Here is a 57671-nt window from a genome sequence, read left to right as displayed (position 1 = left end):
GCCCCTACTCCAGCATCCGCCGATGGATTTCCAGGTTGGCCAGGGAGCGATTGTCCAGGTTGGTCAGCCCGGCGGCCATGGCCCAGTCCATGGCTTCCACGTATTCCCGGGAGGTGATGGCCCGGGAGATGGGTTCGTGGTCAAAGGCCATGTGCTCCACCCGGTACTGGGACATGATGTTCACGTAGGTGTCCTGGGGCAGCTCCCGGGCCACCCAATCCACGAATTCCCGTGTTCCGGACACCTGGTTGGGCATGACCAGGTGGCGGATCAGCAACCCACGCCGGGCCACCGCGTCCCCGGACACGTCCACGTCGCCCACCTGCCGGTGCATTTCCAGGATAGAGGCCTTGGCCATGGCCGGGTAATCGCCCCGTCCCTGGATCACGTACCTGGCCGACTCGTCCGAACTCATGAACTTCAGGTCCGGCAAATAGATGTCCACCACGCCGTCCAGCAACCGGACATTCTCCACGGTTTCATAGCCGCCGGTATTGTAGCACAGCGGCAGGCGCAGGCCCTGCTGGCGGGCGATGCGCACCGCCCCGAGGATGTTGGGCAGGAAATGGGTAGGGGTGACCAGATTGATGTTGTGGCAGCCCCGGCGCTGCAAATCCAGCATCAGGTCCGCCAGTCGGGCGTCGTCCAACTCCCGTCCGTGGCCCAGGTGGGCGATGGGCCAGTTCTGGCAGAAGACGCAGCGCAGGTTGCAGTGGGAGAAAAAGATGGTCCCGGAGCCGTTGCGGCCGACCAGCGGCAATTCCTCCCCGAAGTGCGGCCCGTGGCTATGGACCACGGCCCGCCCCCGGGCTTCACAAAAGCCCGTTTCCCCGCCAAGCCGATTCACCCCGCAGGCGTGGGGGCAAAGGTCGCACTGCTCCAGCTTGGCATAGGCCTGCTCGATGCGCGCGGCCAGCATCCCGGCATCCTCCAGGTCGGCGTAGGCCGGACGCCATCCGTCGCTGTTGAGACTTGAATCCAGGGCCTCGGCGCATCCGCCGGCGAACACCGACCCCGCGGCCAGCGCCAGCCCTTGCAAGAAGCATCTCCGTGTCGTTGCCATGCGTCACCTCCAGAGTTCGCGACATATCTCCGGAACAAAGACCAACGAAGTGATGATAAATCGGCCCCGCCGCGATGCAACCGCTTAGCTCTGAACGTCAATGCTCTCGTCCTTCATGAGATTGTCGCTTCCTCATAGAGATTAAAAAAGAATCATTACCAACACCCTGAGGGCGTCTTTCTTCCCAACTGGTCGATGGTCATTATCTGACAGGCAGTGTCGCCGGCTTGCTTGCCTTGCCCCTCGGCCTGGATTTCAAATTTGTCCGCAGCGGGGTTCGTGCCATTGGTTGTGAAGCTGAGGATGTAGTAGCCGCTGTCCGAGTTCTCAGGGATTAAGTCTGTAGTGGCGGAACCTATCGTCGCCCCAACATACGTGTAATTATTCGTATAATGCCGCTCCATGGCCTGGGCCGCGGCCAAAAGGGCCGTCTTCCCGTCCGCCCGGCGGGCGTTGGTGGTGTACTTGGTCACCGACGGAATGGCGATGGCCGCCAGAATACCCAGGATAGCGACCACGATGAGGAGTTCGATGATGGTGAAGCCTTTCGAATTGGTCATGAAACCTTCCTTGCAGCGAAACAACACGGAAAATAACGTACACGCGCCTTTCGCGCCATGCCCACGTCCTTCGGTCCGTACGCCTACTGGCCAAAGCCGTGAATCGTCTGTTCGCGGTTTCCCGATACTGTTGCATGGTTGCGGAGTCTCTGGAGGCCGTGGAGAACATTGGAAAAATCCTTGTCCGTTATTCCATCAGCAATTTTTACTCGTTCGAACCCGGCCAGCATTATTAACATAAATGCACATCACTCTGCCCATGTTCTCGACTTTAAAAAATCTACGGCTTCGTTGACGGCTGCTTTCAACGTACCATCCCTTTTGAAGGTTACCTTAACGTTGTCGTTGGAGAACGTACCGTTACCGAAAAAAGTTGAAGCCTCCTTCAGACCATCACGAACTCCAATCAAGGCATTGGTCTCGTCCGCGACCAGCCATCCCTGCCCCCAGTACCCACTTGTGCACAAGACGAACCATTCTCACTCCGACAAACATATACCTCCACACCCCGCTTTATCGCCTCGCTTCTCGCAAGATTCAGCGCCGAAACGAACTCGTTGGCCACGGTACTGGTCCGCGTATTGCCTATAAACACGTCGAACGCCGGGATGGCGATGCCCGTGAGGATGGCGGCGATGGCCACCACGATCAGGACTTCGATGATGGAGAAGCCATTATTATTTTGGTGACATTTCCATTCTATCTAAAACCAAATGGATCACTGACAGGTGGTCTTCTCCGTCCTGACCCTCCCTGCCCGGGCCAGGACGAACTTAACTCCGCGCTCCTGACGACAGAGAGTCAGAGTGCCGGCTTGGAACGCGCCGCTAACGTACTGCGTCGAACCGTTGCTGACGTATGATACATAGTTGCGTACGGGCATGTTCCCGGTCAAGGTCGTCTCGCCACGCAAGGGACCGCGCATCCGGAGAATGTCCTCGGACTCGGCCACCTGGGCTTGGTTTCCTGCATCCACGAACACGATCCATCCCTGTTCCCAGCCTCCCTGGGTGGTGCACTCCCGGCCGTCCGCGCTCTTGCAGACAGTGATCCGCTGATTACGGTTGATGGCCTCGCTGCGGGCATAGCTGAGGGTGGACAGGAATTCATGGGCCGTCGTCGAAACCCCGGCACTGCGCAACATCCCCCCTAGATACGGCGCGCTGACGGCCAGTAACAACAAGGCGATGGCAATGGCGACCAGGGTATCGACAAGGGTCAAGCCGGAAGAAGTTCGACGCAAAGAACGAATGGACACATCCAGTTCAAGGAGATAAAAAAGCGAATGAAGGGTTGCCCGGTGGACAGGAACATCGAAACAAGCGGAGAAGTGGGAACGGAGGAACATTGCCGGTCCGGCGAAAGGGAGCGAGAGCGGGAAAAAGCAGGAGGGAAAACCCCTCTTCGGTCCGGCGGCCCCGCTACCCTATTTCGTACATCCGAACTGTAGGCCGGTGGCTTTGCGTCGCAGCCTTTCGGCGTGCTTTGCCCTTGCCAGACACTTTGGGATGCACTTTATTTTGCTCTCAAAAATATGTCCAGTAGTTTTTCTGAACCAAGGCAATTCATTCCAAACTTTTCCAGAGACTTTGCCCAGACTGACGCACCTTTCTCAGGAACTCATGTCCGACGTTGAGAGGACGCTCGCATTGTAACGAAAAAGGGGTCAAATGGACCCCTTTTTCGTTTGCGTTGACGGACGTAAAAACTTACCCCTCCCCCAACTCCCGACTCCGCTGTTCCGCCTCATGCACAGCGTCGATGATCGAGCCGCGGACCGCCGTTCTGTCCAGGTGGTTCAACGCGGCAATGGTCGTCCCCGCGGGCGAGGTGACCATGTGCTGCAGGGTGCTCAGGCTGAGGCCGGTTTCCTGGACCAGTTTGACTGAGCCTTCCAGCAGTCCGGCGACCATCTGCTCGGCCTGGGGCCGTCCCAGGCCCGCTGAGACTCCGGCCTGGACCAGGGCGTCCATGAAATGGAACACATAGGCTGGTCCCGATCCCACCAGGGCGGTGAAAGCATGGAAATACCGCTCCGGCAGAACGTGGACCTGACCCAACAGGCCCAGGAGTTCCATGATCGTTGTTTGCCCGGCTTCAATCAGCTTCGGGTCTTCGAAGCAGACCGCGCTGACGCCGGAACGGACCATGGCCGGAGTGTTGGGCATGACCCGGACCACGGCGCAGCGATCTTCCGACCAGGCTCGCAGCTGCTCCATCCCGATCCCGGCGGCTATGGATATCAGACAGGTCTCCGGCCGCAGGGCCGGAAGGGCTTCGGTCAGGACCTTGGACATGATCTGCGGTTTGACCGCCAGAAAAACAAAGTCTGCGTTTCGGAGCACCTCTTCAATGGACTCCGCCGCGACGAAGCCGGGCAGTCCGGCCAGATCCCGCGCCTTGCTCTTATCTGGATCAAACCCATGAATGGACGTATCCGGGCGAGTGGAGACGGCCTTGATCAGGGCCGCCCCCATGTTCCCGAGCCCGATGCACCCGATGCGCAAGGCACTCATCCCTGCTGCTCCATGGTGTTGAAGAAATAAGGAATTTCCTGACCCGCGGTCTCCGGGGCGTCGGAGCCGTGCACCGTGTTCCGCTCCACGTCCAGGGCCAAATCCCTGCGAATGGTGCCTTCGGCGGCGTTGGCCGGATTGGTAGCGCCCATCAGCTCCCGCCAGCGGGCAATAGCGTTGTCGCCTTCCAAAACCGCTGCCACGATGGGCCCGGAGGTCATGTAACTCACCAGGCTCTGAAAAAAAGGACGCTCCTTATGTACGGTATAAAAGCCCTCAGCCTGGGCCGTGGTCAGCCGCAGCTTGCGCAGAGCCACAATCCGCAACCCGGCGGTCTCGATCCGGGTCAACACATTTCCAATCAAATTCCGCTCCACGCCGTCCGGCTTGATCATGCAAAGGGTACGTTCAGACATCGAAAAAACTCCGTTGGTTTATGTGGTTTGTTTGGGGTTCACGTTTCACAGTTCGGGGTTACGCCCCTCATCCACCCAATGCCCGCAGCCCCGCTTCCTGACTTCTGACCTCTGAATACTCACACCAACAGCATCTTATCCGAAGCAAAGGCTTCCTGCTTCAGGCTGTAGAACCGGGCCAGCAGGTCGTCCACTTCCAAGCGCTTTTTTTCCTCGCCGGAGATGTCCAGAATGATCTCGCCCCGGTGCATCATGATCAGCCGGTTGCCCATGCGCAGAGCCTGGTGCATGTTGTGGGTGACCATCAGGGTAGTCAGTTCCATGCTTTCCACCAAGCGGTCGGTGAGCTCCAGAATCTGCTGGCCGGTCTTGGGGTCCAGGGCCGCGGTGTGTTCGTCCAGCAGCAGGATGTCCGGGCGGATCAGGGTGGCCATGACCATGGTCAGGGCCTGGCGTTGCCCGCCGGAAAGCAGCCCCACGGCGTCTTGGAATCGATCCTCCAGCCCCAGGTCCAACATGCGCAGTTTTTCCCGAAACAGATCTCGGTCCAGACGGCGCACCCCGGCGGACAGCCCCCGGAAGCGTCCCCGGCGCAAGGCCAGGGCCAGATTCTGTTCGATGCTCATGGAAGCGCAGGTGCCCAGCAGCGGGTCCTGGAAGACCCGGCCGATGAACTTGGCCCGCTTGTACTCCGGCCAGCCAGTGATGTCCCGATCATCCAGGAGGATGCTGCCCTGATCCGGGAAAAAGCATCCGGCCAGGCAGTTCAACAAAGTGGATTTGCCAGCCCCGTTGGAACCGATGATGCAGATGAAGTCCCCGCGTCGGACATCCAGGGATACGTTTTGCAGGGCCAGGACCTCGTTCACGCTGCCCCGGTGAAAATACTTGATGACGTTTTTCAGGGACAGCATCATGAGAAGAACCGCGCCTTGATTTTGGGCGCGGTGAGCGCCAGGACCACCAGCAGCGCGGTGATCAGGTTCAGGTCGCTGGGAGTGAAGGAAAAGGCGCCCAGCTTCATGCTCAGGGCCATGGCGATGGCCAGCCGGTAAAGAATCGAGCCGAGCAGGGCCGCGATCACGGCGCGCATGATTCCGCCCCGGCCGAAGACCGTTTCGCCCACGATCACCGAGGCCAGCCCGGCAACAATGGTCCCCACGCCCATGTTCACATCCGCCGCGCCCTGATTCTGAGCGATCAACGCCCCGCTGAAGGCCACCATGGCGTTGGACAGCCCCACGCCGATGATGATCACGCTGTGGGTGTTCACGCCCTGGCTGGTGATCATCCGGGGATTGTCCCCCGTGGCCAGCATGGTCTGGCCGAACTCGGTATGCAGGAACCAGATCAGGAAGATCACGATGGCCGCCCCGATGAACGAAAACAGGACGATGGAGGACAAATACCCGGGCAAGCCCAAGCCCATCAATGGGTCGAGGATCGTGTCCCGGCCCAGCAAAGAAACGTTGGGGCCGCTCATCACCCGGATATTTATGGAATACAGGGCGATCATGGTCAGGATGGAGGCCAGGAGATGCAAAATACCCAGCTTGGTGTTCAGAAACCCGGTGATCATCCCGGCCAGAAACCCGGCGAACATGGCCAGAAACAGAGAGAGAAACGGATCGATCCCCGAGGTGATGGCTACGGCGCAGACCGCGGCTCCCAGAGGCAGACTGCCGTCTACGGTCAGATCCGGGAAGTTGAGCACCCGAAAGGTCAGGTATACGCCTAGGACCATGATCCCGTACACCAACCCCTGCTCCACCGCGCCCAACAGCGCGTACAAGGTCATGGGCGAACTCCGGATTCATTAATTCCGCAAAAAACGAGCAGCATGGATATGTTCATGGAAATAAGAACGTCACGAGGAAGGGTTAAAAGCCGCTTTGTTCGTGCTCGTGCCCAGCGAGACGACTGAGCACGAACAGACAAGAGAATTGTTGATTATTCGAGAATCTTCCCGGCCCGGTCCAGGAGCGCCTGGGGGATGGTCACGCCCATGGCCTCGGCGGCGGGGAGATTGATGTGTAGTTCGAGTTCCTGCTGGGTTTCCACCGGGGTGGTCGCCGGGTCGGCCCCGCGAAAAATGCGCCCGGCCATGGCTCCGGCCTGACGGCCGTGTTCGTAATAGTCGAAACCCAGCGCGGCCACCGCGCCTCGAGGCACGGAATCCACGTCCGCGGCGTACAGGGGCAGCTTGTTGTCCTGGCAGACCTTGGCAAGGGCCTCGAATGCCGAAACAACGGTGTTGTCCGTGGGCACGTACACGGCCTGGGTCCGGCCCACCAAGCTGCGGGCGGACTGGAACACGTCGCTGGACCGGGCCACGGTGGCTTCTTCCAGCTTGATCCCGGCCTTGACCGTCTCGGCCTTGAGCAGATCAACCAAGGCGCGGGAATTGGCTTCCCCAGAGTTGTAGATAACGCCCAGGGAGGTCAATTCCGGATGAAACTCCCGGATCAGGGCCAAATGTTGATCCATGGGGGTCAAGTCCGAGGTGCCGGTGATGTTTTCACCAGGATTTTGCAGGTCCTTGACCAGCCCGGCACCCAGCGGATCGGTCACCGCGCTGAACAGGATGGGGGTCTTTTGCATCGAAGGGTTCTTTTTCACGGTCTGGGCCATGGCCTGGGCCGAGGGAGTGGCGATGGCCAGCACCAGGTCCGGGCGCTCGCCCACGATCTGCTGGGCGATCAGGTTGGCCGTGGCCATGTTGGCCTGGGCGTTATGCACCCGATACTCGACCTGAAAACCTTCCTCACGCAACTGTTCCTGGAACCCGCGCAGCACGGAATCCAGGGCCGGATGCTCGACGAACTGGTTGACGGAGACGACTTTCGCCTGCTCCGCGCCAGCCGAAGCGGACAACCCGAACATCAAAACAAGACATGCCGACAAGACGAAACGGTTCATCATAAGGTCTCTCCTCGTAGAGCTCATCTACAAAAATATGGGAAATATGGGTGAAAAAACGAAAAAATATATCCGATATCCCGGCAAAGAACAAGAAGTACTTGTCATGCCACAATCCACAAGCATTTTTGAATAATAACGGAGTGTCCGGTCATCCTTGACAGACTGTTCGCGAACGGTGAATGATAAACGGTATCCCCGAACAACAAGGAGAACGCCATGCTGAAAGTCAACGACCTGATGACCAAAAAGGTCTTTTCCCTTCAGGAGCACGACAACGTGCAGACCGCCCGTTCGATCATGAATCTGGGCCGAATCCGTCACATCCCCATCGTGGACCAGGAAGAACGCTTCGTCGGCCTGCTGACTCACCGAGACCTCCTGGCAGTAACCATTTCCAAGTTGGCCGACATCGAGGATGAAGTCCAAAACGAGATCGACGCCTCCATTCCCATCCACGAAATCATGCGCCGGGACGTGACGACCATCTCTCCGGACGTGGACCTGCGCGAGGCCGCGGAACTCCTGCTCCAGCACAAATACGGCTGTCTGCCCGTCGTGGAGGACGAAAGACTCGTGGGCATTCTGACCGAGGCCGACTTTCTCAAACTAACCATCAGCCTGATGGATGCCTTGGACAAGATGGAGGCATGAAGTGGGCAAAGCGACCACGGCCACGCTCCTGGAAATGAAGCGCCAGGGCGAGAAGATCACCGTCTTGACGGCCTATGACTGGGCCACGGCCAAACTGCTGGACGAGGCCGGGGTGGACGTCATGCTGGTCGGCGACTCCCTGGGCATGGTCATGCTCGGCCTGGAGAACACCCTGTCCGTGACCATGGAGGACATGCTCCATCACTGCCGGGCCGTGGCCCGGGGAGCGCAACGGGCGCTGCTGGTGGGTGACATGCCCTTCATGAGCTACCAGGTTTCGCCGGAACAGGCCCTTGTCAACGCTGGACGTTTTTTACAAGAAGCCGGGATGCACGCGGTCAAGGTAGAGGGCGGACGGGAAATCCTGCCCGCCGTGCGCAAGATGACCCAGAATGGCATCCCCGTCCTCGGCCATGTCGGTCTGACGCCCCAACACGTTCACCAACTGGGCGGATTCAAGGTCCAGGGTCGGACCGACGCCGCAGCCCAGCGCATCCGAGAAGACGCTGTTGCCCTGGAGGAAGCCGGGGCCTTCGGCCTGGTCCTGGAATGCGTCCCGGCCCCCCTGGCCCAGACCATCTCCAAGCAACTGACCATTCCGACCATCGGCATCGGTGCCGGACCGGGCTGCGACGGCCAGGTCCTGGTCTTCCACGACGTGGTCGGCCTCTACGACCGCTTCACCCCGAAATTCGTGAAAAAATACGCCCAGGTCGGCATTGTGATGCGCGATGCGGTTCGGGAATACGTTCAGGAGGTCAAGGCCGGAACGTTTCCAGGAGATGAGCACGTTTTCAAGTGATGAACGCGATCAAGGAAATGGAATGTCCCAATAAGGAGAACTGAGGTGGTGCCGGGGATACGCGAATAAAACACTACACGGCCAAAACGCCGCCTTGATAGGCGATAACGGCCTCGTCCACGGTAAGCAAAAGCATTCCTTCACTCAGGGACTGGGCAATCAGGAGTCGATCGAAAGGATCCTTGTGCAGCGTAGGCAGAGCATGAACGCGCAAAACATGCTCCGAGGTTATTGACAATTCGCTATACCTGTTCAAAATGAGCATTTTTCTGAGACGTTGCGCATCAACTTTAAAATCGTCGCGTCCAAGACCCTGCTTGATGACTACTTCCCAGATACTGGCAGCGCTGAAAAACAAAGAATTACTTGGCTCAAGAAGTATTGCCCTGGCCTTTTCAGATAGTTTCTCCGGATTTCCGGCCGCCCAAAGCAGAATGTGCGTGTCCAGAAGCAGTTTCATGGCAAAGGACTCTGGTTATTGAAAAAATAATCCTCAATCTGTTCCGTTCCCATTGCATCGAAGTCGTCCGGCACGACGACCTCCCCGGCCATGAACCCCAAGCGCTGAACATCCGAAGCCCCCCCCTCCGGCAATGGGGAAACCTTGACCATTGGCTTGCCAGCCTTGGCGATGATGAAAGCGTTGCCCCGCGCGGCTTCATCGACCAATCGCGAGAGGTGAGTCTTCGCTTCATGAATATTGACAACCTGCATCTCCATCTCCTCTTTATCTATCTTGCAAACTACCCGCCGCTTCCATCTCCTCCTCATGGCGACAAAACCTAGTTCATCAAACTTAGTTTACAAAATAATTTTCGTCAAGTTCAAAAATAATGATATCTTCGTCCATAGTTGAAAAAAATTGTAAAAGCCGGTTTTTTGTCCTGCGATCATGACATAACCACATCAGGGTTCAGAATTGACCTTGATTTCGACGAATTCCTGACCCGATGCACCAAGGCATTGCCTTGACCGGCAAGCCTGGATAAGAACCGCTTTGGCCGTGAATGACGCGGCTCATCCTCTTTTTACGATCTCAAAAACAGTCAGGAACAGAACATATGGGTTTTTTCTCCAAGGTAAAAAAGTGGTGGTCCACCGAAGAAGCGACCAAGGCTAAAGAAACGGTCGAACAGCCGGAACCGAAGCCGTCCCCAGAGGGGCCGGAGACGATCAAGGCTGTTCCGGCGGACCTGGAGCCAACAACGCCTACGCCGGAACCGGAGCCGGTCGAGCCTTCTCCGGAGCCGGTCGCGGAGCACGCTCCTGAGAGCACTTCCGAAAGCGCTTCCGGAACCGCATCCGAACCCGAGCCGAAACCGGAAGAGGAACGTCCGGCAGTTTCGGAAGTCATCCAGGAAACTCCCCCGGAAACCGTCACGCAAACTGTTTCGGACACTCCCTCGGAGCCGCGCCAAGAAGCCTCGTCTGAGTCTGTTTCCGAATCCGTCTCCGAGCCTTCTCTGGAGCCAGCCTCCGAAACCGAAGTCCAGCCTGCCCAGGCCCGTCCAGGCCTGCTTTCCCGACTGTTTTCCCGTCAGCCCGCCAAACCAACGGCGATGCAACCGGAACAACCCGCCAAGCCCGTGACAGCCAAACCTTCCGACCCCGGACGAACAACTGAAGTCCCGGCGTGGCAGGCCCAGGTCATGCAGGCCCTGCGCGGGGCCGAGCCCAAGCTCAGTGTCTGGCTGGAGCACACCCTTTCCGGAGTGGAGACCAAGGGCAACGAGTTGTGGGAGCGGTTGCGCTTCCTGTTCCAGGCCTTGGAGGCCCCGGAGGACGAGGCGGAGCTGTTCATCACCAAGTTCCGGGACTGGCTGGAGGACATGGGGTACGAGCAGGTGGCCGAATTCCGGTCCGAATTGCAGTACCGACTGGCCCTGGCCCTGGAGTTGGAAGACGAGGAGGACGAGCGGGACCGCCTCTTCCTGAAGCTCTCCGAAGGCCTGAACAAGACACGGGAACAGCTCACCAAACGCATTGACGCCCTGCTCTCGGCCCATCGCAAGTTCGACGACCCGTTCTGGGAGGAGCTGGAGGAAGTGCTGATCATGGCCGACGTGGGGCACCGCTCCGCGGCCATGCTCCTGGACCGGCTCAAGGACCGGGTGCGCAAGGAAGACATCAGCGAACCCGAGGCGTTCCGGGAAATGCTGCGCCAGGAACTGGCCGCCATCTTCCCCAAACCCAAGGTCGTCAATCTGCCCCAGGGTCCGGAAATCGTGCTGGTGGTGGGCGTGAATGGCGTGGGCAAGACCACGACCATCGCCAAACTGGCCCACCGCGCCCAGATGCAGGGCCGCAAGGTCCTCGTGGCCGCCGGGGACACCTTCCGGGCCGCGGCCATGGAACAGCTCACCATCTGGGCCAAGCGCACCGGCGCGGACTTCTTCAGCAAGGGCGAAGGTGCTGACCCGGCCGCCGTGGCCTACGAGGCCGTGGACGCCGCCCTGCAAGGCGGCCACGACGTGGTCTTCCTGGACACCGCGGGCCGCCTGCACACCAAGGTCGACCTGATGGACGAACTGCGCAAGATCAAACGCGTCCTGGCCAAGAAACTTCCCGGTGCGCCCCATCGCTGCCTGTTGGTGGTGGACGCCACCACCGGGCAGAACGCCCTGTCCCAGACCAAGCTGTTCAACGAGGCGGTCAGCGTGGACGAGATCATCCTGACCAAGCTGGATGGCACGTCCAAGGGCGGCATCGTTGTGGCCATCGCCCTGGAGTTCGGCATGCCCATCAGTTTTGTTGGCCTGGGCGAGAAGATGGAAGACCTCCGACCGTTCAGCGGCGAGGATTTCGCCAAGGCTCTGGTGAACTGATACTGTTACCGCGCTTTCGCCCCATGCTCTCCACGCCCTCCGAACCTTCCACGCCCTCAACCGCTGGGCAGCCAGCCGTTTCCTGCATCCTGCCGGTCTACAATGAAGAAGGCTGCCTAGAGCAGCTTCTTGACGAATTGACGGCGGTCCTGATCGGTTTGGGCCGACCCTCCGAAATTATCTGCGTGGATGATTGCAGCCAGGACGGCAGCCTGGGCCTGCTGACCCGACTGAGCGCCGACCACGACCGGCTTCGGGTCGTTCGACACCCCCGCAACCTGGGCCAAAGCGCGGCCTTCGCCACCGGGTTCCAGGTCGCCCGTGGCCAAATTCTGGTCACCATGGACGCGGACATGCAGCACGACCCGACGGACATCCCCCGCCTGCTACGCGCCCTGACCCCGGAAACGGACATGGTTTGCGGCATCCGGGCCAACCGCCGGGACAATTGGGTCAAGCGCGTCTCCTCCCGCTTGGCCAACCGATTCCGGGACATGGTCTCCGGGGACCGGATCTCGGACGCCGGCTGCACGTTCCGTGCTCTGCGCCGAACCGCCCTGCCGGAGCTCCTGGTGTTCAACGGCATGCACCGCTTTCTGCCCACCCTGCTGCGTTGCCGGGGACTGACCGTGGTCGAGCTGCCCATCAACCACCGTCCCCGGATCAGTGGCGTTTCCAAGTACGGCATCGGCAACCGCCTCTGGCGCGGGCTGCTGGACTGCGTCGCCGTGCGCTGGTACGCTCGACGAGCCATCCCGGCACGGCGCTGGGAGCACGTTCACAACCCCTCTTCGCCGCCCCATGACTGATCAACACGCCATTCACCTTACCACCACGGACTCCCCTACGAACCTCATCGATAAAGCCTCCGCACCTCCTCCAGGAGGTCCTCCCGGTCTTTCCGTCGCAAAGGCTGATGCGGGAGCCGACGTGGAAGCCGAAACGAAAATCGGAAGCGGATTCTGGACCCGCTCACGCTTGGTAGGCATTGTCCTGATCGGCGTTGTCCTGCTGGGGCTGGTCCTGATGAACGTCACGCCGCTGCGCTCCCTGCTGGCCAGGACCGAACTGCTCGGGGTCTGGTTCACGCAGCGCGGCCTTTTCGGAATGGCGCTGTACATCGCCGGAGTGACCCTCCTGGTCTGCCTGGGCGTTCCCCGGCTGCTGCTCTGCTCCATCGGCGGCATGGCCTTCGGTTTCTGGCAGGGTCTGGTGCTGACCCAGGCCGGAACTGTGCTGGGCTTTTACGTTGTCTTCAATCTGGTTCGCCACGCGGGATGGAGCTTTTCCTTTCTCCGCCACCGGCCCAACCTGAACGCCGTTCAAAAACGCATCGGCAAGGGCGGGGTGATGTCCGTGTTTGGAATCCGGATGATGCCGCTATCCGGCTTCTATTCCACGATCATGATGGGCATGCTGCCCCTTCGGCATGGTCACTTTCTGCTGGGCACGTTTCTGGGCACCTTTCCCCAGGCCATTCCAGCAACCCTGATCGGGACCGGGGCCACCCAGGAGACGCTCCAAACCAGCATTGCCTTCATCGTCGCCGCAGTGATCGCCTTTGTGATCATCTGGTTCGGCATCGACGCCTATCGCCGAAAAATGCACCACGCCAACCCGCCATTGACCCCATAACCAACCATATGACAAAATTTCTCGACGGCCCCTTTGCCGCCACTTTCGGATACCTGATCCTGTTCTGCCTCTGCCTGGTGCTGTTCCTGCCGGGCATGACCACCCTGCCTCCCTTTGACCGGGACGAGGCCCGTTTCGCCCAGGCTTCCCGGCAGATGCTGGAAGAAGGGGACTACATCCGGATCAAATTCCAGGAACAGGATCGCCACAAAAAGCCCGTGGGCATCTACTGGCTCCAGGCCGCCTCGGCCCGTCTGACCAATCCCGAGGCCCTTTGGCCCTATCGCCTGCCGTCCGTGCTGGGGGCCGTACTGGCCGTGCTGCTGACTTTTTCCCTGGCCAGACGAGCCATGGACATCCGTTTCGCCCTGGCCGCCGCGGCCCTGCTGGCCTGCACCATCCTGCTGGTCACCGAGGCCCACCTGGCCAAAACCGACGCCATGCTCCTAGCCTCCATCACGGCCATGCAGGTGGCCCTGGCCCGCTGCTACATCCGCCCGGCGGACCAGCAGCCGGAACCGTGGCTCTGGCTGTTGTTCTGGGGCGGCATGGGCGGGTCCATCCTGCTCAAGGGTCCGGTGGGGCCGATGATCTCCGGGCTGACCCTGCTGACCCTGTTCATCGCCGATCGCCGTGCCCCGGAAACAATCACTTACGGACGCTTTGCCTGGCTAAGCGGACTGCGACCCAAGGCCGGCCTGCTCCTGACCGCGGCCATGGTCCTGCCCTGGCTCATCGCCGTCAGTCTGGCCACGGATGGCTCCTTCGTCTCCGACGCGGTCACTGGCGACCTGCTGCCCAAACTGATTTCCGGCCACGAATCCCACGGCGCGCCTCCGGGAATGTATCTGCTGCTGTTCACCCTGACCTTCTGGCCGGGATCGCTGCTGGCCTGGCCAACCCTGGTCCAGACCTGGTCCCTGCGTAAAACGGACCGCCTGGTCCGCTTTCTCTGGGCCTGGATCGTCCCGTCCTGGATCGTCTTTGAGCTGGTACCCACCAAACTACCCCACTATGTCCTGCCCATGTATCCGGCCATCGCCCTGCTCATCGGCGTCTGGCTGGCCACACTCACTCAACGGGCGGCCCATCCCGGCGTCTCATCCACGACGGCAGGCTCTCCAGGCCGATTCGCGACCTGGATTCCCAAAATCGGAGCCGGGCTGTGGCTGGCCATTGGGGTCGTGCTGGGCATCGGCTTGATCGTGGCCCCGCTTTACCTGGACAAGGCCTTCTCCTGGTGGGGCGTTCTCGCGGCCCTGATCGTCCTGGCCATGACCGCCCTGGCATGGCGAGCCTACCAGGAGGGACGGATGACCCAGGTTTGCGGGATTCTCCTGCTGGGCGCGGTCCTGGTGTTTCCGGTCATTCTGGGCAAGGGCCTGCCCGAACTGCGCGGATTCTGGGTCAGCCGGGCCGTGCTGCAAACCGTGGACTCCCTGCGCCGGGAACATCCGGACCTTAGCGGCCTCGTCGCCTCAACGGGCTTTCAGGAACCCAGCCTGGCCTTTCTCCTGGGAACCCCAACCCGACTGGTCAATCACCTGGACGCCGCCAGCCATCTCCTGGAGCATCCCAACGGCCTGGCGCTGGTCGAATCCCGCCAGGAGCAGCGCTTTCATGAAGCCGTGGGCAATCTTGGCCTGGACGTGGAACGGCTGGCCATTATTCGCGGTTTCAACTATTCCAAGGGGCAGTGGGTGACCATCGGCTTTTACGCTGCCGCCCGCCAGTAAGGAATTCCCAACACCGTCATGCGCTACTATCCCATTCTTCTCGATCTGCACGACAAATACTGCCTGGTGGTCGGCGTGGGCCAGGTGGGGACGCGCAAGGTCCGCACGCTCCTGTCCTGCGCCCCGGGACGATTGCGGATCGTGGATACCCGAGAACCGGATCCCTGCTGGCGAGAACTCATCGAGCAGGGCTTGGTGGAATACCATATCCGCACGTTTCTTCCGGAGGATCTGGAAGGCTGCTTCCTGGTCATCGCCAGTACCAGCGACGAAAACCTGAACTGGCGAATCAGTCGGTTGTGCGCCGAACGAGGGATACTCTGCAACATCGTGGACCAGCCCGAGAAATGCAGCTTTATTCTCCCGGCCATGCACTCCCAAGGCGACCTGACCATCGCCGTGTCTACGTCCGGCTCCAGTCCGGCCCTGGCCAAAAAAATCCGCCAGGACCTCGGCGCCTGCTTCGGACCGGAATACGCCCGGTTCCTGGCCCTCATGCGCCGTCTGCGCCCGCTGATTCTGGATTTGAACCTGCCCACGTCGGAGAATACCGCCGTGTTCCGGGCCTTGACCCAATCCCAACTGCTGGATGCCGTGCAGTCAGGGAACGACGCCCGAATTCTGGAAGTGTTGCGACGTCATCTCCCCGAAAGCCTGCATCCCCGCTTGGAGGACGTGATCGGTGAACCTGACTGAAACCCTCGAATTAGCCGTTCTGGCGCTCTATTTTCTCGGGGCCGTTCTGCATATTCTCGCGGTGCTGATCCGCGGCCCCCTTCTCCGTTCCGGTGGGCAAATCGCGACCCTGCTCGGCTTCGGCCTGCACACCGTGGATGTCGGGCTGTATTTGGCCCGTTACGGTTCGGACGCCCTGGGTCACGGACCGTTTTACTTCAGCCTGATGGCCTGGACCTTGATCATCGTCTCCCTGGTCCTGAACTGGCGGCTGCGGATGCACTTTCTGGCCCTGACCTCCCTGCCCCTGGCCCTGATCGTCTACTCCTTCGCCACGACCCTGCCCAGCATGGAGGTCATCCTGCCGGAAAGCTTCATGGGGCTATGGTTCGGGCTGCATATCGGCACCCTGTTCCTGAGCATCTGCCTGCTGGCCATGGCTGCCAGCGCAGGGGCGGTCTACCTGTTCCTGGAAAACAAGATCAAGGGCAAAACCAAGATCACCGGCCTGAGCAAGGATCTGCCCTCCCTGTCCCTGTTCGATCAGGTCAACGCCTGGGCCGTGAACCTGGGATTTCCACTGTTCACCGTGGGCCTGCTTTCCGGATTCCTTTGGGCGCACTTCACCTGGGAGCGCTTCTTCTCCTGGGATCCCAAGGAAGTCGCGGCCATTATCGTCTGGCTGCTCTTCGCCTTTCTCTTCCACCAGCGCCTAGTCAACGGCTGGCGCGGCCGCAAGCCGGCCAAGCTGGCCATCTGGATCTTCGCTTTGTCCCTGGTCTCCATGCTGGGGATCAACTTTTTCCTCGAGACCCACCACAGCTTTCAACCCTAAGTCATGAACCAATCCATCTGTTTGCTTGGACTCAACCACCGCACCGCCCCGGTCGAGGTCCGGGAGCGCTACGCCCTGCCCGACGTCGACCCGCGGGACCAGGGGCTGATCGCCGCCAAGTCCGGCGTGAAAGAGGCCATGATCCTTTCCACCTGTAATCGGGTGGAACTATTAACCGTTGGCCGTGAAGACAAGGACACGGTACGGGAGATCCTGCGCTTTTGGGCCAACTGTTGCGGGGGCGACGTCCATGAATTGCAGGATCACACCTACACCCACCGCAACCTGGACGCGGTGACCCACCTGTTTTCCGTGGCCTCCAGCCTGGATTCCATGGTCCTGGGCGAGCCCCAGATTCTCGGCCAGCTCAAACAGGCCTACCGGAGCAGCGTCAAGCAGGGGGCTTCCGGCGTGGTCCTGAACCGGCTCCTGCACAAATCCTTCTCCGTGGCCAAACGGGTGCGCACGGAGACGAAAGTCGCCTCCAACGCGGTGTCCATCAGTTTCGCCGCCGTGGAATTGGCCAAGCGCATCTTCGGCGACCTCTCCAGCCAGACCGCCATGCTCGTGGGGGCCGGAGAAATGGCCGAGCTGGCTGCCACCCACCTGCTCTCAGCCGGGGTCAAACGGATGCTCATCGCCAACCGCACCCACGCCCGGGGCTGTGAACTGGCCTCCCGCATCAAGGGGGAGGCCGTGCTCTTCGCCGAACTGTTCGAGCGCATGGCCGAAGCGGACATCGTCATCAGTTCCACCGGAGCGACCCAGACGGTAATCCAGCGTCGCGATATCCAATCCATCATGAAACGCCGCCGCAACCGGCCGATGTTTTTCATCGATATCGCCGTGCCCCGGGACATCGACCCGGACGTGAACAACCTGGACAACATCTACCTCTACGACATCGACGACCTGAAGGAAGTGGTGGAGGAAAATCTAGGCCAGCGCAAAACCGAGGCGGCCAAGGCCATGGTCATTGTCCAGGAGGAAACGGAAAAGTTCGCCTGTTGGCTGCGTTCCCTGGACCTCAAGCCGACCATTCTGGACCTTCTGGCCGGCGGAGAACGGATCGCCCGCAAGGAACTCAAAAAAACCCTGCGTCGCCTGGGCTCGAAAGCCGACGACCCGGAAGTGAGCCAGGCCCTGGAGACACTGGTGCTCTCCCTGGCCCACAAGCTGTATCACCAGCCGTTGGACTTCCTGAAGCGCCGCGCCCAGGAAGAGGACGCCGGGACACGGTACATCGACGTCACCCGCCGGATGTTCAACCTGGACAACGAGCCGCCCAGCCCGGACGCCCATCCGGATCGACGCAAACCCCAATCAAGCGAGGAATGAATCGTCCCGAGCCTCGCTGCAAACACTCTTGGAGAGACACCATTGCGCGCCTACCTGATCGACGAACTCATTTCCGCGGACATGCAGCGCCTTATGGCCTGCCTTGAGGCTAAAACAGTTAAGGCTTCCGTGGAGGATATGTACTGGCTGGAAATCCCAGACAACCTCCTCTCCGCGGAACAGCGCGAGCACGCGGCCCAGTGCGGCCCCTTCGTCTGCTCCCTGGAAACCGGCCCAAACTGGCTGAAAGTGGAACTGCTGATCCGAGGTCGAGGCAAACTGCGCTGCTCCTGCATCGCCTACGCCGACAGGGACCAACGGGACTGGATTCTGAACCAAATCGACGCCATGCTGGCTGAACTGGACATCCCGGTATAAAGGCTTTCAAAGGCGCAACCGTCCGGATTTCTTCAGACACAGCATGCACTCTTCCGCTCCGCCCACCACCATCCAGGACCTGCCACCCACCTGGGCGCGGTTTTGTCTGGGCATCGAGCGATTTCTCCTCCACGACCTCGCTCTTCCCCTTCACCATCGCCACCTGTTACTGGCCTGCTCCGCCGGGAGCGATTCCACGGCCCTGCTGTTGATCCTGCATTGTCTGGCCCCTCGCCTGGAGCTCACGATCAACGTCGCCCACCTGGACCATGGGCTGCGTCCGGAATCCGCCCAGGAGGCGGGCCATGTCGCGGAGTTCTGCCGACGTCTCGGCGTCCGGATCACGGTGGGGAGAAGCAATGTCGCCCGGTACGCCCGGATTACCGGAACCGGCCTGGAGGAAGCCGGACGCACCCTGCGCTATCGCTTTCTCTTCGGGGTGCGGCGACAACTCAACGCTGACATGCTGCTCACCGCCCACCATGCCGACGACTTGGCCGAGGACGTACTGATGCGCTTGATCCGCGGGACAGGGTGGCCGGGGTTGGCCGGGATGCCTTGCTGGGATTCGGCACGCCTGCTCCTGCGCCCTCTGCTCCACGTTCCCAAGCAGGATCTCCGGGATTTTTTAAACGACACCGGAGTGTCTTGGTCCGAAGACGTCAGCAACGCGGACCCGAACCACACCCGCAACCGCGTTCGTAAGGATATAGTTCCTCTGATGATCCGGGAGAACCCTCGATTCCTGGAGGCCATCACCCGTCTGCACCGACAAGGAGAATTGGACGGCGATCTCTTTACATCCCTGATCACGCCGCTTGCTCTGCAGGCTAAACAGTGCGGACGGTACTTGGAGTCCTCCCTTTTGCGCACCCTGCACCCAGGGTTGCGCCTGCGCCTCTACAAAGCCATGATCGACGACCTCGGGCCAGGCCAAGCTCTGCACGACTCCCTTTTACGCCTTGACCAAGCCTGGAAAAACCGCCGAATAGAAGCAACCCTCCAATTCCCGGGCGGCAAGTCCGCCATGATCAACCCAGCTGGTATCCGCTTCGCCACGTCACGAACCTTCACGTCACAGGAGACTTCCACCTCATGCGACTGAGCGTCAAACTCTTCCTCGGCATCCTGTTGATCGCCGTCATGGCCTCCGGGGCCACGGGCTCCTACTTCTACTATCAAGCCAGAAGCGCCATGCTGGATTCCATCCGAGATCAGCTCAAGGCCACGGCCAAAATCGCCGCCATGCTCGTGGACGGGGACATTTTGCGAAAACTGACCGAGCCGGAGCAGGCGACCTCACCGGAATACCTGGAAATCCAAGAACTGATGGGCATTATCGCCCAGACCGGTCAAGAATACCTTTTCGCCTACACCATGCGCCTGGAGCATGGCCAGGTGCGATTTATCGTGGACTCACCAGCCCATGACGACGACGGTGACGGAATCATCAGCGAGGACGAACTACCGGAGCCCATCGGGGCCTTGTATCCTGATCCGCCGATAGCGCTTTTGCAGGGATTCGTGCGGCCTTCCAGCGATGAACGTCCGCATTACGACCAATGGGGGGCGACCATGTCCGGTTACGCCCCGATTCACGACTCCGCGGGACGTCCCGTGGCCCTGATCGGCATCGACATGACCGTGGCAACCGTAGAGGGCAAATTGGCGGCCATCCGCCAAGCCGGACTGATCTCACTGTTCATCGCTTTGGTCGTGGCCATGGGCATGAGCTGGTACTTCAGTCGCAGCATTTTTCGTCCGTTGGGCAAGCTGCAACATGCCCTGGGCAAGGTCGGCGAAGGTGACTATTCCCAACGTCTGGATGAGTCGGGACCAAGAGAAATCGTCGCTTCAGCGCGGAGTTACAACGCCATGGTCACGGAATTGCGTGAAAAGGCTCTGATGAAAAACAGCCTGGGAAAAATCCTCGGGACCGAAGCGATGGAACACCTGCTAAAGAACCGCCTTGAACTGGGCGGCGAAATGCACAACGCCACGCTGTTGGTGTGCGACCTGCGCGGTTTTTCCCGGCTGTGTCAGAAGCTGCCGCCCAAATTGCTGGTGGGTCTGCTCAACGACTACCTCACGGCCATGGTCGAGGTGATTCAGCATCACGGCGGCATTGTGGACAAGTTTGTCGGGGACATGGTCCTGGCGGTTTTCGGACATCCCGTTCCTCTGGAACAGGAACACCACGCTGCCTTGAAAGCAGCCAAAGCCATGGTCGCCCGATGCGACGAGTTGAATGAGCAATTGCGGCTGGGTCCGGACCTGCGCCTGCGAAACTCCATCGGCCTGCATTCCGGCCCGGTACTGGCGGGAAACATCGGCAGCCCGGAGCGCATGGAATACACGGTCATGGGCCATGCCGTGAACGTGGTCAGCAGAATCGAACGTCTGACCAGGCCCCTGGACGTCCGGATCGCCGCGAGCGTTGACTTCACGCTCAACCACGACAAAGGCCATGGACTGACTTCAGTCGGGATGCGGCCGTTACCGGGGATGGACGATGAGTTGGAAATTTACGTCCTCCAAGGTGGAGACGAGGAGACAAGGTCCGGGTTAAGACCAACCGTCAAGAGCGATGGATAAATAAAACAGCGCCGGCTCTCATGATGACGTGAGAGCCGGCGCTGTTTTATGATCGCGGATGTGGGCGCGTTTCGGATGTTCAGCCCGCCGGTTGCTCGCTCTCAAGAACACCGGGAGTCATGTTCGCCAACTCGTCCCGGATGCGCACCATCAGCTCGACATCATCCGGTTCCAGTTCCAAGACTCGCTCAAAATGTACTCGGGCCAGCTCCGGTTCCTCCAGGTAATGCTTGTAAAGCATGCCCAGATTGAAGTGTGCCCGGTGATTATCGGGTTTGATTTCCACGATCCGCTCGAACTGCTCGGCGGATTCGACGTACTGCTCCATGTTATAGTGGGCCACGCCCAAGCCGTTCAAGGCCCTGTCCAGGGACGGATCCAGAGCGATGGAGCGCTTCCAGAAAGCCGCCGCCCGCTCCCAGGAACCCATGCGCATGAACTGGTCCCCAAGGGCCATCAGCGTAGGCAAATGGTTCGGTTCACTGTCCAGCCGGGCCATCAATTCGGAGATCTCGTTCATGGCCATGGACGTTTCCGATGGCCTAGCCTGCATAGTCAAACTCGGGTTCTGCAGACGGTAGATGATCGATCCGACAAATAGCAAAACCAGACCGAGGGCGATGACCGCCACGACCAGACGGCGTCCTTGATCATGCGGACCGAGTGTCGTGCTGCTCATTATCCAGAGCCTCCAAGTGTTGTAATCGTTGCTCCATCATGGCCTGTCGGCGAGCTAGAAAAAAAATGTAGCCCCCCAGGCCGATCCAGACCGCCGCGTTGGCGGCCAACAAATATTGTGCCGTATCCATGAGATTGCCCTTCATCCCGGAAAGAGAGGTGGGTAAAGTAATATTGTATGCATTTCCAGCGGATTCGTAAAGAAACCACTTCTCGCGAAAAAGCCGCAAATAGCCAAAAAGAGGAAGGGCATGGCCGAATCGGCCATGCCCTTCCTCTTTTTTTCAGTTGCCGAGATGTTCCCGGAAGAACGCCTCGAGCCATTCAAGGTGACGTCTATTCCACGGCTTCTTCCTTCTTGACGGCGGCCTTCTTCTTCGGCTTGGGCGGGGTGCCTTGCTCCTCGATGATCACTTTGCTCGTGGCCACGGGACGCCAAGTTCGCTTATGATGCAAGCATTTGGTGGGGCAATGGTCTCCGCATGTTCCGCAGTAGACGCACGCAAAGGCATCGCAACGCCAAATCCCTTTTTCCTTGTCCACGGTGATGCATTGAGACGGGCACTTTCGGGCACAGGTGTTGCAAAATATGCACTTATCGATATCAATGTACAACTCGCCCCGGTTGTTTTCAAAGGGCTCCCGGATCTCAAAAGGATAAAGCCGGGTGGATTTCTTGGTGAACAGGTTTTTCAGGACATTGCCTGTCATTGGTGTGATTTTGAACATGACTCGTCTCCTAGCGTTCCGTGCAGCTGATGCAGGGGTCAATGGAGAGAACGACCACCGGCACGTCCGCCAGCTCTATCCCCGGCAACATGGCCGCCAAGGGCGGAATATTGGCGAATGTGGGGGTGCGGATGCGCAGCCGCTCCAGGTATTTCGTCCCATTGGCCTTGATGTAGTAGTATAGCTCGCCCCGAGGCTGTTCGACCCGGGCCACGCCTTCGCCTTCAGGATTGCCCTTCACCTTGACGTTGATAGGGCCCTCGGGGAGCTTGTGCAGGGCCTGCCGGACGAGGTCTATGGATTGGAGGGTTTCACGATACCGTACCTTGCCGCGGGCATAACTGTCGCCTTCGTACTCGACGACGGGTTCGAACTCCAGGTCGCTGAACGCGGCGTACTTCAACTGGCGCATATCCTGGGCCACGCCGCTGCCGCGCAGGGTCGGCCCTGCCGCGCCCAACTCATAGGCCTGTTCCTTGGTCAAGACGCCCTTGCCAACGGTCCTGGCTTTGACAGTGTAGTCGTCAAGAATGGTGGATTCAAGGGCCTTGAGCTCGCTCTCCACAAGGACCAACTCGGAGAGAATCCAGCGAATCTGTTCGGGAGAAAGGTCGTTCCTTACCCCGCCCATCACGTTCACGGCCACAATGACCCGGTTGCCGGTGGTGGCCTCATTAATGTCCATGACTCGCTCACGAATCTTCCAGAGCTGATAGAACAGCGCCTCGAAGCCGAAAGCGTCCGCGAACAAGCCCAGCCACAGCAGGTGGGAATGGACGCGGTGCAGTTCCGACCAAATCACGCGCAGACTTTTGGCCCGGGGCGGAACCTCGATCTTCATCATCTCTTCCAGGGCCTGGCAGTAGCACATGGCATGAATTTTTGAACAAATTCCACACACACGCTCCACGACCTGGATCATGTGGTGATAGTCCCGGATATCACAAAGCTTTTCCAGCCCGCGATGCACGTAGCCCAAGGCCGGTACGGCCTGGGTCACGATCTCGTCCTCCACTGTCAGGGACAGATGGATGGGTTCCGGGAGGACGGGGTGTTGCGGACCAAAAGGGATAATGGTCTTGGCCATAAAGTCTCCTAAGGTAATTACCAGCGATAAGGATGATTACTGGGCTTCCGATTCTTTACGAATCACGCTGTATTTGCAGAAAGGCGTCCTGCCGACCTCTTTCTCCAGGTACAGATAGTTTTCAAAATTCAACACCAGCCCTTCAAAGCAGATCCCGAACTGGTCTTGGATTTCGTTTTCCACGAGAAAGGCCGTGAACAGAATGTCGGAGATGGACAGCGCGGACTGAGCCTTGGGCTGTTTGAGACGATAATGCACCATCTCCAGGTCGCGGTCGAAAGCGTAAATCAAGTCGACATGATCCTCGTCCAGATCGACGCAGGTCATGGTCACGAAACGATATCCGTCAGCCTTCAGCTTGAGCACCTCGCCCTTGAGAGCGTCGCTGGCAATATCGGTTGCCGGGAGGATGCCAACGATTTTATCTTTGTCTTTGGTTTGAGCTTCAGCCATATTCCAACTCCTTAAGACTTGGCGGCGAACAATTCCAGCGCCTTGACCACGCCGTCGATGATCGCTTCAGGTTTGGCCGGGCAGCCTGGAACGTAGACATCCACCGGAATGACTTTGTCCACGCCGCCGACGACGTTCGGCGCTTCACGCATCACCCCGCCGGTCAGTCCGCAGGCCCCGATGGCGATGACGGCCCGGGGCTTGGGCATCTGATCGTAGAGGTTCTTGAGCACCTTCTTGTTGCGGTGATTCACCGTGCCGGTAACCAGCAACACGTCCGCGTGTTTGGGGTTGCCGATATTGATGATTCCGAAACGCTCCACGTCATAGACGGGAGTGAGCACTGCCAGCGTCTCAATGTCGCACCCATTGCAGCTTCCGCAGTCGAAGTGCATGACCCAGGGCGACTTGATCCGAGACGTTTGGATAAAATTGGATATGAAGTTCATAGTGTCTACCCGTAATACAGCCAAAGCAGGTTAATCAGGGAAAGCGTAATGCCTGTTATCCAGGCGGTACTGAGCATCCAGCGCCACGTCATCCGCGACGTTGTGTTGTCGACCAGGATTTCCACGAAATAGGTAATGCCCAAGAGCAAAACCATGCCGACAATGCTGGTGGACCAGAACAAGGAAAGCAGCCCGAGGATCAGGACGATCTCGAACCAGTGGGCAATCTCCACGATGGCCAAGTACGGACCTGAGTATTCGGTGTACACGCCTCGGACGATTTCCTGGTGCGCATGGTGCGACGCGGAAATGTCGAAAGGGGATTTGCGCAGCTTGATGGTCAGCGCAATGCCCAGGACCAGGAACAGTAAGGGGAGCTGGAACAGCAGCGGCTGTTCCATGGCGTACACGGCCTCAATCTTGAAGCTTCCGGTGGACAGGAAAATGCCGACAATGACCAGGATCAGCAACGGCTCATACGCGATGATCTGGAGCAGTTCCCGATGCGCGCCGATCTGGCTGTACGGCGATGGAACGGTCATCGCGCCGATCACCAGAAAGACCGACCCCACGGCCTGGACAAAGAAGATCAGCAACAGGTCCGCCTGGAGGAAGAACAGAACCACGGACGTGACGGCTCCGGCCAGATACAGCATGGAGCAGAAGGCCAACCAATGGTTGGCGAGCATGGGCTCCTTGCCCATCAGCTTCGCGATGTCGTAAAACGGCTGCAAAATGGGAGGTCCAATCCGAGACTGCAACCGGGCCGTGACCCTCCTGTCCACGCCGGTGAGCACACCGACGGCCAGGGGCGCCAAGAAAAGTCCCGCGATCAATGCCAGAAAAACTTGAGCGCTTGTCATGTTAAAGACCCCCTCCGAGCATCAGGAGAATCAGCACCATGGCCGTGGTGTTCACCCAGCGGTTGATGGTGCTTTCGCCGAAAATCTTCTCCAGGTAGTAGTTGGATGTTGCCGGCAAGATGGATTGGCGCAAGGGACCGATATACTCGTTCTCGTTATCCGGGGATTGGGCGCCGGACAGATACGGCCCGGTGGGCTTAACTTTGCCGGCGACCTTGTAAAAGTAGATGGCCGCGATCAGTCCCAGGGCCGCTACGAGAAACAACGGAATAACCGGAAAGGAGCCGCGTTCCATGACCAAAATGCCCCAGGAGGTACCGGGTACCGCTTCCGGCATGGCCAGTGGAAGTATGGAAATAGCCGGGTAAATCAAAGAGTTGTAGATTGCCGGAGCGTAGAAGGAAAGCAGCAACGCACCTGCGATGAGTCCGAACAGTGGCAGCCGCGTCATCGCGGGCTGCGACTCGGCGTAGATCCGTCCCTTGAAGGGATAGGTCATGAACAAGCCGGCCCAGCGCGCCCAGTAGAGCACGGTCACGGCGCTGCCCAAGGCCAGGATGATTACCAGCAGAATGTTGTGGGCCGAGGCTTCGATGGCCATCCACTTGCCCAAGAGCATGCCGAAGGGCGGCAGGATCATGGTCAGGGCGCCAAGCACCGCAATGAGCGCTGTCACCGGCATGACGGCGTACAGCCCGCGCATATCCTCGATATCGCGGCTGGCAATGCGCTGTTCAATGGTTCCCACGCATAGAAAGAGCAGGGCCTTGGTCACGGCGTGAAACATGATCAAGAACATCCCCGCCGCGATGGCGGCGGGGGTGCCCACGCCGGCGCAGGCGATGATCAATCCCAGGTTGCTCACCGTGGAGTAAGCCAGGATTTTCTTGCCGTTGGACTGGCTGATGGCCAGGGCCGCGGCAGCCAGGAAAGTGAAGGCGCCAACAAGGGCAACGGTCGTGGAGAAGAATGTCCCGGAATAGGCCGGTGAAAAGCGTAGGAACAGGTACACGCCAGCCTTGACCATGGTCGCGGAGTGCAACAAGGCCGAGGTCGGGGTGGGAGCAACCATGGCGCCGAGCAGCCAGCTCTGGAACGGAAGCTGAGCAGCCTTGGTCAATCCGGCGAAGCACAGCAGACCGATGGGCAGCAGCAGGAAAGCGGCCTCAGGGGTCATGGCCAGAATCTGCTGAATGTTGACCGTACCCAGATCCAGGGAGATCCAGAGCAGGCCGATCAGCAGGGCCAAGCCGCCAAGGCTGTTGATCCACAACGCCCGAAGGGAGTTGGCCTTGGCTTCATCGGTGAGGTCGTGCCGAATCAGCAGGAACGAGCAAAGCGTCGTGACCTCGAAGAAAAAGTAGAAATTTCCAAGATCGTTGGTCAGAACCAACCCATTCATCGCCCCGAGAAACAAAACCATGACGGCGAAAAACTGCGGCTGCCGGGAGGTGGTCAGATGCAGATGTGCCTCATGATTCTTCATGTAGGGCAGAGCGTGAATGACGATAACCGAACCAACGACGCTGACCACGAAAACCATCAGCTTGGCCAGGGGATCAACGAGGAACATGGCTTGCCCGGTGGCCTCGGCCGGGGAAACCAGTTTGAAGATGGCCAAAAGCACGATCTGTGCTCCGGCAAGGTAGATAATCAGCCGGTGCTTCGCGCTGAGACCTACCGCTAAGATGATGAACAACACCACGAAATCCAGGAGCACGATCAACGGCTGCGGGTTGACGCCCAGCAGTGTCGTCGAAAAGGCGACTGTTTCGTGGGAAAACAAGGCCAGCGAGGAACCCGTCAAGAGAACCGCGGTAGCCAAAACCATAACCATGCGCAGAGAATCGTTCCGCAGCGCGTAGAGCCCCAGAGCGGCAATGAATGGAACCACTACCAGGATAAACAGGAGGGTATCAGGCATACCTTCTCCAATAGGATAAAAGGGTTGAACAAATTCCCGGGCTCCGAGTGCTTCGACGGCCCACGGGTTACCTCAGTGTTACCTCATCAAATATCTTAGGGAACCCTATGCCGGATGGCCATGTTTCCGTCAACCCCAAACCGAATACTATGCGGCTACGTATATTATTTTTAGGATTGTACAACCTTCTGCTTACTTGTTGCCTCAATTGTCTAATTGATCGACTTTCCTGAACTTGCCTTTTGCGGTCCGACGACGCACAACCAGCGCAACTGACTCCCGAGGAGGAATTCTTCGTTGTTTTCGCTTGCCGACCGTTTCGACTACTCACCCGAACATCTGCGTCACGGTTTAAAAACCGGACTCGCGGCAGTCCTGGCGTATGCCGTGGTCCATGCTTTCCAGTTGGAGTATGGCTTCTGGGGCGTGCTCTCCGCGGTGATCGTCATGCAAATCACCGTGGCCGATTCGCTGTGGATGTGCTGGAATCGCCTGACCGGGACCGTGATGGGCGCGGCCATCGGCATCCTCACTCTGCTGACCCTGCCCGGCCCCGGTTGGCCCATGGCCTTGGGCCTGTTTCTTTCAGTTGGCTTTTGCGCCTACATGACCCGGTACAACCCCCGCTTCTTGATGGCCGCGATCACCGTGGTGATCATCGTGGTCGCCGGAAGCGAGGAAGAGCGGCGTATTCTGTTCGCTCTGCACCGAATCCTGGAAATCGGCATCGGGGTCGGCAGCGCGTTTCTAGTCACGGTCCTGATCTTGCCCCGTCGTGCCGGAAGCACGTTGCGCGAACAGATGCGCACCCAGTTCGCCGAGTCCGCCCGGTGCTACGGGATACTGGTGGAGGCGTTTCTCTCCAAGCAGACCACTGTGGCCCCGGACCTCCTGGCGAACATCAGTGCCGCGTCCCGGCAAGCCAGGGATCTTCTGACCAAGGCCTTGCGCCATGAACGGTTGATTTCCTCCGAGGACCTGGAGACGCTCAGCCGCCGCGTGACGGCCTTGGACAACTGCGTGGAGCAGATGCGGACCATGCTTCGTGTGCTCAATGATTTTGACGAGGGGGAAGGCTACGACATCATCATGGCCGCCCAGGTTCGAAACCTGGCGCAAGCCACCAGTAACGTCATGGTTGCCATCGGTGAGGGCCGGGAAGCCGTGTTGGACGATCTAAAGAAGGGGGTGGAGAGCTTTGAAGCCCGCCTGGAGGAACTGCGGGCCGCCGGAGTGACCAAACGATTTAACCTGCGAAAACTCTTACAAGTCTTTTCCTTTCTGCACGCCATGGAGTCCATGGCCAAGGGGCTCTTGAAAACCAGCGACGTCCAGAGCTGAGCTACCGATCTCAATTGCCGTCGGCGCGCCGTCTCAGGCCCTCTGCCCGGCCACAAACCCTGACGACCAGGCCCACTGCAGGTTGTACCCGCCCAGGCGTCCGGTCACATCCAGAACTTCGCCGATGAAAAAAAGCCCTGGCACGGCCTTGGCTTCCATGGTCTTGGAGGAAACCTCGTCGGTGTCCACGCCGCCCAGAGTGGCTTCGGCCTTGTCCAAGCCTTCGGTTCCGGAGGAGTGAAACGGGAAGGCGTGAATCGTCCGTTCCAGATCGAGACGCTGTTTTTTTGGTAGACTCCCCGCTTGGCCGGACCAGCCGTGACGGCGGCACAAAAGTTCCGCCAATCTGGCCGGCAAGGCAGCAGCCAGGGCGTTGCGGACCTCACGCCGGGGCGCTTGGGCGAGCATTTCGCCGATATTCCGACCAGGAAGCAGGTCGATTGCCAGATGCCGCCCCGGCCGCCAATATAGAGAAGCGTCCAGGGTCGCGGGACCGGAGATGCCCCGGTGCGTGAACAAGAGGGCGTCTTCAATGCTATCGGGAATTCGAGCCCCCTCCACGACAACCCGAGCCGGCAGGGAAATTCCACTCAATTCCCGACAAAAGCCGACCAGGTCCCCCGAGGCCCGCAAGGGAACTAGGCCTGGACGCGCCGGAAAGACCCGCAAGCCGAACTGCTCGGCTAAACGCAGACCGAAGTCCGTGGCTCCGATCCGCGGCCAAGCCGGCCCGCCAGTGGCCACCACCAGGGAACGTGAAGCAAAAGATCGTGTCCGGCAATGGACCTGAAACTCGTTGTCCGTCGCCAGGACCTCGCGGATAGGTTCGCCCAGTGCCCAGGAGACCCCGGCCTCCTCGGCCTCGCGAAGCAAGGCAGCGACAACGGCCGCTGCGCCGGGTACGCAGAACAGCCGTCCATGGTCGGCTTCCACCGTCTCCACCCCGTACGCGGCCAGAAAGGCCAAGAAACGCTTCGAGGGGTACTGCGCCAACGCGGACTTCACGAAGTGCGGGTTGGCGCAAACGTAGTTCTCGGCCTGCACCCGGCGATTAGTCACGTTGCAACGCCCCCCGCCGGAAATGCGCACCTTGAGCCCCGGCCGGTCCGCATGGTCCACCACCACGACCCTTCGGCCCCGCTTCGCGCACTGGGCAGCGCAGACCAACCCGGAGGCCCCTGCCCCCAGAACGACGACATCGCAATGGGTCATGACGGTGCGACGGCAAACGATGAGCGGATTACCTTTCCCCCAGAATGGTCATGCTGGTCACTCGTTCCACGAGCAACCCTTGAGGCCTGATCAACGTCGGGAGTTCTATCCCCGGGGTCAAGGTGGTGATCACGGTCCGCCCCAGAACCCATCGCCCCAGCGTGCTGGTCCGCGGCTCCAAGGCTCCTGATTCTTTAATTCGCAGTCCCCATATGGAGTGCATGACAACCGGACGCCCCGAGGCCGTATCCGGGCCGAGGTAGAGCATCACGTGACCGGGCAGGTTCACGATGGTCAGTAACGGGACGCCGTATTCGAGAATGTGCTGCTCCTTTTGTGCCGCGCCAAGGTCCGTCAGATCCACGACACGCCCAGCCTGGGCCTGGGCTCGGGAATTTCTGGGCATGGCGATCCCGAACAGGGCCTGAACGTCCTGGATCAAGGCTGAGCAATCCCGGTTTTCATACATTCCGCCCCATCCGTAGGGCTGGCCCAAAAGCCCGTCCAGTACGCGGACATACCGATCCACGGTCGGGGGCAAGGGCCAGGGATCAACTCCCTGCTCCGAAAGGAACGCGGTGTGCAACTCGGCCCAGCCGTCCGCCCGGCGTTGTGGTGTGAGCACCGCGATCATGCCCGCTGGAGCGGGGTCGTCGGAGCGCGGCAAGAGCATGCCCACGCGTCCGTGCAGGGCGTACATGCCGTGAGAGGTCCGCGCCACCTCGTGGTCACGGGTCACCGCGACCAGGTCCGCGCCGCGAAACGCCTCCATGAAGGACGCGTCCACCCAGGCGACTTCCCACGGACGCGCCCAGCCGGAAACATGCGGCGCCGTCACCAGATACCAATCCCCGTCCGGAGAGGCGTGCACCACCCGCACCGGGGTTCCCGCCGGGATCAGGGAATTCTGAAGCATGTCAAAGGGAAAACCTTGCCCCGCTGAAGCGGGATCATTGAATACCGGAGCAAAGGACGGCAGAACGCGCAGCGAGGTCGGCCCGACGGTCACCGCCGGATGCACCAGGGACGGGAAGAGTTCCGCAGCGCTGCGCCTGGTCATCTCATCCAGCCAGCCCTCGGGAACAGGCAACAAATTTTCCCCGTACACCACCCTGTCCTGGTAGTGCCGCACCCCCCAGAACAGATCCAGGCCGTCCGCCGATTCCTCGTTCCAGTCATCCCAGGGCGCGAAGAATCGGGCCAGAAAATCGGTTGCCAGGTGTTGCTGATCTCGCGCCGAGAGCAGCGGTTCCGACTCTCCGAGGCTCGGTACGTACCGACCGGTCTTCTGAGGCAGCAAGTGCAGATCCGACACCTCGCCCGGTGGAGGGAACTTGGGTGCGCAGGCGGAAAGCAAAAGCCCCAGAAAGAGGTACGCCGCGATTCGCAGTGGATGTGTCGCCATGACCTGAACTCCGAAAAAGGGTCGCTCCCGGATGAAAACTACGTCACGTCCCAGACCTGTCCTCCGGGCGTATCGCGGACCTCCACGCCCATTTCGACCAACTGCCCCCGCAACACGTCGGCTCGCTGAAAGTCCTTGGCCAGCCTGGCTTCCTGACGCGCGGCAAGCAATACTTCAACCTGGGTAACGTCCAGACCCTTGCGCTGAATCCGCGTCTCTTTCAACCGGGCCAGCCATTGCTCCGGTTCATCCTGGAACAGGCCGGTTGCTTGGCCCCAGCTTTGTAAATCCTGCAGAATCCGCGCCCCCAGGTCGCGGCCGCCGCTACTTTTCCGCAAGCCTTTGTTTTCCAGCATGCGGTTGGCCATGCGCACCACGCCAAAGACATGGCCCAAGGCTCCGGCGGTGTTCAGGTCATCCTCCATGGAGCGGCTCCACTCGCCTTCCAAGGTGGTCAGCTCGGCCTCCATTTCCGGAGCCAGGGCGGCATTGCTCCACTTGGTCCCGCTGGCGTGCTCCCGGAGCAAAGCCATGGTCTGGTAGATGCGGTGCAAGGCTTTTTCTGCCTCTTCCATGGACGCGTACGTGAAGTCCAGGGGGCTGCGATAATGCTTGGACAGCAGGAAAAAGCGCAGCACTTCGGGCTGAAACTTGGCCAGGATGTCCCGGATGGTCACGAAATTGCCCAAGGATTTGGACATTTTTTCGGAATTGACCTGCACGAAACCGTTATGCACCCAGAACCGGACGAATTCCCCGCCCGTGGCGGCCATGGACTGGGCCATCTCGTTTTCATGGTGGGGGAAGGTCAAGTCCTGCCCTCCGCCATGGATGTCCAGCGGCAGGCCCAGCAGATGCTCGCTCATCACCGAACATTCCAGGTGCCAACCAGGACGCCCCTGTCCCCAGGGGCTGGGCCAGGAAGGTTCTCCAGGCTTGGCGGATTTCCACAAGGCGAAATCCAAAGGATCTTCCTTGCTTTCCCCGGGCTCCACCCGTGCACCGGAGCGCAATTCCTCGATGTTTCGTCCGGACAGGCGGCCGTAGCCTTCGAATGCCCGGACGCGGAAGTAGACGTCGCCCCGGTCCGTGGCATAGGCGTACCCCTTGGCGATCAGGGACTCGGAGAGGCTGATCATGCCGGGGATATGTTCCGTGGCCCGCGGCTCAAAGTCTGCCCGGAGGATACCCAGGCGGTCCATGTCCTCGTAGAACGCGACGATGTACTTCTCGGCCACCTCCGAGGAGCCGATGCCCTCGGCCGCGGCCCGGTTGATGATTTTGTCGTCGATGTCCGTGAAGTTACGGACAAAGGTGACCTTCCAGCCCTTGTAGCGCAGATACCGGACCAGAACATCGAAGACCACCGCGGACCTGGCATGTCCGATATGACAGTAATCGTACGCCGTGATCCCGCAGACGTACAAGCGGGCATGGTCTTCACGCAGAGGCTGAAACACTTCCTTTTTTCCGTGCAAACTGTTGTAGAGCAGCATAAGAACTCACATGGTCTCTTCAAAATTTCTGTTTCGATTCACTGTTTCGCCTCCGAACGCCGCATGGCCGTGACCACGGCCATGGCCTTTATCCCCTGCTTTGCGCCGGTGAATCCCAACCCTTCCTCAGTGCTGGCCTTGATCCCTATCCGTGCGTCGTCCAATCCCAGCAGCCTGGCGACATTGCGTCGAATTTCCTCGCGCCGGGGGGCGACCTTGGGAACCTGGGCGACTACGGTCAGATCCACGTGGGTCAGGACCAGTCCTTCCCTTTGGGCTATTTCCAGAACTTCGGACACCAGTACGGCGCTGTCGATATTCTCGAACCGTGCGTCCGAATCCGGAAAGAGTTCTCCGATGTCGCCCTTGCCCAGGCAACCCAGCAGGGCGTCGGCCAGGGCGTGCAGGAGCACGTCGCCGTCGGAGTGGGCGATGATCTCCGGAGCGCCGGGAAAGGGCACGCCGCCAAGCTTCAGCGGACGGCCCGGACCAAAGCGATGGACGTCGTAGCCAAAGCCCACGCAGGGAATGTGAGTGATCATCTCGGCGGGATCCTTGAGCAGGTTGAGATCATCAGGGTTGGTGATCTTGATGTTGCCGGGGTCTCCGGGAATCACGCGCACCCCCCTCCCCAGCCGCTCCACCAAGGAGGCGTCGTCCGTCACCGTCCATTGCTCTTGCAGGCAGCGTCGGTGGGCGTCTTCAAGGACCGCGCGGTCAAAAACCTGAGGGGTTTGCACCGCCCGCAGGGAGGCCCGGTCCAAAGTGGCCGACACCCGCCCGCCGCTGACCTGCTTGACGGTATCAGTCACGGGAAGGCCGGGAATCACTCCGGCCACGGCTTCCTCGCCGACGTCGGACGACTCTTCTTCCTGCAATGCGGCTACCAATGCAGCGACCAGGGCTGGACGGACAAAGGGCCGGGCCGCGTCATGGATCAGCACGATCTCGCCTTCCCGCGGGACCTCGGCCAGGCCGAGCCGGACCGAATCTTGCCGCAACGCCCCTCCCCGGACCGTCAACACGGGGAGCCCCGGACGGTCCGCTTCCACGAGCCGCCGGACCCATTCTTCTCCCACGGCCAGTTCTTCGTCCGGAAAAACCACCACCACCCCGCGTAGGTCTGGAATCTGCGCGAAAACCCGCACGCCGTGCCAGAACAGAGGAACGCCCCGCCAAAGCAAAAACTGCTTCCTGGTCCCCAACCCGGCCCGCTCCAAACGGGAGCTTTGACCGGCGGCCAGCACCACGGCCCAGGGACGACGCAAAGAAGATTTCATGGATAAATCAGAAGTGGGGGTCATGGAAGCACTTGGTGTGAAAACGCGGGAGTCGGGCGATAAGCCGGGTTCTGTCTCCCCGCGCCCACTTTGTCCTGGCAAAGCATCATGACCCGACGATCCGTCAGGACAAAGTGAGCGCGGGGCGATTGTCATTCCTCTAGGACCGGAATTGCTTCCGGCCTCCAGCAACCTACCCGAGGACTTCGACCGGGCCGGCCTCAAGCGTCCTCCTATTTGGTCTTGCTCCGAACGGGGTTTGCCGAGCTTGCCGCGTCACCGCGGCAACTGGTGGGCTCTTACCCCACCGTTTCACCCTTACCCCGCGCTCACTTTGCCCTGGTCATCCAGCAAAGGCCGAAAAGATGACAAAGGCAAAGTGAGCGCGGGGCGGTCTGTTTTCTGTGGCACTTTCCCGGGGTCGCCCCCGCTGGACGTTATCCAGCGTCCCGCCCTATGGAGCCCGGACTTTCCTCCCGGGACGCGCCTTGCCTGAGCAAAACACGCCCCCGGCGACAACCTGCCCGACTCCCGCGAAAATGAATATAGAACAGCGCCCATCCCAGGTCAAAGCGTCTGGGAAAAGCCCAAGAGCAAGTTTGTCCTCTTTCACTTATATCTGGACCAAATCGAAATCGAGATCGCAATCGAAATCGAAATCCGTGCCGCGGGAAGTTGCCCCCGGCCCAATGCGCTACTACCCGCTCACAAAATGCCGCTCCAGGTTACGGCGTTACCAGGCTGCTTCCAGTGCATTTCCAGGCCAAACCACGGACTAAGCCGCTGCCACTTCGGCCTCCTCCGCTTCCTCTTCCTTGGAAAAGTGCTCGGACCAGAAAATGATTCGCTGACAATTGGGGCAGCTCAGGATCTGCTCCCCTTTTTGCAAAACATTGTAGGTTTGCGGCGGGATGCTGATGTTGCACCCCTTACAGATCCCCTCGCCCACCGAGACCACCACGGGCTGGGAAAGCCGGGCCCGGATGAATTGGTATCGGCTCAAGATCGGCTTGGGAATCACCTGTTCGGCCTCACCCCGCAGTCCCTTAAGTGCTTCCAGGCGGGTCTTGGCGGACTGAAGCTTCTGGTTGATCTGCTTCTTTTTCTGGGTGATTTCCTGCTGCAATGCGGTCAACTCGGCCTGGGTCGTAGTCAGGGTCTCCTCTTGCCGGGCGAGTTCCTCCAACAGGGAGATTTTTTCTTCTTCCCGGACACGATTGGTCTTTTCCAGGTTGTCGATCTCCCGCATCATGGCCTGATGCTCCTTGGAGTTGGTGACCATCATCAGCTTGTTCTTGCTTTTCTTGACCTTCCTTCCGGAATCCTCGATATCCCTGTCCAGTTGGTCCCGCTGCGCGACAATCATGGCGATTTTTTCCTTCAAGTACGCCACCGCGTCCTTAAGTTCGAGATGGCGCGCTTCCATGCGTTCCATTTCCAGTGGAGCGTTTTTCAAGAACGTGTTCAACTGCATGATCTCGTCATCGATCATTTGCAGGGCGACCAATTGCTCGATCTGCTTCAAATACAGGCTCAATGTTTTTCCCTCCTTAACTCCGATCAATAAACCGCTTTATCCGACCCATTTCGATACCCCGGCCGCGTCCCCGCCCGGCTTCAACATAATCAAGAAGGCGAGGACAAAAAGTCGAATCCGGGAAAAAAAGCCACCTCTACGGCGCCGTGGGTCAGCTTGCGCCGCAATTCCTCGGAGAATACGCGCATCATACGCTCCTCCAGGACGAAGTGACCCACATCCACTACCAAATACCCCAACTCCCGAGCGGCCTGCGCGTCATGGTACTTGAGGTCGCCGGTCACGTAGACCTGAGCCCCGACCTTGGCGACGCGTTTCAGCAACGACGCCCCGGACCCCGGACAGCAAGCCACCCTGCTCACCTTCTCAGGAACAATCCCGGCCAGCGCCCTCGGAGTGCCACCGGTGAGCCGCTTCAATACCTCGTAAAACTCCTCCCAGGGCGACGATTCCGGCATTTCGCCCACAAATCCGAAGCCGAGCGATTCCACCGGCAGATCCAATTCGTGGGAGACCACCCGTAGCGTGTCATCCTCCGCGCCAGAAATCGCTCCATACACTTCGAAATCCCTCCCCGGAGCGGCCACCACCTCCAAAGCCCGTGCACCAAGGGCATAGACTTCGACGCCCGGACGTCCTTCAAGCCCTTGCGCAACCTGCTCAATCCGCTCTTTCGGACCAAGGATACGAAACCAGCGCCCGAGACGGCGTCCTGTTTCCTCCAACACGGAGACATTATTCAACCCCAATTCCCCGGCCAGCCACCTCACCGGTCCCCGAGGCTGGACGTCCAGGCTGGTGTGCGCGGCGTATAACCAAGCGTCATGGCACAGCAACGCCCCGAGGACATGGTGGTATCCGTTTGACAGGGCAGGCAATTCCGGCTTCAAGGTCAACGGGTGGTGTACCAGGATAAAATCCGCGCCCCAGGCCAGGGCTTGGTCGATCAGTACGGGGGCGGGATCCAACCCGACGGCCAGCTTGCCGACCCGCTTCCTGCCCGCGGCCACCTGCACTCCGCTTCGATCCCAGGACGCCGCCCATCGCGGCGGCGCGGTCGCCTCGATCATGGCGATCAGTTCATGAACGTGCATGGCCAGACCTCGCTCTGCTCATGGTTTGGCTGGAGTTTCGTAAAAAAACGACAAAAAAAAGGTGTTTCCCGGATAAACTTTTCCAAGAAACACCTCTCGTAAGAACGGCGAACAATATTTCAGCAATGCGGGTGATGTTGTACGCGCCTGAGGCACCAGGATCCTCTTGTGGTGGGCCTACCAGGACTTGAACCTGGGACCTGCCGGTTATGAGCCGGTGGCTCTACCAACTGAGCTATAGGCCCATTAAGAATTTGCAAAAGAGAGAACTGTTACCCTGGAACAGGAAGTCCTGTCAAGCGTAATTTCATCACTCTTTTGGACGAACTTTCTTGACGTGCTCGATGGCGGACCTGGCGGCCAGAGCACCTTCCCCCACGGCTACGCTGATCTGCAAAAAACGACCGACGCAGTCTCCGGCCGCGAAAATCCCGGGGATGTTGGTCCGCTGCTGTTCGTCCACCTCGATGAACTGCTTGCGCATCACCAGCCCCAGGCTGACGGCGAAATCGGAAGTCCCGGCCTGGCCCATGGCGATGAACAGCCCGTCCACGGCGTCATGCTCGCCGTCCTCGTATTGCACGGAGGACAGACCGCCCTCCCCTGCCAATTTAGCGATCTTGCGCTCCGAGACCGGTATTCCGGCCTCACGCAGCTTGTCCAGAAACTCCGCCCCCATGTCCAGAGCCTTACCCTGCGTGCAAACATGGACCTTGGGCGTATAATGCAGCAGTTCCAGAGCCTGATTCGCCGCGAAATTCCCCTCGCCCAGAACCATGACCTGTTTTTGACGGAAAAAGAAGCCGTCGCAACTCACGCAATAGGAAACGCCCTTACCTTCATAGTCGTGCAAATTCTCGATACCCGGCCGGACCCTGGCCACGCCGGTGGAGAGAATCACGGCCCAAGCCTCGTACTCGCCCTGTTCGCTCCGGACATGGTACCGACCCTGCTCTCCCAGATGAACCCCAAGGACGCGGTCGCACGCAACCTCCGTCCCGAAGCGTTGCGCCTGCCGCGTGCCGCGTTCGATCAGCTCCCTGCCGGAAATGGTTTCGTCGAAACCGAAATAGTTGTCGATGTCGTAATCTCCGGCGACTTTCGGCGCGCAACCCAGGACCACGGTCTTCATCCCGGCCCTGGCGGTGTAAATGGCCGCGGACAATCCCGCCGGTCCCTGACCAATGATCAGTACGTCAACCTCGCGCATGGCATGCTCCCTGCCCGATTCTCGGGCAAATCGTTGAAAATCGTTGATAAAACAGTCAAGGTAGAAGGGCCTGACCGAATTGTCAAAACCGCTGCTCACAGCTAGAGTGCCCCGAAATGCCCAGCAGAACGCCCCCTATTCTGGATATCCGCGCGGCCACGGTCTACAGAGGCCGGAGCCGGGTTTTTCATGACCTGAACCTGACCATTAAGCATGGTCAACACACGGTAATTCTCGGCCCCAACGGCGCCGGAAAGACGACCCTGCTCAAACTGTTGTCCCGTGAACTCTATCCCGCGGCGGAGCCGAACACGGTCCTGCGATTGTTCGGCCGGGAACGATGGGATATCTGGGAACTACGCTCCAGGCTGGGCATCGTCTCCTCCGATCTGCAACAGGACTATCAAGGCACGGCCAGCGGACGGGAAGTGGTCCTTTCCGGACTCAGATCATCCATCGGCACCTATGTCCACCAACGGTTCTCCCGGGAAGAACACGAACGGGCCGAACGTATCCTGGAAGAAATCGCCGGAGCCGACTTGGCCCAAAGACTTTACGCTTCTTTGTCCACAGGGCAGCAACGCCGCCTTCTGCTGGCCCGCGCCCTGGTCCACGATCCCGAGGCCCTGCTCCTGGACGAACCAACCTCGGGTTTGGATATCGCGGCCTGTTTCCATTACCTGGCCACGATCCGCGAACTGATGCGCCGCGGCAAAACCATGATTCTGGTCACCCACCACATCCACGAAATTCCCCCGGAGATAGACCGGATCGTCCTGCTCAAGAAAGGCCGAACCGTGGCCGACGGCCCCAAGCAGGCCGTGCTCACGGAACAGACCCTGACCGACCTCTTCACCGTCCCCTTGCGCCTGCTGGAATCCGGCGGCTTTTATCAGGTGGTTCCGGGCTGAATCCAGTCCGACGCCCTTGTCCTCCAGCCTGCCGGTCACGACCACAGAATCGTGCGCACCCGTGATTCCAGAGGCAGATCCAGTTGGCGAGCCAAATCGGCCGCTTCGACCTTGGCCTTTTCCAGGCCGAAATGCACCCCCGGCAAAACCAGCCGGCTCCTGCCGCGTAGCTCGATCACATGAGCCAGATAGACGGGACGCAAATCCCCGCCCAGTACGGTTGCAACGCCCACCGCCCGAAACTCACTGAATAAGAATCCCCGGTGGCGCTCCCGAAACAAAATCCGCCGATACTTTTCCACCACATCGGCCCGCTGATCGATATGGACCTCATGCCGATATGAGAAACAGCCCGCGGCAACCACCGACAGGACCACTCCGGCGAAAGCGCTGAATTCCCCTCCAGGACGCAACCATATCCAGACCAAAAACAGGACCACGGCCATTCCGGCGGCAAACCCGCCGATAGTCCGAGAAATTTCCGTATCCGCGCGAATGTCCATCAGGCGGAGTCCAGGAACATCAGGGTTTGCTCGATATAGACATTGACCCGTGCCAGCAGGTCGTCCGGAACATCCGTGAACATCAAACCGAGTCTCGCTTTCACACCACTTTTGCTCAGTTGCCTGACCGTGCAGGAAATCTCCGCTTGATCCACCCCGAACAGCAGCGGGCATCGCAAAAGCAACACATCGCCGATTTCCACGGAGAGAGTTTGCTCGTCGTTGGTTGGCAAGACGATGTTGCAGCCGGATATACTGATGTCGGACAATGCTCCGGCAAGACATACGTCTTCGAGAATCACCGTGGCCGGGAACAGGCAGCCCACCCGGCCGGCCTTACGCAGATTGAACGATTCGATACGCTCGGGATATTTAAAAAACAGCAAAGGAAAGGGTGAGAAGGCGACGTGCAGGATTTCCGTGGTGAACCCCAGCACCGTTCCGGAATGAATATACCGGACCGTCACGGAGTTGCCCTTGTACAAATGCTCCATGAGCATTTCGCGATTGACCTGCGGCACCACGGGAACGACGGTGATCACGCAGCGATTTTTGATGTAACCGACGAAAAAGGACGGCAGCTTGTCCTTGATCCCGGCCAACTCCATCATGATTCTAACTCCGGCCTCGATATTGCTCAAAGAGACCCTCCTTTGGCCACCCATCCGTAAGTCGAAATACCAGAGGGGAGCGAAAAAACCGTGCTACAACGTGAACGAATCGTAGATTCGGAACAGATCCTCGTAAGCGAGGCCCTTGCGGATGCCCAGAAACATCTCCACGGACATTTCCATTTTGTTTTCCATGTCCGCCAGGATTTCCTTACGCAGCAAGATCAGCCGGTACTTTACAAAATCGTGCTCAAACCCGTCCTGGATCAGGGCCATGCCTTCGGAAAAGTAATAGGACCGGATATATTCCGAAAACACGACCATCTTCTTCAGATCATTGCGCCGGGCGAACATGGAGTAGACCATCATGTTGATGATCAAGGCCTCGATCTTCATGGATTGATCGATGAGCAGAAATCGCTCCCTGGTCTTGGGATTGTCCAGACTTTGAAGGGCCTGCTGAGCGATATCGAAGACTTCCTTCTCGAAAATCGGGGAGATGGAAAACTTGGATATGATTCGGATCAGAACTTTCTGCGGATTTTCATTATCCGCGATGCCCAACAGACAGATGGCCAGCAGATCCAGCTTGCGATGCAAATCCCGGAGCAGATTGCGTTGTTTTATCCCTGCCAGACGTCGGCAGTCTTCGGGAGGAAGACCGGATTGCAGAAGCTTCAGCAGGTGCTTGATGAACGGCTCGGTGGCGTGCTTGGCCTCTTCGGGCAGAAATTTTCCATTCTTCCGTTGATCCAGGGTTTTTTTCAGGGAAAGCCAGTACGCGGCCACGGCTTCCAGGGGCGAGTGCACCAAGTCGAGCAGCCGCCCATCCGGCTGACTGCCATGCGCGGAAGCATATGATTTCGTTAAGTTGTCACTCACTATCGCCTCGCTATCTCCACAAATAGCCTAACTGTGAAAAAGTCCTTATCCACCAGTCCGTTCAAAAAACCCAAGTGCAAGGAGCAAAAAAAGCTATCCGGACACGTCCTGTGTCCGGCCCCTACGGGCTGTGGTTGCGCCACATTATCGATTTACCGTCCTGGCAATCGAAGCAAGGTCGAAGCGTATTTATTCATACGTGAGAGTTTGAACTTTTTGCAGCGACGCAGCAATTGGGAGTTTTTCAACGGACTTCTAAACGTGCACTCCAATTCGGTCATCAGCTTGACGACTGCGTTCCACCAAAGGCCTTTTGCAGAAAAAAGCCCGCGACGAACAAGCCCGCCAGAACCAGTAGCGGCCACATCACGTCCAGGGTGAACAAGTCTCCGACCTCGTCGGCGTCCACGACATTATGCAGGATGGACGCATAGAGCATGCCTTTGACCAAGTACCCTAAAATAGCGCTGGAAACGAAGCGTTTCAGGGGTACCCGCAACAATCCGGAACCATAGTTGATCACGGAATGAGGAAAGCCGGGCAAGGTGCGCATGGCGCAGAGCATCAGAAAGTTCGTGTTGCTCCGCAAGACCTTGTACACCTTTTGCCGCCGAACCTGCTCCACCCAGGAAACCGCGATCTTTCCGGAGAAATAGTAGGCTGCCATGCTGCCCATCACGCCTCCGGTGGCGATCATCGCCGCTGCCGGTAGCGGATCGTAAAGCAGCCCGATGACCAAAAACATTACCGAACCGGGCAGGGCGAAGGCGAAAGGCAGGGCCTGGGCCAGGACCAATACCGGCACGAGCCACCAGGCATGGGTCCACTCCGCGGCCTTAACGTGGACCATGCTCCAGTCAAAGGCCACTCCCAAAGCCGCCATGACGGCCAGCATCGCCACCGCGGAAGCCCAGCCCGCGATGGTCAACGCGGAGGCCCCGTGCAACCGGTCACCAGCACGACTCATCAGCGACATAATTCCTTCAACAAGATCATGTTATTCAAAAATAGTCGGTTGCAATGGCGCAAATTCAGCGGAGTGCAGAAAAAACCTTATCCGCAAGTCCGCGGGGAACAAGATACCTCGAATCAAGCTAACGGAAAGCACGGATCAGGTACAGCCTGCCCTCGAAACAAAAATTCTTTACAATAACGTAAACATGAAGCCACATATTACGCATTTTTGTCGGCCTAAAACGGGTATCATCATGGAGGCAACAAATAAAACAAATACAATTCAAACAATTATCATTTTTGCATATCTGGAATACTTTTTGCGATATCCGCGAATATGCGTCCAGACACCAGAGATCTCAAGCTGAAAGTCCTTTCCAGCATCAGTGAAATAATCGCCAACCTGCCGGACCTGGAAAACACCCTCAGGGACGTGCTGCGGATCCTCTCGGACACGTTGAGCATGAAGCGGGCCACGGTGACCATCCTGGACCGCAAGACCGGCATGCTGTTCATCACGGCCTCTCATGGGCTGACCCGGGAAGAAATGCGTCGCGGAGTATACCGCCTGGACGAGGGCGTCACGGGGATAATCTTCCAGACCGGCAAGCCCTACGCCATCCCGGACATCCGCAAGGAGCCGCTGTTCCTGAACAAAACCCAATCTCGAACCCTGGAAAAGCAGCACCTGACCTTCATCGGCGTCCCGGTCATGCTTCAGGGACAGGCCATCGGAGTCCTGAACGTGGACCGTCTCTTCGAAGACCACGTTCCGCCCCAGGAAGACATCGAATTCCTGCAGGTCGTGGCCGTGCTCATCGCCCAGTTCATCAGTCTGAACGAAAAATTCCAGGAATTGCGGGCGGAAAACGCCTCCTTGCGCTACAAGGTCTCCAAGGGCTCGGACGGCCCGTACATCGTGGGCCGCAGCCTGGCCATGCAGGAAGTCCAGAGGCAGATCAAGCGGGTCGCCCCGACCAAGGCCACGGTGTTGCTGCAAGGCGAATCCGGAACGGGCAAAACCCTGATCGGGCGGATCATCCACGACCTTTCCGAGCGGAAGAATTCTCCGTTCATCAAGGTCAACTGTGCCTCCATTCCGGAGAACCTACTGGAATCGGAACTATTCGGGTACGAAAAAGGGGCGTTCACGGGGGCAATGGGAACCAAGCCGGGCAAGTTCGAGGAAGCGAACAAGGGCACCATCTTCCTGGATGAAGTGGGCGAACTACCCTTAGGATTGCAGGCCAAGCTGCTCCGGTTCATCCAGGAGAAGGAATTCGAGCGGTTGGGCAGCAACAAAACCCGCAAGGTAGACGTACGCATCCTGGCGGCAACGAATAAGGACCTGGAAGTCCTGGCCAACCAGGGGGCTTTCCGTCCGGACCTCTACTACCGCCTGAACGTCTTCCCCATCCATACCCCGGCTCTACGGGAGCGCAAGGAGGACATCGAAGGCCTGTTGATCCATTTCCTGCGCAAAGTCAGCAGGGAGTATAACCGGGAAATCCACTTCTCCGTGGAGGCCCTGGAACAGCTCAAGGAGTACGATTGGCCGGGCAATGTCCGGGAGATGGAAAACCTGATCGAACGGCTGGTGATCCTCAGCGAACAGGACCGTATCCAGCCGGAGCTGATCCAGCCCTACCTTTCGCCCCGACCCGGCACGACCGAAGGCCCGGTTCATGCCCAGCGAAAGCCTGTCATCCCCGGCACCTCAAACAAACCGGCTCTACTGCGGGAGATGGAAAAGCGAGAGGTGATCGCGGCTCTGCGCCGCAACGACTGGATCCAGGCCCGAGCCGCCAAGGAACTGGGCCTGACCCAGCGCCAGATGGGCTACAAGGTGGCCAAGTTCGAACTGGACTCCGTGGTTTCCGTGCAAAAGGTCAAAGCCAGAAAACGCAAAGTCGAGCAGCACATCGAAGATTGACGACCAAGGAGCCCCGCCTTGCGGCCACCACGTTTCCCTCAGGATGCGCCATGATTTCCGGATGCAAAGCTACTTGATCAGCCGTCTCCGCATCGCCCGGACCGCCAGCCCGAAAAACACGCCGCTAAACAGAACCAGATACCCCAGACTGATCGCGGCGTTGCTCTCCATCCGGCCCATGGTCGCCAGCCTGGACAGTTCCACCAAGTGGTAAAGCGGAGACAACCAAGCCACGACCTGGGCCCATTCCGGCAACCCGGCCACCGGAAAAAACGTCCCGCTGAACAGGAACAGCGGCGTGACGAACAGGAAGATCGGCAGGTTGAACATGTCGATGCTCGGCGTGATCCCGGTAAAGTACATGCCCACCGAGCCGAAGGCCATGCCTCCCAGAAAGGCCAGGGGCAGAATCCACAAGCCCTCGGGCAGACGAACCAGTCCGAACAGGGCGATGACAACCAGCATCAGCCCGGCGGCCAGGACCGATTTTGTCGCCCCCCAGAGGATCTCCGCGGTGATGATTTCCTCCAGGGACAGTGGCGTGGAAAGCATGGCGTCGAATGTTTTCTGGTAGTACATGCGCACGAACGAGGCGAAGGTGGTCTCGTAAAAGGCGTTGAACATGATCGCCGCGGCCAGCAGGGCCGGAGCTATGAAGGCTACGTAAGTCAGGCTTTCTCCGGCATAGGACACCTCCCCCACCAGCCCGCTGAACCCCATGCCGAAGGCCAGGAGGTAAAAGAGCGGCTCCAGCAGCGGAACCAGGAAATTGACCTTCCAGATCCGCCGATAGACCACCAAGTTGCGCCGCCAGACCCGCAACAAGCGCAACGAATACCTTCCGGCCCGGATCACTCCCGCAACCCCCTGCCGGTCAAACGCAGAAACACATCCTCCAGGCTCCCCTGACGGAACGTACAGGTCTGGGCGCAAAATTCGTCCCGCAACCTGCGCTCAAGCTCCGGCCCGAGAGTGTTGTAGATAATGATCCGCGCCCCAAGGTCGTCGTGAGCCAGGCCGTGAGAACGGACGAACATCCGCAGTTCCTCAGAAGGCGACTCCACCTCCGCCACCGAATCCCCGGCATGCTCCCGGATCAATTCTCGCGGCGCCCCTTCCACCAACACCCGGCCGTGATCCACGATGATCAGCCGGTCGCACAGCCAGGCCGCCTCTTCCATGTAGTGCGTAGTCAGCAGCATGGTCAGCCCCCGGCTCCGAAGTTCCCGGAGCTTGTCCCAGACCTGGTGCCGTGACTGCGGGTCCAGGCCGGTGGTCGGCTCATCCAGGATGATCAGCTCCGGGTCGTTGATCAGGGCCCGAGCCAGCATCAACCGCCGGGCCATGCCTCCGGAAAGGTGCTCCACCTTGGCCTGCTTCTTGTGCTCCAGGGCGAAGTACTCCAGCAGTTCCCGGGTCCGCCGTCCGGCCACGACCTTGGGCAATGAAAAATACCCGGCAAAGATCCGCAGATTCTGCTCCACGGTCAAATCCGGGTCCAGGGTGTTCTCCTGCTGACAGACCCCGAGCCTGGCCCGGATCTCCCGCCAGCCCCGCCCGATGTCCAGCCCGAAAACCCGCATGGTTCCCGAGGTCAAGGGGGAAAACCCATAGATCATCCGAATGGCCGTGGTCTTCCCCGCCCCATTGGGCCCCAAAACCCCGAAAAACTCGCCTTTCTGCACATGAAAGCTCAAGTCGTCCACGGCAGTGAACGACCCGAACTGCTTGCACAGATTGCGGGCCTCGATGATCGATGTCGACGGTGATGCTTGGTCCGTCATGAGTTATTTGTCCCGTCTGAAAAAGAATTGCCGATATCCGCGCTCTGAATTTCGATCCTACCAACCCACCCTATGGGCACCTTGCGGCGCTGACGCCTTGAATACCGACTCCAGTCCTTCCAGGCAATCCGCTCCCCGCCGTGTATCAAAATATTTATCATGCTCTTTTTCAAAAGCACCTGAAGAGAAGGCCAAATCCAAGGAGCAGGAGATCAAGAAACTCCATGCCTAGACAAGCCAGTTGACAGAAATGCGAAATATTTGCCAAGCCTTCCGGGCATTGAGCCAGGCCCGGAGGATGAGTATAGTCGAGGGCGACCACCCGAGGACATTATTTTATTCATTGAGCGGTGAAATTGCTGTAGGAAGAAGTCAGCAAGCTACTTGAAGCCTGTTTGCGCACCATTCAATTCAATAATTCGCACCCCAAACACTCTCATGCCTGACTCAACCCATCGCACAGCCCAAATCTTCACCCGCCTCCACTCCCGCTACCCGCTCCCCGTGACCATGCTGGACTGGAGGAATCCCTGGGAGCTTCTGGTGGCCACGGTCTTGGCGGCCCAGTGTACGGACGCCCGGGTGAACATGGTCACGCCGGAGTTTTTTCGGCGCTGGCCGGGTCCGGCGGAATTGAGCCGTGCGCCGGTCGCTGAAGTTCAGAAAGTGGTCCATTCTACGGGTTTTTTCCGCCAAAAGGCCAAAAACCTCATCGCCTCGGCCAAGCGCGTCGTCGAAGAAAACGGTGGACGGGTGCCAGAGACCATGGCCGACCTGCTCACCCTTCCCGGCGTGGCCCGAAAAACCGCGAACATTGTCCTCTCCAACGCCCTGGGCAAACATGAGGGCATCGCGGTGGACACCCACGTCCGCCGCCTCTCGTTCCGCCTCGGCCTGACAACCTCCACCAATCCGACGATCATCGAGCGGGACATGATGCAACTTTTTCCCCGCGACCAATGGGGCGACATAAACCATCTCCTGGTCCTCCACGGACGGGACACTTGCCCGGCCCGCAAACCTCGCTGTCCCGATTGCATCCTCACGGACCTCTGCCCCAAACACGGACTATCCAGACCTCTGACTTCCGACTCCTGACCCCTGAATTCTGACTCCTGAATCCTGAACACTCCCAAAATCATGACCAAAACCGGCGATTTCCACATCCTGGCCACGGACGGCCAAGCCAGAACCGCGACGCTGGCCACGGCTCACGGGACCATCCGCACCCCGGTGTTCATGCCCGTGGGCACGGTGGGCTGCGTCAAGGCCCTGAGCCCCGATGACCTCTTGGACCTCAAGGCCCAGATTATTCTGGGCAACACCTATCATCTCTATCTCTTGCCCGGCGACGACCTGGTGGCCCGGCGCGGCGGGCTGCACGCCTTTTCCGGGTGGAAGGGCCCGATCCTTACGGACAGTGGCGGATTTCAGGTCTTCAGCCTGCAATCCCTGCGCAAGATCAGCGAGAACGGGGTGGAATTTCGTTCCCACCGGGACGGCTCCAAGCACTTTTTTTCTCCGGAAAAGGTGGTCTCCATCCAGCGCAACCTGGGCTCGGACATTATGATGGTCCTGGACGAGTGCGTGCCCTACGGCGCGGACAAGGCCTACACGGCCAAATCCCTGGGCCTGACCACCCGCTGGGCGGCCCGCTGCCGCCAGGCCTATCCCCAAGATTCAGGTAGCCAGCTCCAATTCGGGATCGTCCAGGGTGGCTTCTTCCCGGACCTGCGCACGGAAAGCGCCCGCCAGATTTGCGACCTGCCCTTTGACGGCTTTGCCATCGGGGGCTTAAGCGTGGGCGAATCCAAGCCGCTGATGCTGGAGATCATGCGCCATACCGCGCCCCTGCTGCCCTCGGACAAGCCCAGATACCTGATGGGCGTGGGCACGCCCATGGACATCCTGGACGGGATCGAGGCGGGCATCGATATGTTCGACTGCGTCCTGCCCTCCCGCAACGCCCGCAACGGCACCCTGTACACCTCCCTGGGCAAGGTGAACATCAAACGCGCTGAATACAAGGAGGACGACGGCCCCTTGGACCCCAACTGCGGCTGTTACGCCTGCACCCGATTCTCTCGAGCCTACCTGCGCCACCTGTACATGGCCCGGGAACTACTGGCCTACCGCCTGAACACCATCCACAACCTGCACTACTTCCTGACATTGACCCATGGCGCGGCCCAGGCCATACTTGAGGGCAATTTCGCGACCTTCAAAGCCGCGGTGGAGGCCGTTCATGCCCACGTCTGAAGACCTGAGTCCCGCCGAGTACGACCTGCTCCTGAGTCAGGCCCGTGTTCCGGAACATTCCATTCACTACATGAAAACCGTGTCCGGCGGACGGCCTTTTCTCCGGTACGACTACCTGTTTCTGCACGCCGAGGACTGGCTCCTGGCCGTGGGCTATTCGATCCATGGAGGCGATGATCCTCCCGAAGCCTTTGACCAGGCCTTGCAAGAGGCCCGTCGCGAAACCCGGGCCGTGAACTGCTGGGCCATCTGCCCGGAACTGCCTGAACGTCTTCGCCTGTATCGCACCACCCAGGACCGCTATTACGTCCTGCCCTCCGACATCAAGATTCCATCCCGTCTCACCCGCCTGGCGGACAAAGCCGCGGCCCGACTGACCGTGGACCGAGGCACGGCCTTCACCGCGGCCCACCGCCGCCTTTGGGCGGAATTCACGGGCCGGGTCGCCCTGCCGCCCAATGTGCGCGAACTCTACGCTCGCACCGAAAGCGCTCTGCCCCAATGTCCGGATCTGTTCCTGCTCAATGCCTGGGACGACCAGGGCAACCTCGCGGCCTGCCTGCTCCTGGACGCCGCGCCGCGCCCATTCCTGAGCTACCTGCTGGGGGCGCATTCACGCCAAACCCACACGCCCTACGCCTCGGACCTGTTGTTCCGGGAGATGATCCGCATCGCCCTGGAAACGGGCAAGGAATACCTACATCTGGGGCTGGGCGTGAATCCGGGCATCCGCCGGTTCAAGGAGAAGTGGGGCGCATCGCCCGCGACGGCCTACGAAATGGCGGAGTGGAGCGAACCCCCGGATTTTCGCGACGACCTGGACGATCTGGTGCGTACCGTGGTCTTCATGCCCCATGTCCAGATGACCAGGGAGCAGTACTGGAACAGTCTGCCTCCGCAGCGCCCCTACAAGCTGATATGGGAACTGGAGAAAAACGGCAGAACGTCCTGGATCGGCGGGACAGCGCATTTTTTCTGCTGCAGTTTCGAGAGTTCCATGCGCCGGTTGTTCGAAAAGGTGGACACCGTGATCTTTGAAGGCCCGCTGGATCAGGCCAGCCTGGACCAGGTCGCCCGGATCGGCCAGACCCCGGACCAGACCCCGAACCAGGCCTCGCCCAGATTGCTGGACGCCATGACCGAGGAGGACGTGCGCAAACTGGAGCGCACAGTCAACGGGCCACGCGGATTCTGGGCCAGATTCCTGGGCACGGAAGATCCGAATCCCGCGGACGTCCGGCACTATCTCGCCAACACCCGGCACTGGTACGCCTTTTTCTCCCTCTGGACGCACTTTTTACGCCGCAACGACTGGAACCACTCCGTGGACCTGGAGGCTTGGCACTTGGCCCACGAGATGGGCAAGGAGGTCCGTGGCATGGAGTCTATCGACGAGCAGATCGTCACGCTGGAAAGCGTGCCCGTGGACCGCATCGTGCGCTTCTTTCGTCAGTGCGGCCTCTGGAAAGGGTTCATCCGCCGGAACATGCGCGCCTACCTCAAGGGCGACCTGGACGCCATGATGGGCACCAGTGCCGAATTCCCCTCCCGCACGGATCTGGTCATCGACCGCCGCGACGCCCTATTCCTGGAACGGATGCTGCCCCGGATCACCACCGGCCGTTGCGCCGTGTTCGTAGGCTCGGCGCATATGTTCAATCTGCAAAAAATGCTGGCCGATGCCGGATTCACGGTCCGCAAGCTGCGGAAAATCTGATGCTCGGCCCGGATCGCCTGGATCATGTCGCCGCGCGGGCCGTGGTTCCGGAACAACTGATCTGCTACGTCCGGGCCGTGGCCGGGAGCACGCCGCGCTTGTTCGACGCCTGCCTGGGCTACGAATCCCCGGACGACTTGGTGCTCATCGGCTACCCCCTGCACGATCCCCCTCAGAGTCTTTTCGACGAGCAGGCCCTGTCACGGTCCGTGGACCTGGCCCTGGAATCCAGCCGGGCCCCACGAATCACCGTGCTTGCGGCCACCCGCCCCCGGCAGGCGCCCGCCGTCGCGACCAAAGAGCCTCCTGCCGACAAATCCCCGGGCCAATCCTCGGGCCAGCCCCGGGACGCCTACCTAGCCCTGCCCATTCCCGCGCCCGCGCCAAACCAGAAATTGCGCAACCTGTTGCGCCGGGCCGGGCGGGAAGTGACCCTGGATCAGGGCCGCGTTCTGGACCAGGAGCATCTGGCGCTGATCGACCGCTACCTGGAATACCGGGATCTTGAGCCGGGAACACGGCTCGTCTTCCGCAACATTCCGGCCTATGTTCAAAGCTGTCCTGGCGCGTTGGTGGTTTCGGCCTGGTTGAACCGAAGTGATGGTCCTCCGCGTCTGGCCGGGTTTGTCGTGGGAGACTTCACCTCCCTGAGCACGGCCTTTTACATGTTCGCCTTCCGCGACCCGGACCTCGCCCCGCCGGGCACCGCGGACCTGCTGCTCCACGCCCTGCTCCAGGAAGGCGAAAAGCGCGGCCAGGTCCGCATGAACCTGGGCCTGGGCATCAACCCGGCCATCCGGTACTTCAAGCAGAAATGGGGGGCGGAGGTCTTTCTGCCCTGCGTGGAAACGAGTTGGGAGCGACGTCCGAGAGGATGGTTGTCACGAATGCACAAGTGGATTTCGGGTGCCAAATCGCCATGAACAGCAGGCATGCGCAATCGACTTCTCCATTTGGATTGCTCCACCGCCTTGACTTTCACCGCAATAACGTCTCTGTCTTACTTAATACTTACACGACAAGGAGGGGCGCGTGATGACGACAACGACACTCTCGAGCAAAGGTCAAGTGATCATTCCCAAACACATTCGAACCATTCGGCATTGGGGGCCGGGCCAGGAACTGGAAGTCATCGAGTTTGACGACGGGGTTCTGCTCAAGCCCAGAAGCGTGTTCCCGGCTATGAAAGTCGACGAAGTCGCCGGATGTCTCGCCTATCAAGGGCCGACCAAATCCCTTGCCGATATGGATGAGGCTGTCCGCAAAGGCGCGTTGGAGTCGAACCGTGATCGCGATTGATACCAACGTCGTCGTCCGTTTTCTGACCCGGGACGACGAGCGACAGTACGCAAAAGCGTTTCAGATGATACGAAATGCACCGCGCATCTTCCTTTCAGATACCGTAATCCTGGAAACCGAGTGGGTGTTGCGGCATGCGTATGGTTTTTCCAGCAAGGAGATTCACTCGGCCATGACGGCCCTGTTCGGCCTGGAGAATATCGTGTTGCGGGACGCGAGAGCCCTATCCGCCGCCCTGGCTTGGTACATGGCCGGGAGCGACTTCGCGGATGCATTGCATCTGGCGTTATGCGCGCATTGCCAAGAACTGTTCACCTTTGACAAAGCGTTTTTCAGGCACATTGGAACGAAATCGAAGTGTCCGGTCAGGCTCCTGTAGTCGCCAGGCACCTCCCCTTTCCCCCGACCGATGATGCCTTACATCCCCCCGTACCTTATGACCCAAGACACTCAGCAAACCTACCAAATGATCTGGGACCATGAGCAGAACTTTGCCAGGGAACTGGCCCGCCGGGTCGTGGAAAAGCCCAGGCTGACCATCTGGCGAGTCCTGTTTCCTCCGCTGCTGATGTATCACTACCTTAAGCTGCGGGAATACCGGACCGACCTGGAGAGCTTCGCCAAAGGGGTGGTACGCTCGAAAACCCTGGCCATGGAATCGGCCCTGGAGGAGACGACCACCGGCAAGAAGGATGTAACGTACAAAAACGCCTCTGGAGTTCAGGATCTGGAAAGCGCCCCCGGCCAGATACGGTTACGCAACGCGCAGGTCGCCGAGGTGGAACTGCTCAAGGCCCATTATCTGAAGCTTCTGCGTAGCCAGGGCTCAAGCTACCAGGCCCTGATCAAGAAGACCTACAAAACCAGCGGCGAATACCGCCGCTTCCTGACCAAACTGGCCCAGGCCGAGGATGCCGTCCAAAAAGAAGTGCTCCACCAACTGCAAACCAGCACCACGGCCCAAGTCGTCAGTCTGAAGATGCGAGAGACGGCCAAGATTCTGCGGGACGAGGAGGTGAAACTCTTCTTTGGATGATCGTCGAGCATATGTTGACGGGACGCAGGCAACTCCGTTTTAACCATGCATGATAATACTCATCAGCGAGGGGATATCGAACTATCCTCAACAGAAACAGTCCTCCGTCTTTCCAAAGAGAGTTGGTAAAGGAGAATTTTGCACTGCCTTGACACGACCTTAAACGAGCTGTAATCATCACGACCAAACAAAAATGGATAGATTTCAATGGACAACGCTTTACTGTGCCGTCTTTGAGTCTCAGACAGTAAATAAAGTAATATTGCACGTTATATTTTTTATTTTACAGGTGTTCACATGGAAAGCGACATCATTTCTATATTGAAGTTGGATGCCAACCCGTTTTCTCCGTCTGCTTTCACCAAGGGCTATTTTCACACTGCCAACACCAAGCGTATTCTGGAAGAACTGCACCATGGCATTAATTTTCGAAAAGGCTTTCTTGTTCTTGTTGGCGAGGTTGGAGTCGGCAAGACCTCCCTGTTGTATCAGTTTCTGCATGCCCTGGAAGGCGAGAACCTCGCCACGGCCTGGGTCTTCAACAGTCTCCTGGATCGCAAGGAACTTTTACTGGCTATTGCCAGAGACTTTGGCCTGGAAGCAGATGACGACCTCAATCTGGCCCGCCTGATCGAACTTTTGCACCGTTTTTTTCTTGACCGGTCCGCTCAGGGTCACAATTGCGCAATCATCGTCGACGAGGCGCACAATCTTTCTCTGGAAACACTGGAAGCTCTGAGGATGCTTTCCAACCTGGAGCAGGAGGAAAAAAAGCTGGTGCAGATCCTTTTAGTTGGCCAGCCTGAACTCAAGGAAAAATTGGATCGGCCCAACCTGCGCCAACTCCGTAGCAGAATCGGTATATTTTTGACATTGGACCCTCTGGGCAAAAAAGATACGACCCGATACGTTCAGTACAAACTCGCGAGCGTGGGGGCGGAACTCTTGGTGGAGCAGGCGGCCACAGACCGCTTGTGGCAAGCCACTCAGGGCAATTTGAGAATGATCAACCTGATCATGGAGCGGACCCTGTATGGTTTGGTGGCCTACAACGCCACCGAGATCAATTTGAAAATCATGAACGAGGCGGTAACTGAAATTGCCGAATACCAACTCGACGTTGCGGCCCGCCTTGGCATGCGGCCCGCCACCAAACAGCTCATCTGGCTTGGAGCGGCCGCGACGCTGCTGCTGACTCTGGGGTTCTTCTTCCACGCGTTTTCCCCATCCGAAACTCTCTCCAGGTCCGATCCATATCCAACTGCCGCTGCAGGCGCGCCATCCGCCCTGCTTCACGCATCAAACCAGGGCCAGGGAAAAGGAAGTGGCCCAGTTGTTCAACAGCCCCAGGTCGCTCGGGACACAGAGTCCGTCTCAAGGCCAGATCAAATCGATGATCATGCGTCCCATGCGCCACATCCCTTTGCGACTGAAACGCCCCCTCCGTCCTCCCATGTCACTTTTTTAAGTCGACACAACCTGGAGCACTTGCTTCCAGTGCTGAACCAGGCTTTGCACAAAAATGACCCCGGCATCCTTGAACAGCAGTTGCCGGAACATTTGCAAATGGTTCGCTTGCGAGAGCTTCCTCCCCGAGACAATATCCGGTATTCCGCACTGGCCTGGAACACTGCTCGCGGGAAGGATCACGCTGAAGGAGAACCAAAATGGATAGCATTGTGGGAGCCTGTTTTGAGCATTGAAAAATTTTTTCCAGGACTCAAAAACGAAAAAATTGACATGTTACAGAGAATGCTATTAAAACTAGGCTACTATGATGGCCCTGAAGACGGAACAGCTGGATTCATGATGTGGCAGGCAATAAATAACTTTCAAAGAGAATGGCCTGTTCAACATACTGGGTTCCCTGATCCAGAAACCATCTTGTGGATTGCTGCCTTGACTCGGCACCAGTAGAATAGCTTCATGGCAGAAATACCGCGAGAATCTTAAGACATTCCCATTCTCACGCGTAACTGAAGGAATCATAACCGTGACCGAACCCATCCGCATCGGCGACCTGCTGAAAAGCAAAGGTTATATTACCGAGACACAACTCCGCTATGCTCTGCAAGTTCAGCGCGTAACCAAGGAAAAGCTGGGGAAAGTTCTTCTCCGCATCGGTCTTGCCTCGGAACTCTCCCTTGCCAGGATTCTTTCTCAGCAACTGAATTTGGAACTCGTGGATATGGACAAGGAGGTTCCTGACCTTTCTCTTTTACCACGCTTCAACAAAAACTCGTGTATGTCTCTGCGGATATTTCCCATCCGCGTTGAAGGCGACCGTTTAATCACGGCGACCTCGGAACTTCCTGACCAACGCCTGGAGCAGGCGGTGTTTCGGGGTATGGGGTTGCGTCCCTCGTTTGTTATTGCTGAAGACAGTAAACTGGTCTCGGCTATATATAAATACTTCTACTTTCTGGATAACCCCGTTGAAAAAATGCTGGAGCAGGAAGCCATAGTGTTGGCAGCAGACTCCAGCCAGACGGTCAGCCTGGATAATTTTTTGACCCACCTGCTTCTGCTGGCAGTCAAACGTCGAGCCTCGGACGTGCATATCCGTCCCATGGATCAGGGTCTCAGTGTGGCCTTCCGGGTGGATGGCGTCCTCGTCAACGAAATCCACCTCCAGCCCCAGTTGAGGCGCCTGATCAGCGCCATCAAGCTTCAAGCCGGCATGAACATCTCTGAGCAGCGACTGCCCCAGGACGGACGTTGGTCCGTGACGCTTCTGGAACAAAAATACGACATCCGAACTTCATCAATAATCACCCCTTTCGGTGAAAACATGGTCATGCGCCTCCTGCCTCAGGAACGAGCCAGCCAGAGCCTGGACGCTCTGGGTTTTTTACCCAAAGATGTGGAGCGGATGAACAGGATTTTTGAAGAGCCCTTCGGCATCATCCTGCTCAGCGGCCCCACCGGTGCCGGTAAAACCACTACCCTGGTTGCAGGCCTGACATCTCTGGATCTTCTCGGCAAGAACGTGCTCACCGTTGAAAACCCCGTTGAATACCTCGTCCCCCTGGCTCGACAGACCCAAGTAAATCTACCCGCGGGATACGATTTCGCCGATGCCATGCCCTCATTCCTCCGCCACGACCCTGACGTTATCCTTATCGGCGAAATCAGGGATGAAAAGACTGCCAAAACCGCCTTGAACGCGGCCCTGACCGGACACCTGGTTCTTTCCACACTGCACAGCAACACCGCTCTGGGAGCCCTCCCACGTCTACGCGGGCTGGGCATGGACAACCTGGCCCTGTCTGAAAGCCTTAACGCGCTGGTCAGCCAACGCCTGTTACGTACGGTATGCCCCCACTGCATTGAGGAATACGAACCCAGTCAGGAAGAAATTGACTACCTTCAGGCGGAACCCAAAAGCCTGGTCAGAGGCAACGGGTGTACTTTCTGTAACCGAACCGGCTACTTCGGGCGCACCCTGACCTATGAAATAATTATCTTCACCCGCGAATTCCGCTTGGCTGTGCAAAACAGCGCACCGCCCTCGGAGCTTATGGAAACCGCCAGGAAGCATCATTTTCAGGACATGTTTGAAATAGCCAGGTTCAAGATATTACAACACATGACCACGGTCCGGGAGGTCCAGCGCGTATTGGGCGTCTTGCGCAAGGGTATTTAATCGCATCAATGTACGCGCAACCGTATTGACCAAAAACCACGCCCATACTATGAGCAGCAGTTCCAGAGTCCTGTGTAGAATCAACTGACCAGAACCAAAGCCAAACCTGTCGCGAGGCAGGGACGGAAAGCCACGGGTCCCGGAACGGGACAGCCGGGTTGCCTTCGAAATTACCTTGACTGGAGTCGAGGTTTTTTTTGGCAACCTTTTTTTTTGCTTTTTCGCGACTGCCAACCGGGTGAATCATGACATGAGATGTACCCGCAAAGAGCCCGATGCCGAGTTTTTGATTGAAGACAGTATTTCGACATACTGTTTTTACCGCCATCTGTTTCCTGTCGTCTGTCATCTGAATATAGGCTGGCCATGTCATTTTTCAGCTACAACATAATAAACGATAAGGGCATAATGGAACGTGGCGTGGCCAACCTGCCTTTTTCGGACGAATCCCCGGCCATCCGCTATCTGGAGCACCAGGGCAGCATTGTCCTGAACATTCGCCGCTTGAGCGGCCTATCCGCGACCCTCAGCAAGATATCCTCCTACGGCGTCGGACGGGTCAACCGATCAGAACTCGCGGAATTTCTGAACAACATGGGCGTCCAGTTGGGTGCGGGTGTCTCCATCCTGGAAGCACTTGATGAAATAATTCAAGACACCTCCAACAAAATGCTGCGCATGACGCTCAAGTTCATTCGCTCGGATATCGTCTCTGGCCAGACTTTTGCCGCAGCCATGGCGCGTCACCCCGGGGTCTTCCCACCCATGGTCATCAACCTGGCCAGAATCGGCGAGGAGACCGGCAACCTGGACAGCATTCTGCTCAAAGCCTCCGAGCATCTCCGGCGCATGCAGGAAATCATCAGCAGCACCAAGCGTGCCTTAATCTACCCTCTCTTTTTGATCACACTGATCATGGCGGCAACCATATTTTGGTTTTGGTACGTGGTACCGAACCTGCTCCAATTATTTTTGGACATGGACGTAGACCTCCCCTTGATCACTCGAGCTCTGATCAAGGTTGGCGAATGGACCCGTGCATACTTGGGCATCGCCGGCCTTGCGCTGACGGCCATATTGGCCTTGACTTTCATTCTGCGCCGCGGATGGCCTCCTTTCCGCTATGCCACCGACTACCTGCTCCTAAAGCTCCCGCTGCTCAGGAGCATTCTGGAAACATCCATGGCCTCCAGAATCTCTGAGTACCTGGGGATTTTGCTCGGAGCAGGAATCGGAGTTTTGAGATCCTTTGACATTATCAGTGATGCCACCCCGAACACCGTGTACAAAAAGCGCTTGCAAGAGGCCAAGGTTAGCATCAAGAGCGGCAACAACATCTCTTCTTCCATGCGCCAGTCTCATGTCTTGCCTTCTTTTGCGATCCGCATGATCAACATCGGCGAACAATCTGGGCGCATGGAGGAGCAGACCGGTTACGTGGCCAAGGTCTACCGTGAAAAACTGACGAATATGGTCGAAGTGCTTGGCAAAACACTTGAACCTGCCTTGCTGGTCTTCATGGGCCTGATATTTGGAGTGCTCATCGCCGGCCTGTTGCTGCCCGTGTACGATCTGATCTCCGAGATGAATTTCTAGGTCTTGAGCGAGTGATTAATGAAAAAATGGATCGCGGTGTGTGTCGTCGCCATGATGCTTGCTGGCTCCGCCTCTATGTTTGTTACGACTTGGGGAAATTTTCAGGCCCAAAGCCGTCGCATGCACGAAGCCAGAATAAAACTGGCACAAGTGGAGGCAGCCAAGCAAGCCAGGGCAATACAAATTGCTGAAGCAGAATCTTGGAACCAACTGTGGGACCAGGTCCGGACATCCCGGATCAATCCAGACCAATGGGTGTCCATCCCCATGTCGGTATCCAGGGATATCGGCTGGATTGACTTGCAGGAGTTGCTACTACTGGTTTCCAACGCCAATACACGCGCCGCGGGATATTGGTTTCGCCCCAAAGTACTCCGAGTCAGCATATTTAATGATACTCCGCACGCGGATTCACCGCACCCCCTGGAAGATGGCCAGGACGTTCGGCACGGCGTCAACCCTATCAATGTGCATATTGAGGGAGACCTGTTGTGGATGAAAGGCGGTTAACTGACTGTAGAAAACGTCTTTTTCCACAGTCCGTTCAAAAACCCCAAGTGCAAGGAGCAAAAAGGGTTCAAGATCGAAGCGTATTTATTCATACGTGAGAGTTTGACAGGAGTTTAACAGATTGAACGTCATTTTTTTTGAAAACGCAAGTGATTTCGGTGTGTTAAGTCGCCAATTCCTGTAAGACCCCACTGCTCACTCCGTAGCCCATGGCCTTCAGTATCTGGGCCTGGGCGTCGCTTGGTTCCTCAAGCTTGCGGGTCGCTTTTCGTGCCCCGGCATTCCAACAAAGACATGAATGGAGTGTGCGCATCTGCTGCATTGT

Annotated in this window: 58 protein-coding genes, 1 tRNA gene, 1 other RNA gene and 2 riboswitches; of the genes, 26 read left to right on the top strand and 34 right to left on the bottom strand. The window is 58.7% G+C overall.

Going from position 1 to position 57671, the window contains the following annotated elements; translation table 11 throughout:
* Window positions 1-4 precede the first annotated feature (4 nt).
* The 9 genes from C6366_RS12470 to C6366_RS12430 form a co-directional block, all read right to left on the bottom strand.
* The gene (locus tag C6366_RS12470; protein WP_107738345.1) at window positions 5-1063 is read right to left on the bottom strand and encodes a radical SAM protein; all 1059 of its coding nucleotides are present in this window, start codon (window positions 1061-1063) and stop codon (window positions 5-7) included.
* A 155-nt stretch (window positions 1064-1218) separates the two neighbouring features.
* The gene (locus C6366_RS12465) at window positions 1219-1623 is read right to left on the bottom strand and encodes a type IV pilin protein (protein WP_107738386.1); all 405 of its coding nucleotides are present in this window, start codon (window positions 1621-1623) and stop codon (window positions 1219-1221) included.
* Window positions 1624-2029: 406 nt separating this feature from the next.
* A complete protein-coding gene (locus C6366_RS20715; RefSeq protein WP_146164846.1) occupies window positions 2030-2326 on the bottom strand; it encodes a GspH/FimT family pseudopilin in 297 nt (98 codons plus the stop codon).
* 15 nt (window positions 2327-2341) lie between these two features.
* A complete protein-coding gene (locus tag C6366_RS12455; RefSeq protein ID WP_158269768.1) occupies window positions 2342-2881 on the bottom strand; it encodes a GspH/FimT family protein in 540 nt (179 codons plus the stop codon).
* Between the two features lie 150 nt (window positions 2882-3031).
* A riboswitch (cyclic di-GMP riboswitch) is annotated at window positions 3032-3123 on the bottom strand.
* Window positions 3124-3332: 209 nt separating this feature from the next.
* On the bottom strand, window positions 3333-4139 hold the full coding sequence (gene proC / locus C6366_RS12450) for a pyrroline-5-carboxylate reductase (RefSeq protein ID WP_107738339.1): 807 nt from the start codon (window positions 4137-4139) through the stop codon (window positions 3333-3335).
* Window positions 4136-4555, bottom strand: a complete 420-nt coding sequence (gene ndk, locus C6366_RS12445) for a nucleoside-diphosphate kinase (RefSeq protein ID WP_107738337.1) — start codon at window positions 4553-4555, stop codon at window positions 4136-4138. The genes proC and ndk overlap by 4 nt, the downstream gene beginning before the upstream one ends.
* A 119-nt stretch (window positions 4556-4674) precedes the next feature.
* The gene (locus tag C6366_RS12440) at window positions 4675-5469 is read right to left on the bottom strand and encodes an ABC transporter ATP-binding protein (protein ID WP_107738384.1); all 795 of its coding nucleotides are present in this window, start codon (window positions 5467-5469) and stop codon (window positions 4675-4677) included.
* On the bottom strand, window positions 5469-6353 hold the full coding sequence (locus tag C6366_RS12435; protein WP_107738335.1) for an ABC transporter permease: 885 nt from the start codon (window positions 6351-6353) through the stop codon (window positions 5469-5471). The genes C6366_RS12440 and C6366_RS12435 overlap by 1 nt, the downstream gene beginning before the upstream one ends.
* A 152-nt stretch (window positions 6354-6505) precedes the next feature.
* Entirely contained in the window at window positions 6506-7477 is a 972-nt protein-coding gene (locus tag C6366_RS12430; RefSeq protein WP_306460432.1) for an ABC transporter substrate-binding protein, read from the bottom strand.
* Window positions 7478-7693: 216 nt separating this feature from the next.
* On the opposite strand from C6366_RS12430, the gene C6366_RS12425 reads away from it, so the two are divergent.
* Both C6366_RS12425 and panB read left to right on the top strand, forming a co-directional pair.
* Window positions 7694-8128, top strand: a complete 435-nt coding sequence (locus C6366_RS12425; protein WP_107738333.1) for a CBS domain-containing protein — start codon at window positions 7694-7696, stop codon at window positions 8126-8128.
* Window position 8129: 1 nt separating this feature from the next.
* Entirely contained in the window at window positions 8130-8930 is an 801-nt protein-coding gene (gene panB, locus C6366_RS12420) for a 3-methyl-2-oxobutanoate hydroxymethyltransferase (RefSeq protein ID WP_255412098.1), read from the top strand.
* A 73-nt stretch (window positions 8931-9003) separates the two neighbouring features.
* On the opposite strand, the gene C6366_RS12415 is transcribed toward panB, so the two are convergent.
* Window positions 9004-9390 carry a type II toxin-antitoxin system VapC family toxin gene (locus tag C6366_RS12415; protein WP_107738329.1) on the bottom strand — a complete coding sequence of 129 codons (387 nt, stop codon included), beginning with the start codon at window positions 9388-9390 and terminating at the stop codon, window positions 9004-9006.
* The gene (locus tag C6366_RS12410; protein ID WP_233248490.1) at window positions 9387-9650 is read right to left on the bottom strand and encodes a type II toxin-antitoxin system Phd/YefM family antitoxin; all 264 of its coding nucleotides are present in this window, start codon (window positions 9648-9650) and stop codon (window positions 9387-9389) included. Before C6366_RS12410 ends, C6366_RS12415 begins: the two co-directional genes overlap by 4 nt.
* 341 nt (window positions 9651-9991) lie before the next feature.
* Between C6366_RS12410 and ftsY the strand changes: the two genes are divergently transcribed.
* From ftsY to C6366_RS12360, 10 genes are all read left to right on the top strand, one after another.
* Window positions 9992-11755 (top strand): signal recognition particle-docking protein FtsY, encoded by a 1764-nt coding sequence (gene ftsY, locus C6366_RS12405; protein ID WP_107738325.1) that lies wholly within the window; start codon window positions 9992-9994, stop codon window positions 11753-11755.
* A 23-nt stretch (window positions 11756-11778) separates the two neighbouring features.
* The gene (locus C6366_RS12400) at window positions 11779-12564 is read left to right on the top strand and encodes a glycosyltransferase family 2 protein (RefSeq protein WP_107738323.1); all 786 of its coding nucleotides are present in this window, start codon (window positions 11779-11781) and stop codon (window positions 12562-12564) included.
* A gap of 121 nt (window positions 12565-12685) precedes the next feature.
* A complete protein-coding gene (locus tag C6366_RS12395; RefSeq protein WP_158269767.1) occupies window positions 12686-13390 on the top strand; it encodes a TVP38/TMEM64 family protein in 705 nt (234 codons plus the stop codon).
* A gap of 8 nt (window positions 13391-13398) precedes the next feature.
* Entirely contained in the window at window positions 13399-15126 is a 1728-nt protein-coding gene (locus C6366_RS12390) for a glycosyltransferase family 39 protein (protein ID WP_107738318.1), read from the top strand.
* 18 nt (window positions 15127-15144) lie between these two features.
* A complete protein-coding gene (locus tag C6366_RS12385) occupies window positions 15145-15822 on the top strand; it encodes a bifunctional precorrin-2 dehydrogenase/sirohydrochlorin ferrochelatase (RefSeq protein WP_107738316.1) in 678 nt (225 codons plus the stop codon).
* Window positions 15809-16636, top strand: coding sequence for an inner membrane protein YpjD (locus tag C6366_RS12380; protein WP_107738314.1), 828 nt, complete (start codon window positions 15809-15811; stop codon window positions 16634-16636). Before C6366_RS12385 ends, C6366_RS12380 begins: the two co-directional genes overlap by 14 nt.
* Window positions 16637-16639: 3 nt before the next feature.
* Complete coding sequence (gene hemA, locus C6366_RS12375; protein WP_107738312.1) at window positions 16640-17974, top strand: glutamyl-tRNA reductase; 1335 nt, start codon at window positions 16640-16642, stop codon at window positions 17972-17974.
* A 42-nt stretch (window positions 17975-18016) separates the two neighbouring features.
* A complete protein-coding gene (locus tag C6366_RS12370) occupies window positions 18017-18352 on the top strand; it encodes a hypothetical protein (protein WP_107738310.1) in 336 nt (111 codons plus the stop codon).
* A 43-nt stretch (window positions 18353-18395) separates the two neighbouring features.
* Window positions 18396-19457: a tRNA lysidine(34) synthetase TilS gene (gene tilS, locus C6366_RS12365; protein WP_107738308.1), complete on the top strand. Its 1062-nt coding sequence runs from the start codon at window positions 18396-18398 to the stop codon at window positions 19455-19457.
* Window positions 19448-20947 carry an adenylate/guanylate cyclase domain-containing protein gene (locus tag C6366_RS12360; RefSeq protein WP_107738306.1) on the top strand — a complete coding sequence of 500 codons (1500 nt, stop codon included), beginning with the start codon at window positions 19448-19450 and terminating at the stop codon, window positions 20945-20947. Before tilS ends, C6366_RS12360 begins: the two co-directional genes overlap by 10 nt.
* 79 nt (window positions 20948-21026) lie before the next feature.
* Here C6366_RS12360 and C6366_RS12355 read toward each other — a convergent pair whose 3' ends face one another.
* From C6366_RS12355 to C6366_RS12320, 8 genes are all read right to left on the bottom strand, one after another.
* A complete protein-coding gene (locus C6366_RS12355; RefSeq protein ID WP_107738304.1) occupies window positions 21027-21626 on the bottom strand; it encodes a tetratricopeptide repeat protein in 600 nt (199 codons plus the stop codon).
* On the bottom strand, window positions 21598-21756 hold the full coding sequence (locus C6366_RS12350) for a CcmD family protein (protein ID WP_084032199.1): 159 nt from the start codon (window positions 21754-21756) through the stop codon (window positions 21598-21600). Before C6366_RS12350 ends, C6366_RS12355 begins: the two co-directional genes overlap by 29 nt.
* A 205-nt stretch (window positions 21757-21961) precedes the next feature.
* Window positions 21962-22354, bottom strand: coding sequence for a 4Fe-4S binding protein (locus C6366_RS12345; RefSeq protein WP_107738302.1), 393 nt, complete (start codon window positions 22352-22354; stop codon window positions 21962-21964).
* A 10-nt stretch (window positions 22355-22364) separates the two neighbouring features.
* Window positions 22365-23441: a nickel-dependent hydrogenase large subunit gene (locus C6366_RS12340; RefSeq protein ID WP_107738300.1), complete on the bottom strand. Its 1077-nt coding sequence runs from the start codon at window positions 23439-23441 to the stop codon at window positions 22365-22367.
* Window positions 23442-23477: 36 nt separating this feature from the next.
* The gene (locus tag C6366_RS12335) at window positions 23478-23894 is read right to left on the bottom strand and encodes an NADH-quinone oxidoreductase subunit C (RefSeq protein WP_107738298.1); all 417 of its coding nucleotides are present in this window, start codon (window positions 23892-23894) and stop codon (window positions 23478-23480) included.
* An 11-nt stretch (window positions 23895-23905) separates the two neighbouring features.
* On the bottom strand, window positions 23906-24343 hold the full coding sequence (locus tag C6366_RS12330; protein ID WP_107738296.1) for an NADH-quinone oxidoreductase subunit B family protein: 438 nt from the start codon (window positions 24341-24343) through the stop codon (window positions 23906-23908).
* 5 nt (window positions 24344-24348) lie between these two features.
* Complete coding sequence (locus tag C6366_RS12325) at window positions 24349-25206, bottom strand: respiratory chain complex I subunit 1 family protein (RefSeq protein ID WP_107738294.1); 858 nt, start codon at window positions 25204-25206, stop codon at window positions 24349-24351.
* Window position 25207: 1 nt separating this feature from the next.
* Window positions 25208-27130: an NADH-quinone oxidoreductase subunit L gene (locus C6366_RS12320; protein ID WP_107738292.1), complete on the bottom strand. Its 1923-nt coding sequence runs from the start codon at window positions 27128-27130 to the stop codon at window positions 25208-25210.
* A 297-nt stretch (window positions 27131-27427) separates the two neighbouring features.
* Between C6366_RS12320 and C6366_RS12315 the strand changes: the two genes are divergently transcribed.
* On the top strand, window positions 27428-28471 hold the full coding sequence (locus tag C6366_RS12315; protein ID WP_107738290.1) for an FUSC family protein: 1044 nt from the start codon (window positions 27428-27430) through the stop codon (window positions 28469-28471).
* Window positions 28472-28504: 33 nt separating this feature from the next.
* Here C6366_RS12315 and C6366_RS12310 read toward each other — a convergent pair whose 3' ends face one another.
* The 9 genes from C6366_RS12310 to C6366_RS12270 form a co-directional block, all read right to left on the bottom strand.
* Window positions 28505-29683, bottom strand: a complete 1179-nt coding sequence (locus C6366_RS12310) for an aminoacetone oxidase family FAD-binding enzyme (RefSeq protein ID WP_107738288.1) — start codon at window positions 29681-29683, stop codon at window positions 28505-28507.
* A 28-nt stretch (window positions 29684-29711) separates the two neighbouring features.
* Window positions 29712-31088, bottom strand: a complete 1377-nt coding sequence (locus C6366_RS12305) for an NlpC/P60 family N-terminal domain-containing protein (RefSeq protein WP_107738285.1) — start codon at window positions 31086-31088, stop codon at window positions 29712-29714.
* Window positions 31089-31126: 38 nt separating this feature from the next.
* A complete protein-coding gene (gene cysS / locus C6366_RS12300) occupies window positions 31127-32584 on the bottom strand; it encodes a cysteine--tRNA ligase (protein WP_107738283.1) in 1458 nt (485 codons plus the stop codon).
* Window positions 32585-32622: 38 nt separating this feature from the next.
* Window positions 32623-33864: a 2-C-methyl-D-erythritol 4-phosphate cytidylyltransferase gene (gene ispD / locus C6366_RS12295; RefSeq protein WP_107738281.1), complete on the bottom strand. Its 1242-nt coding sequence runs from the start codon at window positions 33862-33864 to the stop codon at window positions 32623-32625.
* Between the two features lie 44 nt (window positions 33865-33908).
* Window positions 33909-34396, bottom strand: an RNA gene (gene rnpB / locus C6366_RS12290) — RNase P RNA component class A.
* A 243-nt stretch (window positions 34397-34639) separates the two neighbouring features.
* Window positions 34640-35401: a zinc ribbon domain-containing protein gene (locus C6366_RS12285; protein ID WP_306460431.1), complete on the bottom strand. Its 762-nt coding sequence runs from the start codon at window positions 35399-35401 to the stop codon at window positions 34640-34642.
* An 89-nt stretch (window positions 35402-35490) separates the two neighbouring features.
* Complete coding sequence (locus tag C6366_RS12280) at window positions 35491-36495, bottom strand: Nif3-like dinuclear metal center hexameric protein (RefSeq protein WP_107738279.1); 1005 nt, start codon at window positions 36493-36495, stop codon at window positions 35491-35493.
* Window positions 36496-36664: 169 nt separating this feature from the next.
* Window positions 36665-36740, bottom strand: a tRNA-Ile gene (locus C6366_RS12275).
* 65 nt (window positions 36741-36805) lie between these two features.
* Entirely contained in the window at window positions 36806-37705 is a 900-nt protein-coding gene (locus C6366_RS12270) for an NAD(P)/FAD-dependent oxidoreductase (RefSeq protein WP_107738277.1), read from the bottom strand.
* A gap of 116 nt (window positions 37706-37821) precedes the next feature.
* Here C6366_RS12270 and C6366_RS12265 point away from each other — a divergent pair, with 116 nt between their 5' ends.
* Window positions 37822-38616, top strand: a complete 795-nt coding sequence (locus C6366_RS12265) for an ABC transporter ATP-binding protein (protein ID WP_107738275.1) — start codon at window positions 37822-37824, stop codon at window positions 38614-38616.
* Between the two features lie 35 nt (window positions 38617-38651).
* Here the strand turns inward: C6366_RS12265 and C6366_RS12260 are convergent, their stop codons facing one another.
* From C6366_RS12260 to C6366_RS12245, 4 genes are all read right to left on the bottom strand, one after another.
* Window positions 38652-39119, bottom strand: a complete 468-nt coding sequence (locus C6366_RS12260) for a hypothetical protein (protein ID WP_107738273.1) — start codon at window positions 39117-39119, stop codon at window positions 38652-38654.
* On the bottom strand, window positions 39119-39760 hold the full coding sequence (locus tag C6366_RS12255) for a flagellar brake protein (RefSeq protein WP_158269766.1): 642 nt from the start codon (window positions 39758-39760) through the stop codon (window positions 39119-39121). The genes C6366_RS12260 and C6366_RS12255 overlap by 1 nt, the downstream gene beginning before the upstream one ends.
* 63 nt (window positions 39761-39823) lie before the next feature.
* Window positions 39824-40612, bottom strand: a complete 789-nt coding sequence (locus C6366_RS12250; protein ID WP_146164845.1) for a hypothetical protein — start codon at window positions 40610-40612, stop codon at window positions 39824-39826.
* Between the two features lie 280 nt (window positions 40613-40892).
* A complete protein-coding gene (locus C6366_RS12245; protein ID WP_158269765.1) occupies window positions 40893-41579 on the bottom strand; it encodes a TVP38/TMEM64 family protein in 687 nt (228 codons plus the stop codon).
* 324 nt (window positions 41580-41903) lie between these two features.
* Between C6366_RS12245 and C6366_RS12240 the strand changes: the two genes are divergently transcribed.
* Window positions 41904-43499: a sigma-54-dependent Fis family transcriptional regulator gene (locus tag C6366_RS12240; protein WP_107738265.1), complete on the top strand. Its 1596-nt coding sequence runs from the start codon at window positions 41904-41906 to the stop codon at window positions 43497-43499.
* Between the two features lie 69 nt (window positions 43500-43568).
* On the opposite strand, the gene C6366_RS12235 is transcribed toward C6366_RS12240, so the two are convergent.
* Together C6366_RS12235 and C6366_RS12230 are read right to left on the bottom strand one after the other, a co-directional pair.
* On the bottom strand, window positions 43569-44354 hold the full coding sequence (locus C6366_RS12235; RefSeq protein WP_233248489.1) for an ABC transporter permease: 786 nt from the start codon (window positions 44352-44354) through the stop codon (window positions 43569-43571).
* Window positions 44351-45283 carry an ABC transporter ATP-binding protein gene (locus C6366_RS12230; RefSeq protein WP_107738263.1) on the bottom strand — a complete coding sequence of 311 codons (933 nt, stop codon included), beginning with the start codon at window positions 45281-45283 and terminating at the stop codon, window positions 44351-44353. The genes C6366_RS12235 and C6366_RS12230 overlap by 4 nt, the downstream gene beginning before the upstream one ends.
* 438 nt (window positions 45284-45721) lie before the next feature.
* Between C6366_RS12230 and nth the strand changes: the two genes are divergently transcribed.
* From nth to C6366_RS12175, 11 genes are all read left to right on the top strand, one after another.
* Window positions 45722-46381, top strand: a complete 660-nt coding sequence (gene nth, locus C6366_RS12225) for an endonuclease III (protein ID WP_107738261.1) — start codon at window positions 45722-45724, stop codon at window positions 46379-46381.
* Between the two features lie 42 nt (window positions 46382-46423).
* Window positions 46424-47542 carry a tRNA guanosine(34) transglycosylase Tgt gene (gene tgt, locus C6366_RS12220; protein ID WP_107738259.1) on the top strand — a complete coding sequence of 373 codons (1119 nt, stop codon included), beginning with the start codon at window positions 46424-46426 and terminating at the stop codon, window positions 47540-47542.
* Entirely contained in the window at window positions 47529-49259 is a 1731-nt protein-coding gene (locus C6366_RS12215; RefSeq protein ID WP_233248488.1) for a TraB/GumN family protein, read from the top strand. The genes tgt and C6366_RS12215 overlap by 14 nt, the downstream gene beginning before the upstream one ends.
* A complete protein-coding gene (locus C6366_RS12210; protein WP_107738257.1) occupies window positions 49259-50182 on the top strand; it encodes a translation initiation factor IF-2 in 924 nt (307 codons plus the stop codon). Before C6366_RS12215 ends, C6366_RS12210 begins: the two co-directional genes overlap by 1 nt.
* Before the next feature lie 112 nt (window positions 50183-50294).
* Window positions 50295-50558, top strand: a complete 264-nt coding sequence (locus tag C6366_RS12205; RefSeq protein ID WP_107738254.1) for an AbrB/MazE/SpoVT family DNA-binding domain-containing protein — start codon at window positions 50295-50297, stop codon at window positions 50556-50558.
* Window positions 50545-50937, top strand: a complete 393-nt coding sequence (locus tag C6366_RS12200; protein ID WP_107738252.1) for a type II toxin-antitoxin system VapC family toxin — start codon at window positions 50545-50547, stop codon at window positions 50935-50937. Before C6366_RS12205 ends, C6366_RS12200 begins: the two co-directional genes overlap by 14 nt.
* An 87-nt stretch (window positions 50938-51024) precedes the next feature.
* On the top strand, window positions 51025-51594 hold the full coding sequence (locus C6366_RS12195; protein ID WP_146164844.1) for an NF038143 family protein: 570 nt from the start codon (window positions 51025-51027) through the stop codon (window positions 51592-51594).
* A gap of 297 nt (window positions 51595-51891) precedes the next feature.
* Window positions 51892-53511 (top strand): ExeA family protein, encoded by a 1620-nt coding sequence (locus C6366_RS12190; protein WP_107738248.1) that lies wholly within the window; start codon window positions 51892-51894, stop codon window positions 53509-53511.
* A 76-nt stretch (window positions 53512-53587) separates the two neighbouring features.
* Complete coding sequence (locus C6366_RS12185) at window positions 53588-55240, top strand: GspE/PulE family protein (protein WP_107738246.1); 1653 nt, start codon at window positions 53588-53590, stop codon at window positions 55238-55240.
* Between the two features lie 89 nt (window positions 55241-55329).
* A riboswitch (cyclic di-GMP riboswitch) is annotated at window positions 55330-55406 on the top strand.
* A 242-nt stretch (window positions 55407-55648) separates the two neighbouring features.
* Entirely contained in the window at window positions 55649-56836 is a 1188-nt protein-coding gene (locus tag C6366_RS12180) for a type II secretion system F family protein (RefSeq protein WP_158269764.1), read from the top strand.
* Window positions 56837-56854: 18 nt separating this feature from the next.
* Entirely contained in the window at window positions 56855-57346 is a 492-nt protein-coding gene (locus C6366_RS12175) for a hypothetical protein (RefSeq protein WP_107738242.1), read from the top strand.
* The last annotated feature ends 325 nt before the right edge of the window (window positions 57347-57671 follow it).

This window comes from Desulfonatronum sp. SC1 (assembly GCF_003046795.1).
Taxonomy (GTDB): Bacteria; Desulfobacterota; Desulfovibrionia; order Desulfovibrionales; family Desulfonatronaceae; genus Desulfonatronum.
The sequence above is the reverse complement of the archived record's forward strand: the minus strand, read 5'-3'. Positions and strand labels throughout refer to the sequence as shown.

Coding starts and splice junctions, on each gene's coding strand:
- cysS (WP_107738283.1), bottom strand. CDS start 32,584: ATGCTGCTCTACAACAGTTTGCACGGAAAAAAGGAAGTGTTTCAGCCT.
- C6366_RS12260 (WP_107738273.1), bottom strand. CDS start 39,119: ATGGACATTCGCGCGGATACGGAAATTTCTCGGACTATCGGCGGGTTT.
- C6366_RS12230 (WP_107738263.1), bottom strand. CDS start 45,283: ATGACGGACCAAGCATCACCGTCGACATCGATCATCGAGGCCCGCAAT.
- C6366_RS12195 (WP_146164844.1), top strand. CDS start 51,025: ATGATCTGGGACCATGAGCAGAACTTTGCCAGGGAACTGGCCCGCCGG.
- C6366_RS12175 (WP_107738242.1), top strand. CDS start 56,855: ATGAAAAAATGGATCGCGGTGTGTGTCGTCGCCATGATGCTTGCTGGC.
- C6366_RS12440 (WP_107738384.1), bottom strand. CDS start 5,469: ATGCTGTCCCTGAAAAACGTCATCAAGTATTTTCACCGGGGCAGCGTG.
- tilS (WP_107738308.1), top strand. CDS start 18,396: ATGCACTCTTCCGCTCCGCCCACCACCATCCAGGACCTGCCACCCACC.
- ndk (WP_107738337.1), bottom strand. CDS start 4,555: ATGTCTGAACGTACCCTTTGCATGATCAAGCCGGACGGCGTGGAGCGG.
- hemA (WP_107738312.1), top strand. CDS start 16,640: ATGAACCAATCCATCTGTTTGCTTGGACTCAACCACCGCACCGCCCCG.
- C6366_RS12240 (WP_107738265.1), top strand. CDS start 41,904: ATGCGTCCAGACACCAGAGATCTCAAGCTGAAAGTCCTTTCCAGCATC.
- C6366_RS12245 (WP_158269765.1), bottom strand. CDS start 41,579: ATGAGTCGTGCTGGTGACCGGTTGCACGGGGCCTCCGCGTTGACCATC.
- C6366_RS12425 (WP_107738333.1), top strand. CDS start 7,694: ATGCTGAAAGTCAACGACCTGATGACCAAAAAGGTCTTTTCCCTTCAG.
- tgt (WP_107738259.1), top strand. CDS start 46,424: ATGACCAAAACCGGCGATTTCCACATCCTGGCCACGGACGGCCAAGCC.
- C6366_RS12270 (WP_107738277.1), bottom strand. CDS start 37,705: ATGCGCGAGGTTGACGTACTGATCATTGGTCAGGGACCGGCGGGATTG.
- C6366_RS12430 (WP_306460432.1), bottom strand. CDS start 7,477: ATGATGAACCGTTTCGTCTTGTCGGCATGTCTTGTTTTGATGTTCGGG.
- proC (WP_107738339.1), bottom strand. CDS start 4,139: ATGAGTGCCTTGCGCATCGGGTGCATCGGGCTCGGGAACATGGGGGCG.
- C6366_RS12435 (WP_107738335.1), bottom strand. CDS start 6,353: ATGACCTTGTACGCGCTGTTGGGCGCGGTGGAGCAGGGGTTGGTGTAC.
- C6366_RS12280 (WP_107738279.1), bottom strand. CDS start 36,495: ATGCACGTTCATGAACTGATCGCCATGATCGAGGCGACCGCGCCGCCG.
- C6366_RS12360 (WP_107738306.1), top strand. CDS start 19,448: ATGCGACTGAGCGTCAAACTCTTCCTCGGCATCCTGTTGATCGCCGTC.
- C6366_RS12410 (WP_233248490.1), bottom strand. CDS start 9,650: ATGGAGATGCAGGTTGTCAATATTCATGAAGCGAAGACTCACCTCTCG.
- C6366_RS12330 (WP_107738296.1), bottom strand. CDS start 24,343: ATGAACTTCATATCCAATTTTATCCAAACGTCTCGGATCAAGTCGCCC.
- C6366_RS12310 (WP_107738288.1), bottom strand. CDS start 29,683: ATGACCCATTGCGATGTCGTCGTTCTGGGGGCAGGGGCCTCCGGGTTG.
- C6366_RS12215 (WP_233248488.1), top strand. CDS start 47,529: ATGCCCACGTCTGAAGACCTGAGTCCCGCCGAGTACGACCTGCTCCTG.
- C6366_RS12465 (WP_107738386.1), bottom strand. CDS start 1,623: ATGACCAATTCGAAAGGCTTCACCATCATCGAACTCCTCATCGTGGTC.
- C6366_RS12335 (WP_107738298.1), bottom strand. CDS start 23,894: ATGGCTGAAGCTCAAACCAAAGACAAAGATAAAATCGTTGGCATCCTC.
- ispD (WP_107738281.1), bottom strand. CDS start 33,864: ATGAAATCTTCTTTGCGTCGTCCCTGGGCCGTGGTGCTGGCCGCCGGT.
- C6366_RS12385 (WP_107738316.1), top strand. CDS start 15,145: ATGCGCTACTATCCCATTCTTCTCGATCTGCACGACAAATACTGCCTG.
- C6366_RS12340 (WP_107738300.1), bottom strand. CDS start 23,441: ATGGCCAAGACCATTATCCCTTTTGGTCCGCAACACCCCGTCCTCCCG.
- C6366_RS12390 (WP_107738318.1), top strand. CDS start 13,399: ATGACAAAATTTCTCGACGGCCCCTTTGCCGCCACTTTCGGATACCTG.
- C6366_RS12345 (WP_107738302.1), bottom strand. CDS start 22,354: ATGTTCAAAATCACACCAATGACAGGCAATGTCCTGAAAAACCTGTTC.
- C6366_RS12190 (WP_107738248.1), top strand. CDS start 51,892: ATGGAAAGCGACATCATTTCTATATTGAAGTTGGATGCCAACCCGTTT.
- C6366_RS12400 (WP_107738323.1), top strand. CDS start 11,779: ATGCTCTCCACGCCCTCCGAACCTTCCACGCCCTCAACCGCTGGGCAG.
- C6366_RS12210 (WP_107738257.1), top strand. CDS start 49,259: ATGCTCGGCCCGGATCGCCTGGATCATGTCGCCGCGCGGGCCGTGGTT.
- C6366_RS12180 (WP_158269764.1), top strand. CDS start 55,649: ATGGAACGTGGCGTGGCCAACCTGCCTTTTTCGGACGAATCCCCGGCC.
- C6366_RS12325 (WP_107738294.1), bottom strand. CDS start 25,206: ATGACAAGCGCTCAAGTTTTTCTGGCATTGATCGCGGGACTTTTCTTG.
- nth (WP_107738261.1), top strand. CDS start 45,722: ATGCCTGACTCAACCCATCGCACAGCCCAAATCTTCACCCGCCTCCAC.
- C6366_RS12415 (WP_107738329.1), bottom strand. CDS start 9,390: ATGAAACTGCTTCTGGACACGCACATTCTGCTTTGGGCGGCCGGAAAT.
- C6366_RS12320 (WP_107738292.1), bottom strand. CDS start 27,130: ATGCCTGATACCCTCCTGTTTATCCTGGTAGTGGTTCCATTCATTGCC.
- C6366_RS12355 (WP_107738304.1), bottom strand. CDS start 21,626: ATGAGCAGCACGACACTCGGTCCGCATGATCAAGGACGCCGTCTGGTC.
- C6366_RS12350 (WP_084032199.1), bottom strand. CDS start 21,756: ATGGATACGGCACAATATTTGTTGGCCGCCAACGCGGCGGTCTGGATC.
- C6366_RS12265 (WP_107738275.1), top strand. CDS start 37,822: ATGCCCAGCAGAACGCCCCCTATTCTGGATATCCGCGCGGCCACGGTC.
- C6366_RS12305 (WP_107738285.1), bottom strand. CDS start 31,088: ATGGCGACACATCCACTGCGAATCGCGGCGTACCTCTTTCTGGGGCTT.
- ftsY (WP_107738325.1), top strand. CDS start 9,992: ATGGGTTTTTTCTCCAAGGTAAAAAAGTGGTGGTCCACCGAAGAAGCG.
- C6366_RS12470 (WP_107738345.1), bottom strand. CDS start 1,063: ATGGCAACGACACGGAGATGCTTCTTGCAAGGGCTGGCGCTGGCCGCG.
- C6366_RS12205 (WP_107738254.1), top strand. CDS start 50,295: ATGACGACAACGACACTCTCGAGCAAAGGTCAAGTGATCATTCCCAAA.